Source organism: Patescibacteria group bacterium (assembly GCA_041674405.1).
Classification (GTDB): Bacteria; Patescibacteriota; UBA1384; order XYA2-FULL-43-10; family XYA2-FULL-43-10; genus JBAYVT01.
Genome location: JBAYVT010000001.1, coordinates 1 through 56,451 on the forward strand (window position 1 = coordinate 1; position 56,451 = coordinate 56,451).

General features: G+C 41.0%; 66 protein-coding genes and 3 tRNA genes (1 of these 69 only partly in view). 18 read left to right on the forward strand and 51 right to left on the reverse strand.

The genetic code is table 11. From position 1 onward, the window contains the following. Nucleotides 1-195: 195 nt before the first annotated feature. The 8 genes from WC080_00005 to WC080_00040 form a co-directional block, all read right to left on the reverse strand. Complete coding sequence (locus tag WC080_00005) at nt 196-606, reverse strand: GNAT family N-acetyltransferase (GenBank protein ID MFA7243672.1); 411 nt, start codon at nt 604-606, stop codon at nt 196-198. A 3-nt stretch (nt 607-609) separates the two neighbouring features. Beyond that, on the reverse strand, nt 610-1,248 hold the full coding sequence (locus tag WC080_00010; GenBank protein MFA7243673.1) for a thioredoxin domain-containing protein: 639 nt from the start codon (nt 1,246-1,248) through the stop codon (nt 610-612). Nucleotides 1,249-1,434: 186 nt separating this feature from the next. Beyond that, nucleotides 1,435-1,593, reverse strand: a complete 159-nt coding sequence (locus WC080_00015) for a hypothetical protein (GenBank protein ID MFA7243674.1) — start codon at nt 1,591-1,593, stop codon at nt 1,435-1,437. Nucleotides 1,594-1,702: 109 nt separating this feature from the next. After that, on the reverse strand, nt 1,703-2,464 hold the full coding sequence (heR, locus tag WC080_00020; protein MFA7243675.1) for a heliorhodopsin HeR: 762 nt from the start codon (nt 2,462-2,464) through the stop codon (nt 1,703-1,705). Nucleotides 2,465-2,481: 17 nt separating this feature from the next. Beyond that, nucleotides 2,482-3,246 (reverse strand): ABC transporter permease subunit, encoded by a 765-nt coding sequence (locus WC080_00025; GenBank protein ID MFA7243676.1) that lies wholly within the window; start codon nt 3,244-3,246, stop codon nt 2,482-2,484. Continuing rightward, a complete protein-coding gene (locus WC080_00030) occupies nt 3,246-4,172 on the reverse strand; it encodes an ABC transporter ATP-binding protein (protein MFA7243677.1) in 927 nt (308 codons plus the stop codon). The genes WC080_00025 and WC080_00030 overlap by 1 nt, the downstream gene beginning before the upstream one ends. Then, entirely contained in the window at nt 4,169-4,378 is a 210-nt protein-coding gene (locus WC080_00035; protein ID MFA7243678.1) for a PLDc N-terminal domain-containing protein, read from the reverse strand. Before WC080_00035 ends, WC080_00030 begins: the two co-directional genes overlap by 4 nt. Nucleotides 4,379-4,415: 37 nt before the next feature. Continuing rightward, nucleotides 4,416-4,853, reverse strand: a complete 438-nt coding sequence (locus tag WC080_00040; GenBank protein ID MFA7243679.1) for a DUF1801 domain-containing protein — start codon at nt 4,851-4,853, stop codon at nt 4,416-4,418. 89 nt (nt 4,854-4,942) lie between these two features. On the opposite strand from WC080_00040, the gene WC080_00045 reads away from it, so the two are divergent. Together WC080_00045 and WC080_00050 are read left to right on the forward strand one after the other, a co-directional pair. Then, a complete protein-coding gene (locus WC080_00045; GenBank protein ID MFA7243680.1) occupies nt 4,943-6,067 on the forward strand; it encodes a hypothetical protein in 1,125 nt (374 codons plus the stop codon). Nucleotides 6,068-6,313: 246 nt separating this feature from the next. Then, nucleotides 6,314-6,646, forward strand: coding sequence for a hypothetical protein (locus WC080_00050; protein MFA7243681.1), 333 nt, complete (start codon nt 6,314-6,316; stop codon nt 6,644-6,646). A gap of 69 nt (nt 6,647-6,715) precedes the next feature. Here WC080_00050 and WC080_00055 read toward each other — a convergent pair whose 3' ends face one another. From WC080_00055 to ppdK, 8 genes are all read right to left on the reverse strand, one after another. Further along, nucleotides 6,716-6,928 (reverse strand): hypothetical protein, encoded by a 213-nt coding sequence (locus WC080_00055; protein ID MFA7243682.1) that lies wholly within the window; start codon nt 6,926-6,928, stop codon nt 6,716-6,718. 60 nt (nt 6,929-6,988) lie between these two features. After that, nucleotides 6,989-7,171, reverse strand: a complete 183-nt coding sequence (locus tag WC080_00060) for a hypothetical protein (GenBank protein MFA7243683.1) — start codon at nt 7,169-7,171, stop codon at nt 6,989-6,991. 2 nt (nt 7,172-7,173) lie between these two features. Continuing rightward, nucleotides 7,174-7,884 carry a hypothetical protein gene (locus WC080_00065; protein ID MFA7243684.1) on the reverse strand — a complete coding sequence of 237 codons (711 nt, stop codon included), beginning with the start codon at nt 7,882-7,884 and terminating at the stop codon, nt 7,174-7,176. Nucleotides 7,885-8,029: 145 nt separating this feature from the next. Then, nucleotides 8,030-9,841 carry a translational GTPase TypA gene (gene typA / locus WC080_00070; protein ID MFA7243685.1) on the reverse strand — a complete coding sequence of 604 codons (1,812 nt, stop codon included), beginning with the start codon at nt 9,839-9,841 and terminating at the stop codon, nt 8,030-8,032. Between the two features lie 57 nt (nt 9,842-9,898). Next, nucleotides 9,899-11,155 (reverse strand): DEAD/DEAH box helicase, encoded by a 1,257-nt coding sequence (locus WC080_00075; protein MFA7243686.1) that lies wholly within the window; start codon nt 11,153-11,155, stop codon nt 9,899-9,901. A gap of 357 nt (nt 11,156-11,512) precedes the next feature. Continuing rightward, nucleotides 11,513-12,004, reverse strand: a complete 492-nt coding sequence (locus tag WC080_00080) for a hypothetical protein (protein ID MFA7243687.1) — start codon at nt 12,002-12,004, stop codon at nt 11,513-11,515. A 251-nt stretch (nt 12,005-12,255) separates the two neighbouring features. Next, entirely contained in the window at nt 12,256-12,939 is a 684-nt protein-coding gene (locus WC080_00085; protein ID MFA7243688.1) for a hypothetical protein, read from the reverse strand. Nucleotides 12,940-13,077: 138 nt separating this feature from the next. Beyond that, on the reverse strand, nt 13,078-15,726 hold the full coding sequence (gene ppdK / locus WC080_00090; protein MFA7243689.1) for a pyruvate, phosphate dikinase: 2,649 nt from the start codon (nt 15,724-15,726) through the stop codon (nt 13,078-13,080). 178 nt (nt 15,727-15,904) lie between these two features. Between ppdK and WC080_00095 the strand changes: the two genes are divergently transcribed. Next, nucleotides 15,905-16,690 carry a hypothetical protein gene (locus WC080_00095; protein MFA7243690.1) on the forward strand — a complete coding sequence of 262 codons (786 nt, stop codon included), beginning with the start codon at nt 15,905-15,907 and terminating at the stop codon, nt 16,688-16,690. A gap of 55 nt (nt 16,691-16,745) precedes the next feature. On the opposite strand, the gene WC080_00100 is transcribed toward WC080_00095, so the two are convergent. Together WC080_00100 and WC080_00105 are read right to left on the reverse strand one after the other, a co-directional pair. Continuing rightward, nucleotides 16,746-17,219 (reverse strand): DUF5680 domain-containing protein, encoded by a 474-nt coding sequence (locus WC080_00100; GenBank protein ID MFA7243691.1) that lies wholly within the window; start codon nt 17,217-17,219, stop codon nt 16,746-16,748. A 63-nt stretch (nt 17,220-17,282) separates the two neighbouring features. Beyond that, nucleotides 17,283-17,552, reverse strand: coding sequence for a hypothetical protein (locus tag WC080_00105; GenBank protein ID MFA7243692.1), 270 nt, complete (start codon nt 17,550-17,552; stop codon nt 17,283-17,285). Between the two features lie 301 nt (nt 17,553-17,853). Here WC080_00105 and WC080_00110 point away from each other — a divergent pair, with 301 nt between their 5' ends. Then, nucleotides 17,854-19,578: a DUF2207 domain-containing protein gene (locus WC080_00110; protein MFA7243693.1), complete on the forward strand. Its 1,725-nt coding sequence runs from the start codon at nt 17,854-17,856 to the stop codon at nt 19,576-19,578. Between the two features lie 120 nt (nt 19,579-19,698). On the opposite strand, the gene WC080_00115 is transcribed toward WC080_00110, so the two are convergent. Further along, the gene (locus WC080_00115; protein ID MFA7243694.1) at nt 19,699-19,953 is read right to left on the reverse strand and encodes a hypothetical protein; all 255 of its coding nucleotides are present in this window, start codon (nt 19,951-19,953) and stop codon (nt 19,699-19,701) included. A 172-nt stretch (nt 19,954-20,125) separates the two neighbouring features. Here WC080_00115 and WC080_00120 point away from each other — a divergent pair, with 172 nt between their 5' ends. Continuing rightward, nucleotides 20,126-20,551 carry a hypothetical protein gene (locus WC080_00120; protein MFA7243695.1) on the forward strand — a complete coding sequence of 142 codons (426 nt, stop codon included), beginning with the start codon at nt 20,126-20,128 and terminating at the stop codon, nt 20,549-20,551. Nucleotides 20,552-20,714: 163 nt separating this feature from the next. Here WC080_00120 and WC080_00125 read toward each other — a convergent pair whose 3' ends face one another. The 6 genes from WC080_00125 to murA form a co-directional block, all read right to left on the reverse strand. Then, nucleotides 20,715-21,077, reverse strand: coding sequence for a hypothetical protein (locus tag WC080_00125; protein ID MFA7243696.1), 363 nt, complete (start codon nt 21,075-21,077; stop codon nt 20,715-20,717). 77 nt (nt 21,078-21,154) lie between these two features. Beyond that, a complete protein-coding gene (locus WC080_00130; GenBank protein MFA7243697.1) occupies nt 21,155-21,994 on the reverse strand; it encodes a WecB/TagA/CpsF family glycosyltransferase in 840 nt (279 codons plus the stop codon). Further along, on the reverse strand, nt 21,991-23,142 hold the full coding sequence (locus tag WC080_00135; protein MFA7243698.1) for a glycosyltransferase: 1,152 nt from the start codon (nt 23,140-23,142) through the stop codon (nt 21,991-21,993). Before WC080_00135 ends, WC080_00130 begins: the two co-directional genes overlap by 4 nt. Further along, nucleotides 23,132-24,223, reverse strand: a complete 1,092-nt coding sequence (locus tag WC080_00140; GenBank protein ID MFA7243699.1) for a glycosyltransferase family 1 protein — start codon at nt 24,221-24,223, stop codon at nt 23,132-23,134. The genes WC080_00135 and WC080_00140 overlap by 11 nt, the downstream gene beginning before the upstream one ends. 109 nt (nt 24,224-24,332) lie before the next feature. Then, nucleotides 24,333-25,343, reverse strand: coding sequence for a rod shape-determining protein (locus tag WC080_00145; protein ID MFA7243700.1), 1,011 nt, complete (start codon nt 25,341-25,343; stop codon nt 24,333-24,335). Further along, nucleotides 25,343-26,602 carry a UDP-N-acetylglucosamine 1-carboxyvinyltransferase gene (murA, locus tag WC080_00150; protein ID MFA7243701.1) on the reverse strand — a complete coding sequence of 420 codons (1,260 nt, stop codon included), beginning with the start codon at nt 26,600-26,602 and terminating at the stop codon, nt 25,343-25,345. Before murA ends, WC080_00145 begins: the two co-directional genes overlap by 1 nt. Before the next feature lie 142 nt (nt 26,603-26,744). Here murA and WC080_00155 point away from each other — a divergent pair, with 142 nt between their 5' ends. Beyond that, nucleotides 26,745-27,461: a hypothetical protein gene (locus WC080_00155; protein ID MFA7243702.1), complete on the forward strand. Its 717-nt coding sequence runs from the start codon at nt 26,745-26,747 to the stop codon at nt 27,459-27,461. Nucleotide 27,462: 1 nt separating this feature from the next. On the opposite strand, the gene WC080_00160 is transcribed toward WC080_00155, so the two are convergent. Both WC080_00160 and WC080_00165 read right to left on the reverse strand, forming a co-directional pair. Then, nucleotides 27,463-28,230 carry a sortase gene (locus tag WC080_00160; GenBank protein MFA7243703.1) on the reverse strand — a complete coding sequence of 256 codons (768 nt, stop codon included), beginning with the start codon at nt 28,228-28,230 and terminating at the stop codon, nt 27,463-27,465. Between the two features lie 19 nt (nt 28,231-28,249). Next, nucleotides 28,250-28,334 (reverse strand) — tRNA-Leu (locus tag WC080_00165). Nucleotides 28,335-28,423: 89 nt separating this feature from the next. On the opposite strand from WC080_00165, the gene gpmI reads away from it, so the two are divergent. Genes gpmI through WC080_00200 form a run of 7 tightly spaced genes read left to right on the forward strand, consistent with a single transcriptional unit; the run spans nt 28,424 to nt 35,843 of the window. After that, entirely contained in the window at nt 28,424-30,025 is a 1,602-nt protein-coding gene (gene gpmI, locus WC080_00170; protein ID MFA7243704.1) for a 2,3-bisphosphoglycerate-independent phosphoglycerate mutase, read from the forward strand. After that, the gene (locus tag WC080_00175; protein MFA7243705.1) at nt 30,026-31,591 is read left to right on the forward strand and encodes a hypothetical protein; all 1,566 of its coding nucleotides are present in this window, start codon (nt 30,026-30,028) and stop codon (nt 31,589-31,591) included. Between the two features lie 7 nt (nt 31,592-31,598). Then, nucleotides 31,599-32,156 carry a PduL/EutD family phosphate acyltransferase gene (locus WC080_00180; protein MFA7243706.1) on the forward strand — a complete coding sequence of 186 codons (558 nt, stop codon included), beginning with the start codon at nt 31,599-31,601 and terminating at the stop codon, nt 32,154-32,156. Between the two features lie 14 nt (nt 32,157-32,170). Then, nucleotides 32,171-33,250, forward strand: a complete 1,080-nt coding sequence (locus tag WC080_00185) for a hypothetical protein (GenBank protein MFA7243707.1) — start codon at nt 32,171-32,173, stop codon at nt 33,248-33,250. Between the two features lie 19 nt (nt 33,251-33,269). Beyond that, nucleotides 33,270-34,310: a ferredoxin oxidoreductase gene (locus WC080_00190; protein ID MFA7243708.1), complete on the forward strand. Its 1,041-nt coding sequence runs from the start codon at nt 33,270-33,272 to the stop codon at nt 34,308-34,310. Next, nucleotides 34,307-35,032 (forward strand): thiamine pyrophosphate-dependent enzyme, encoded by a 726-nt coding sequence (locus WC080_00195; protein MFA7243709.1) that lies wholly within the window; start codon nt 34,307-34,309, stop codon nt 35,030-35,032. The genes WC080_00190 and WC080_00195 overlap by 4 nt, the downstream gene beginning before the upstream one ends. Next, nucleotides 35,004-35,843, forward strand: a complete 840-nt coding sequence (locus tag WC080_00200) for a 2-oxoacid:acceptor oxidoreductase family protein (protein ID MFA7243710.1) — start codon at nt 35,004-35,006, stop codon at nt 35,841-35,843. Before WC080_00195 ends, WC080_00200 begins: the two co-directional genes overlap by 29 nt. Nucleotides 35,844-36,052: 209 nt before the next feature. Here WC080_00200 and WC080_00205 read toward each other — a convergent pair. From WC080_00205 to WC080_00215, 3 genes are all read right to left on the reverse strand, one after another. Then, nucleotides 36,053-36,129, reverse strand: a tRNA-Ala gene (locus tag WC080_00205). Nucleotides 36,130-36,255: 126 nt separating this feature from the next. Next, nucleotides 36,256-36,780 carry a hypothetical protein gene (locus tag WC080_00210; GenBank protein ID MFA7243711.1) on the reverse strand — a complete coding sequence of 175 codons (525 nt, stop codon included), beginning with the start codon at nt 36,778-36,780 and terminating at the stop codon, nt 36,256-36,258. A gap of 4 nt (nt 36,781-36,784) precedes the next feature. Beyond that, nucleotides 36,785-37,330, reverse strand: coding sequence for a hypothetical protein (locus WC080_00215; GenBank protein MFA7243712.1), 546 nt, complete (start codon nt 37,328-37,330; stop codon nt 36,785-36,787). A gap of 304 nt (nt 37,331-37,634) precedes the next feature. On the opposite strand from WC080_00215, the gene WC080_00220 reads away from it, so the two are divergent. Next, nucleotides 37,635-37,709, forward strand: a tRNA-Val gene (locus tag WC080_00220). 199 nt (nt 37,710-37,908) lie between these two features. Here the strand turns inward: WC080_00220 and WC080_00225 are convergent. After that, nucleotides 37,909-38,241, reverse strand: coding sequence for a hypothetical protein (locus WC080_00225; GenBank protein MFA7243713.1), 333 nt, complete (start codon nt 38,239-38,241; stop codon nt 37,909-37,911). Nucleotides 38,242-38,380: 139 nt separating this feature from the next. Between WC080_00225 and WC080_00230 the strand changes: the two genes are divergently transcribed. From WC080_00230 to rnc, 4 genes are all read left to right on the forward strand, one after another. After that, nucleotides 38,381-38,674 (forward strand): hypothetical protein, encoded by a 294-nt coding sequence (locus WC080_00230; GenBank protein ID MFA7243714.1) that lies wholly within the window; start codon nt 38,381-38,383, stop codon nt 38,672-38,674. 68 nt (nt 38,675-38,742) lie between these two features. Then, complete coding sequence (gene rpmF / locus WC080_00235; protein ID MFA7243715.1) at nt 38,743-38,949, forward strand: 50S ribosomal protein L32; 207 nt, start codon at nt 38,743-38,745, stop codon at nt 38,947-38,949. Between the two features lie 20 nt (nt 38,950-38,969). Then, nucleotides 38,970-39,401: a transcription antitermination factor NusB gene (gene nusB, locus WC080_00240; protein ID MFA7243716.1), complete on the forward strand. Its 432-nt coding sequence runs from the start codon at nt 38,970-38,972 to the stop codon at nt 39,399-39,401. After that, on the forward strand, nt 39,388-40,086 hold the full coding sequence (gene rnc / locus WC080_00245) for a ribonuclease III (GenBank protein ID MFA7243717.1): 699 nt from the start codon (nt 39,388-39,390) through the stop codon (nt 40,084-40,086). The genes nusB and rnc overlap by 14 nt, the downstream gene beginning before the upstream one ends. Nucleotides 40,087-40,091: 5 nt before the next feature. Here the strand turns inward: rnc and WC080_00250 are convergent, their stop codons facing one another. From WC080_00250 to WC080_00345, 20 genes are all read right to left on the reverse strand, one after another. Beyond that, the gene (locus WC080_00250; protein ID MFA7243718.1) at nt 40,092-41,024 is read right to left on the reverse strand and encodes a D-alanyl-D-alanine carboxypeptidase family protein; all 933 of its coding nucleotides are present in this window, start codon (nt 41,022-41,024) and stop codon (nt 40,092-40,094) included. Between the two features lie 20 nt (nt 41,025-41,044). Then, nucleotides 41,045-41,758, reverse strand: a complete 714-nt coding sequence (locus WC080_00255; protein ID MFA7243719.1) for a pseudouridine synthase — start codon at nt 41,756-41,758, stop codon at nt 41,045-41,047. Further along, complete coding sequence (gene aspS, locus WC080_00260) at nt 41,751-43,184, reverse strand: aspartate--tRNA ligase (protein ID MFA7243720.1); 1,434 nt, start codon at nt 43,182-43,184, stop codon at nt 41,751-41,753. Before aspS ends, WC080_00255 begins: the two co-directional genes overlap by 8 nt. 1 nt (nt 43,185) lies before the next feature. After that, nucleotides 43,186-45,444: a phenylalanine--tRNA ligase subunit beta gene (pheT, locus tag WC080_00265; protein ID MFA7243721.1), complete on the reverse strand. Its 2,259-nt coding sequence runs from the start codon at nt 45,442-45,444 to the stop codon at nt 43,186-43,188. 7 nt (nt 45,445-45,451) lie between these two features. Beyond that, on the reverse strand, nt 45,452-46,132 hold the full coding sequence (pheS, locus tag WC080_00270; protein MFA7243722.1) for a phenylalanine--tRNA ligase subunit alpha: 681 nt from the start codon (nt 46,130-46,132) through the stop codon (nt 45,452-45,454). Continuing rightward, nucleotides 46,129-46,509, reverse strand: coding sequence for a hypothetical protein (locus WC080_00275; protein ID MFA7243723.1), 381 nt, complete (start codon nt 46,507-46,509; stop codon nt 46,129-46,131). The genes pheS and WC080_00275 overlap by 4 nt, the downstream gene beginning before the upstream one ends. A 42-nt stretch (nt 46,510-46,551) precedes the next feature. Further along, complete coding sequence (locus WC080_00280; GenBank protein MFA7243724.1) at nt 46,552-46,869, reverse strand: ribosome-binding factor A; 318 nt, start codon at nt 46,867-46,869, stop codon at nt 46,552-46,554. A 76-nt stretch (nt 46,870-46,945) separates the two neighbouring features. Then, entirely contained in the window at nt 46,946-47,332 is a 387-nt protein-coding gene (gene rpsI, locus WC080_00285) for a 30S ribosomal protein S9 (protein MFA7243725.1), read from the reverse strand. A gap of 8 nt (nt 47,333-47,340) precedes the next feature. Beyond that, nucleotides 47,341-47,751: a 50S ribosomal protein L13 gene (gene rplM, locus WC080_00290; protein ID MFA7243726.1), complete on the reverse strand. Its 411-nt coding sequence runs from the start codon at nt 47,749-47,751 to the stop codon at nt 47,341-47,343. 1 nt (nt 47,752) lies between these two features. Beyond that, nucleotides 47,753-48,190, reverse strand: a complete 438-nt coding sequence (rplQ, locus tag WC080_00295) for a 50S ribosomal protein L17 (GenBank protein MFA7243727.1) — start codon at nt 48,188-48,190, stop codon at nt 47,753-47,755. 1 nt (nt 48,191) lies between these two features. Continuing rightward, on the reverse strand, nt 48,192-49,142 hold the full coding sequence (locus WC080_00300) for a DNA-directed RNA polymerase subunit alpha (protein MFA7243728.1): 951 nt from the start codon (nt 49,140-49,142) through the stop codon (nt 48,192-48,194). 13 nt (nt 49,143-49,155) lie between these two features. After that, nucleotides 49,156-49,749, reverse strand: a complete 594-nt coding sequence (rpsD, locus tag WC080_00305; GenBank protein MFA7243729.1) for a 30S ribosomal protein S4 — start codon at nt 49,747-49,749, stop codon at nt 49,156-49,158. A 2-nt stretch (nt 49,750-49,751) separates the two neighbouring features. Then, nucleotides 49,752-50,156: a 30S ribosomal protein S11 gene (gene rpsK / locus WC080_00310; GenBank protein ID MFA7243730.1), complete on the reverse strand. Its 405-nt coding sequence runs from the start codon at nt 50,154-50,156 to the stop codon at nt 49,752-49,754. A 10-nt stretch (nt 50,157-50,166) separates the two neighbouring features. After that, nucleotides 50,167-50,550: a 30S ribosomal protein S13 gene (gene rpsM / locus WC080_00315; GenBank protein ID MFA7243731.1), complete on the reverse strand. Its 384-nt coding sequence runs from the start codon at nt 50,548-50,550 to the stop codon at nt 50,167-50,169. 1 nt (nt 50,551) lies between these two features. Continuing rightward, on the reverse strand, nt 50,552-50,698 hold the full coding sequence (gene rpmJ / locus WC080_00320) for a 50S ribosomal protein L36 (GenBank protein MFA7243732.1): 147 nt from the start codon (nt 50,696-50,698) through the stop codon (nt 50,552-50,554). Nucleotides 50,699-50,712: 14 nt separating this feature from the next. After that, entirely contained in the window at nt 50,713-50,934 is a 222-nt protein-coding gene (gene infA / locus WC080_00325; GenBank protein ID MFA7243733.1) for a translation initiation factor IF-1, read from the reverse strand. Nucleotides 50,935-51,069: 135 nt separating this feature from the next. Continuing rightward, on the reverse strand, nt 51,070-51,831 hold the full coding sequence (gene map, locus WC080_00330; protein ID MFA7243734.1) for a type I methionyl aminopeptidase: 762 nt from the start codon (nt 51,829-51,831) through the stop codon (nt 51,070-51,072). Further along, nucleotides 51,815-52,471, reverse strand: coding sequence for a nucleoside monophosphate kinase (locus tag WC080_00335; GenBank protein ID MFA7243735.1), 657 nt, complete (start codon nt 52,469-52,471; stop codon nt 51,815-51,817). Before WC080_00335 ends, map begins: the two co-directional genes overlap by 17 nt. 53 nt (nt 52,472-52,524) lie before the next feature. Next, a complete protein-coding gene (gene secY / locus WC080_00340) occupies nt 52,525-53,799 on the reverse strand; it encodes a preprotein translocase subunit SecY (GenBank protein MFA7243736.1) in 1,275 nt (424 codons plus the stop codon). A 111-nt stretch (nt 53,800-53,910) separates the two neighbouring features. Beyond that, on the reverse strand, nt 53,911-56,451 hold the 3' portion of the coding sequence (locus tag WC080_00345; protein MFA7243737.1) for a hypothetical protein. Its footprint extends 1,764 nt past the window's final position; the window shows 2,541 of its 4,305 coding nt (coding positions 1,765-4,305); the start codon falls outside the window, past its right edge; the stop codon is at nt 53,911-53,913.

A 56,451-nucleotide genomic window follows, 5' to 3' on the forward strand; every position in this document is an offset into this window, starting at 1 on the left:
TAATTTAATTATATCGCACTAATCCTTTGAGTTTCCTTAAAGTTATACACAAATTTCAATGATTAAGCAGGCTAAATAAAAATTGTGTTAAAAAAAAGGTGCCCATTCGGGTCACCATAATCCGTAATCAATATAATCTTAATCACGAATATTGTCAATAGAAATGATGTAACTTGACCTAATTTATGGTTTTGACTAGGAAAAATAAAAGACTTCCGAACCTGCGAACTTTTTAAAACCTGCTTTTGTGTAAAATTCAGGTAAATTTGCATCTGCGGGATCGGTATTTATCCAAATGCGACAAACCTTTAAGTTTGAATAGTAAGCACAAGCCTTTTTTAAAAGACTGGTGCCAATCCCCTGTCCTCTAAATTTCTTACCGACAAAAAGATCTACAAGATAAACAAATCTTGTTTTGTCTGAGATAGTGCGTATTGCCCCAACGATATTTTTTCCGGCTTTATAGATAAAAATACAATCGGAATTTGATAAAAAATTTTTTACAAATTTTGGATCTCCGTAGTTTTTTGCCACATAAAATTGAATAATCTGTTCAAAATTATCTGAGATATTTAGTTTTCCCTCAGTAATATCGAAGATAGTCATATGTTATTTCAAAAGTGTATCAATTTGCGAAGGAATAGTACTTGGGTCTTCAACATATTGGCCATTCAAAAATACGCTTGGTGTTCCACCAAGATTTAATGCCTGGGCATCGGAATTATCTTTGTCAATAATATTCTGGACTTCTGAGCTGTTTAGATCTGAATCGAATTTTGTAATATCAAGCCCGATTGATTTGGCCATAGCATCCATTGTTGTCTGGTCACCGGTTTGATAGCTTTCAAAAATTGCATCGTCTGCTTGATCGAATTTGTCCTGCTTATTTGCAGCCTCAGCAGCTTTTGCCATGATCACGGCCTGTTGGTGAATGATAAAAGTGCGGTGATACATTACTACATCATTCGGATGGGCAGCGACAATAGATTTCAGTGTTTCGTGTAGGCTTTTGCAATAAGGGCAGAGATAATCAGAAAAAACTACAATTTTCACCTTTGCGTCAACCGATCCTATGTGGGCGGCATCATCACGATAAATTAAAGATTCATCATTTTTTATGTCACTGCTTTGGGGGCTTTCGTCTGTACTTTCGGGACCTTTGCTCTTGTTTGGAAGTGCAAGAATCACTCCACCGGCGATCAAAATTATAATTATTATAAGAATTATCCAATTACCAGCATTTTTCATCTTGCTCCTAAAAATTACTTTTGTAACCAAAAGTTTAACAAAAAATAGAATATACTTCAAACATATCTTTACTCTGTTTATTTCTCCTTAAAAAAAATTTCTTGTTTGTTTATATCAAAATATCAAAACGACCCAACTAAAATTCGCGCTGGATCATTTTGAAGAGCTCAAAATATTAGAAAAGAGCTACATCTCTTTATTCGAACCCGCACCCCAAAATCCTAGAATTGCAATAATGAGGCCGGTAATTACCAAAACCCATTTGTTTGCTGCGCTGGACATGTTGAGATATGGTTCGATAATCACCCATATGCCCAGAATACCAATTACCCAAGCTTGCCACATATTAGCTCCTTTCCTAAATTATTCGACCTTTTCTCGATCTTATAACAAAGCTAGAGCTAATTCTTCAGTAGATTCTACAATGCACCAACGCTGGGTTATTGATACTTGCTTACGGGCGCAGCGTTCCGGCGAAGACTTGCCAAGCAAGCAAAGATTTGGCGACTAAACTCAGTATTATGTATGCCCTTTCGCCATAAAGATAATCCGCCCACTTGCCAACTTTTTTGTATTGTAGAATTTGGTTTATCGCAAAGCTGTTGAAGAAAACAAAGATTGAAAAATAAATCCAGTAGACAAAATCTGGTGCTTTGTTCTCTCCACCGCCGGCACCGAATAAATATATCGCGATAGCCGCCCAAGGAATGATTCCGGCGATACAGCCAAAAACAAACGAAGTCCAATTTGTCTTTTCTGTTGACTGGTTATGAAGCTCCATCATCCAACCAAAAAGAATCATACTTGCATTGACACCGACAAAGGCAATTAAAGTTGCAATATCATAAATACCAACCAACATGGCGATAACGACGATCATCAAAGATGAAGAAATCGAGTATTCAATCCAACGGAAAAAGTTGATGTGCTTCGCTAAATTCTTATTGTAAATTGCATTCAAGCCCGGCAGAGTGATTAAAAGGTGAAAAAACGCCGAGAGAAACAAAAATGATGCAACCAAGGGGCCAATTTTCAGATCAGCCAAAGTTTCCGGCGTTGGCACTAACTTTTTGACTGCGACATCAAATTTCAAAAATGATGCCGTAACCGGCAACGAGAACGTGCTCGAAACAATAAGCATCACAATGCCTTGTCCAAGATGCAGAAGAAACATAACAAGGTTGAATTTGCGCAGACCCTTAAGTTTTGCTTCCATACAACCTCCCCATTATTTTATCTTTCAATTTCCTGGCGCTTAAATATGAAAATCGAAATTATCATAAAAAGTATGATGATTGCGATTGTGGTGATCAACGACGGCAAATAATCATGTGGGGAAAGGCCGGTAAAAATGTCTTTGTAATTTGTCATTATATTACCTGGCAAAATTTTTTTGATTTCCTTGATAAGAGAAAGAATTATTGTGATTACTATCTGAATGCCGAACGAAATAAATGCGGCAACAATTTGATTGCTTGTAAATGCGCTGCATAGAATTGTGGTTGCTGTGATGAAAAGGAGATAAACAAAAAATATTGATGCAAGCAATGAGAAAAGAGCGAATGAAAATGATCCAAAAATGACAATGGTGTAGGCGTAAAAAATAAGTGACGAAGCGATATAGATCACCGCAAGCACTGAATAAGCGGCAAAAAATTTAGAAAGAACAAACTTTGCCCTCGAGACCGGTTTGGTGAGAACAACTTCAAGAGTTTTTTTATTCTTTTCCTCGGCGATGATACCAGCAAAGACAAACACCAAAACTAATAATGCGATTTGGCTTATATTTTTGACAAACTGATCGATGGAATCTCTCCATGTTGGCTCGGGCAATTGAATTGAAAGACCCGGAGTTTGTGGAATATTTTTTAAGAGCTCGGGCGTAATTTTAGCTAGTGCTGGTGAGGCAAAAGCAATGAAGAGAAACAAAATTACTAAAATTAGTAACTTCTTGGTTCTTATTATTTCTAAAATTTCTTTTCCAAATAGTGCATTCATTATTTCCCCTTTCTGACCAAATCAAGGAATAAATCTTCGATTTCTGGAAGTTTGATGCCATAAGAATAAATACCGACCGACTCATCGGCAAAAAATTTAATCGGTAGATTTTTCCTTACATCATCTTCACTTCTTAGCCAAATTTTAGCAGACGTAGCATCAACTTCGACCCTGAGTGCCCACGGTACCTTTTTTAGCTTGGGAACGAGTTTAGCCGGATTTTCGGAAAATTCGACGTACAATATCAGCTTGGTGTATTTTTCTTTAAGTTCCGGTAAGGACGAGGCAGCAGCGATCTTGCCCTCATTTATAATTACGACATCGTCGCAGATTTTATCGACATCAGAGAGAATATGGGTGGATAGAAAAATCGTCTTATTGGCTGAAAGTGTTTGAATAACGTTCAAGACTTCTTTGCGTCCGATCGGGTCCAAGGCAGAAACCGGTTCGTCGAGGATCAAAATTTTCGGGTCATTAATAAGCGCTTGGGCAATGCCGAGGCGCTGTTTCATGCCGCCCGAGTATGCGCCAATACGTTTATTTTGGGCATTTTCAAGGTTGACGAGTTTTAAAACCTCGGTGATCTTGGTTTTCTGCTGCTTTTTAGAAATGTTGAATGTGTCAGCAATAAATGAAAGATATTCTTTTCCCTTCATCCAATTGTAAAATGCCGGAAGTTCTGGCAAGTAGCCGAAAAGATTATTTAGCCCAGAATTACCGAATTCAATTTTATTGTCATTTAGTGATATTTCGCCGGAGGTTGGCTTTGAAAGTCCGACGATCATCCGAAGCGTTGTCGTCTTTCCTGCCCCGTTCGGCCCGAGAAAACCGACAACACGGTTATTCTCAACATTAAATGAAATATTATCGACAGCGGTGAAATTGCCAAATTTTTTTGTAAGATTTTTGACAGATATTACGCTCATTCTTCATCCGTTCTTCCGATCAATAGATATAGAATCGGGCCGATAATATTGATCAAGATAATTATCAAAAGCCAAGCGACGGGTGATAAGTTTTTTGTTTTCCATTTGCGAGCCAAGTCAACTACGGCGTAGACCATAAGCCCAAGCTCGATAATGGCTATTGGCAGCGCCAAAAGCAAAATTTGTGAAACATTTGTAGTATCCATTTGACTCCTTGATTACAATGAAATCATATCAGAGCAATTATGACTTAGTAAAGCCTGTAAATTGACCTAAAGCCAAAATGCAAAAGTCAAGATAATAAGTTAAAATCAATAAAGTTTTTCCTTCATTTTCCTTGGCACGGGACAGAAGGAGATGAGTAATTAGTTTCTTTGGAATTTTTTGGTTAAATTTTATCTGAATAGTTTTCTTGCCGGTGGCATAGCCCATAGTTTCTAATTCTTGGCGGGATTTATCATCGAGAACGAATGCTAAACCGAAAGCTATGTGATTTTTGAAAGTGGAGAAACCAGCTAAGAGACCATGATACTTATAAAACGGCACTCCCCAGCTGATGGATTCTGAGGCATTGGGCACTGCGGATTTAATAACAGATCTAATTTCTCTCGAGATTGGCTGTGCTTCATCTGGAGTATTCTTGATGTATTCATCCACATTTTTTGCTTCATAATTTCTCATGTACCAATCCGATATTTGATTAATTATTAGCTCGAGAATATAATTATATTGTTTTTATATCAATGTAGATTTTCCTAAGGGAGGGAAAAATGAGAAAGTTCTCAATTGCTATTGTGGCGGCGCTCATGCTGTCGTTATTTGGCTTTTCAGGTCCGGAGAAGGCAAAGGCCGACACAGTGATTGCACCGCCGTGTAATTTTTCCTCACAGACGCTTCTTGGAAGCAATTATCTGGCTCAGACTTTTGTGCCTGGTGTGGATAATATTGATAATGTTGGAATTTTGGTCGGAAATTTCAGTGCTAGTTCGGTAAAATTTAATCTGATGCTGACTGGACCGAACGGACAAGTTCTTGCAACACGACCGACTTCGCTTTCCGGTAATTTCGCTTGGCCATATCGTTATATTGATCCTCAATTTTCGATTCCATCTACAAGGACTGGAACATATGTGATCTGGGTCTACCCATATACCGGATATGAAAATAATGAATTATATGTAAAAGGTTCTGCATTTAGTGATGAGAGCTGTTATCCGAACGGCGGAGCATATCAAAATATTTTTACCAATTTACACCGTGATTTTAGCTTCGTAGTTTTTGGGCACAATAATGATGCTTCAGCTCCCGAAGTAGTTGAAGCACCAGCAGACCAACAACCGCCTGTCGATAATCAGTCTCTGCCAGCTGCTGACCAGCCGTCTGGAACATCTTCTGATACAGCAACGACAAACGCAACAGAAAAGTCGAGCAATTCACCAAAAGATTTGACTGCCAAATGGGACGAAAACGCAAACGCGGTAAACTTGTCATGGAGTGTGTCGTCACTTTCCGGGCTTAGCGGATATGAAATTTATAAAACCAATTCGACCGAGAACACATTCTCCAAGCTTGGGACGACAACCAAAGACGTTCTTTCTTACCAGGACAAAGATGTCAAATACGGAGAGTCGTATTTGTATTATGTTGTTGGGGTGGCGGGAACAGCTGTTTCTGATAGTTCCAACACAGTCTCGTTCCTTGTTGATGATCAAGGCATAAAGCCATCGACTCCGCTTCCCGGTGAACAAAATGAGAGTTTTTGGCAAAAGGTTGGAAATAATATCGTAAATAATCAAGTATATTTGCTTGGGGCATCAGCATTGCTCTTAACTCTTCTCCTTATTCTTGAGGTTATTGAACGAATCCGAAAACGATCTCAAAAGAATCGTCTCTAGAAAATTAAGGTTGCTAAATTCAAAGATCCGCCTAGCTAGGCGGATCTTTGAATTTGTTGCCCGTTATATTTTGTATGTAGATTGACACACGATCAATATTGTGTTATTATTCGCCAGTGTCGGACTACTACTTCGCAGCCATGGAGGATTATCTTGAAACCCGAAGAAGTGAAAGCATTGGCAAGTTGTTTTGTCAATCGGTGTGAGCAAGCGTTCGTCGACAATCCGCAGGGCCCGCAACTGCGCGTGTTCGAAAGAGGTGGACGATGGTATGCGGGTGTGATCCTGCGTATTTGCCGAGATATCGACACCTCAGTTGTGCTTGTAGTGCTAAGTGAGCATTTGCAGCTTGAGGTAGTCGAGGAAATCAAGCGAATGCGCCCCGGGGTCGATGTCGTGACGATCGCAAGATCTGTGAGAGTCAGAGTGTCATCCTTTGTTGCGCGACTGGAATCCGGCGTATTGCTTTGCTTGACCGGAAGGCAAGCCGGTTTCCTCCAGTCGCTTCTCGTCACACTACCCGTGAGCGCAATTCCCCTCGCACTCAGCCGCACAACCGAATCCGCAGCCGGCAACTAGCCGGTACTGAAGTACTGGGAGAGCACGGCTTCGCCGTGCTCCTTTCAGTTATTAGATCGTTTTTAAGAGTTACATATGCAAAAGTGTAAAAACCTTGTAAATCAGAAGCGCGGGCCAAACGATTGCTTTCAGAAAGCCTAAGACCCCCCACCAAAACGTATCTGCTTGCTGAATAAAATACACTGCAGCGCCGATGAATGCCAGTCCGTAAGCACCACCAAATATTCCATTGGCGCTTCCCTTGCCTTTACTAACCTTCAATTCACATTTTTCTTTTGCCATAATTCTCCCTTATTAATTATATTTAGAATATACATCACAAGTATTGGTGACGAAAATATTTTATTCTCCAATATCATCTTTCAATTTCCTTATAGACATTGCTCGGATATCTTTGAGAGCAATCACTCGCCCATCTCCAAGGAGAACCTTACCGCTTTTATGGTCAGCAAATTTGCCTGTGGTAACCTCACCGGTCCGATACTTTATCCAGATAGTAGTACCTTTAGGGTAACTTGTATGCATATTTAGGGCTTTTTTGGAGTTATTGTTGCCAAACAATCTTTTTGGTCAAATGTTCCTATTCCAATCTGGCGTACAGACATGCCTTGATCGTCATTTACATCATGGATTAGGCCCTCATTGGTTGCAATTGTGCGCAAGCTAGAAACAAGAATGATTGCATTTTCACGTTGCTCTGGTGGTATTTCAGCAGTAAGACCATTTTTGGCTTCGTAATAATCACTCATCCAGTAATACTCTGGTTTCGGCGATTCAGAGGGTTGTGTAACCCGAAAAAACAACACGAGATCAGGATTTATTTTTTCATCACCAAGCGCTTCGAGGTTAACTTGATATCCAGTCTCACTTTGCCTTACTTGTCCATCGTTATGAGGTGTTTCGGGTATAGTGACCTCTTTACCCAAGAAACCGCTTACATCTCCACCCCATCTTTTTTTACGCGCTTTATAAGCAAAATCTGAAAAAGCCATTGAATGAGCAATCAGTTCTGCCATTCTATTATCGGAAGATCTGATATTCTCGGGCAATGATTCGTAAAGGTCCGGATCTTCAAAATACTCCGCCACCATGGGGTTTATTATTATTCCTTGAGCTTTCAAAAAATCACAAATCTTTAATACCTGTTCTTCTGCTTTTTTCTCACGATCAATAGGAGGCAATTCTGCGCTATTGAAAGGAGATTGTTCAACACTACCGTAGTCATTTGCTTTTCTCATACTATCCTTTTATTTGGCTATTAAGACCATGCCGGTAATAATTAAACATATTGCTAAAAATTCCGTTCGCCAGGAATAAAAAAGTAATTCAGTTCACATTTATATTCTCATAATATGAAAAATAATTGAACTGGAATGCCTGAATTTAGTTCTTTTTTGCCCGGTAGCGTTCTGCAGCGGTGAGGAGTTTTTTGCGCATACGCAGGGATTGTGGGGTTACCTCAAGTAGTTCATCGTCTTCAAGAAAATCGATGCACTGCTCGAGAGACATTTTTGTATGAGGAGTTAAGATGGTTGCAATATCCGAATTCGAAGCGCGTACATTGGATAATTTCTTTTCCTTGGTAACGTTGATATCGAGGTCGTCTTCGCGGGAATTTAGCCCCACGATCATCCCAGCGTAAACATCTGTTTGAGGTGGGATAAAGGTGATTCCTCTCTGCTGGGCGATGTTTAAGCCATAAGTTACGGCTTTGCCAGATTCAAAGGCGATCATTACGCCGTTTCGAAGTTTTGGAATTGCTGCCCCAACTTTTTCATAGCGCAAAAAGATTGAGTTGATCACTGCTGTTCCTTTAGAAAGTGTCACCAAAGTATTGCGAAGGCCGAGTGTGCCGCGGGTTGATATCTCAAAAACCAGCCTTGTTGTGGAGTCTGAGTTTTGTGATTGGTGAATTAATATTCCTCGACGTCTGCTGATTTCGCCAATTACCGAACTTGCAAATTTATCATCGACGTCGATGGTGAGTTCTTCGATTGGCTCGCAGGTTATTCCGTCAATTTCTCTGGTGATAACTTGGGGTTTGCCGACTTGAAGCTCGAATCCTTCACGGCGAAGGTTTTCGATAAACACCGATAGGTGGAGTTCACCTCTGCCGGAAATAATATAATTCCCGTCTGCAGCGACATGGAATCGCATCGCAATATTTGTCTCGAGCTCTTTCATTATTCGCTCGAGTAATTGCCGCAAGGTTACAAACTTGCCTTCGCGTCCGGCGAAAGGTGAAGTATTGGCGTACATCGAAATTGAAAGCGTAGGCTCCTCGATTGCCATTGAAGGAACGATGTCGATCTCTCCGGGGTCGCAGATTGTGTCGCCGATTGAAACTTTCGAAAGGCCGGCAATTGAAACAATATCGCCAGATAAGGCTTCCTTGACCTCAATTTTTCTTAGTCCTGCATTTTGAAATATTTTTTCCGCTTTTCCGCTCTGGACAGCTCCCTCTTCGTTCGCTAAAACAACATTTTGGCTGGTGGAAATTTTCCCCCGGATTATTTTACCGATTGCGTATTTGCCCAAGAAATTATCGTAGCTGAGGGCAGAGACCAACATTTGAAACGGCTTGTCGTCGTCTTTTTGCGGCTCTGGTATATACTTAACTATTCCATCCATCACTGGGGTAAGATCTGCGGGAGAGGTAAAGTCTGCCGGCATTTTTTCCCAAGATTTTCCTTCCCGCCCGATTGCATAATAGATCGGAAAATCGAGCTCGCTATCATCTTTTGCAAGTTCTAGAAATAGGTCATAAGTTTTATTCAAGGTATTTTCGATATCAGCGTTATTTTTATCGATCTTATTTACGACAACGATAATTTTAAGGCCAATTTCGAGCGCCTTTTTAAGGACAAACTTGGTCTGGGGCATTGGCCCCTCTTTGGCGTCAATCACCAAGATAGCGCCGTCTGCCATATTCAGCGTTCGCTCGACCTCTCCGGCGAAATCCGCGTGTCCCGGAGTGTCAATAATATTTATTTTCACTCCCTTGTATTCGATAGAAGTATTTTTGGCAAGAATCGTAATTCCCCGCTCGCGCTCCTGATCGTTCGAATCTAAAATCAGAGTTTCCGACATTAAGGCCTCATTCTCACGGAATGTTTTTGACTGCTTCAAAAATCCATCAACAAGGGTGGTTTTGCCATGGTCAACGTGAGCGATTATTGCGACATTTTTTATCATATCAATCCTCTTGCCCTGAGCGAGGTCGAAGGGCAACATTTCTTAATTTCATATTATCTAGTTTGCTTCGACAAAAGTGAGCGCAAATCCCTTATTATTCCCTCTTCCAGTGCGGCCGATCCGGTGAATATAGTCATTATAGGTCTGGGGAATTGTGTAATTGATAACATGCGAGACATTACTGATGTCAAGTCCGCGCGCGGCGACATCTGTGGCAACAAGAATTTGAATTTGGTCATCGCGAAATTTTGATAGCGCCTTCTGGCGTTGGTTTTGGCGCTTGTCTCCGTGGATAGAATCGGCTCGAAATCCACTCTCTGCGAGATTTTTAGTGAGTTTTTCCACATCGCGCTTGGTCTCTGAGAAAATAAGGACCTTTTTGGAGCCTTCTTTTGATAAAATATCTGTCAATCGATTGAACTTATTATCAGCGTGCACTTTTACAATATCTTGGTCGACATTTGCCGCTGTCTCACCAGTGATGGTTTTTACAATGACAGGGTTAATTAAAAATTCACGGACAAGAGTCTCGATTTTTATCGGTAGCGTTGCAGAGAAAAACAGCGATTGACGTTTGTCTGGAAGCTCGGCCAGAATTCGTTTAATTTCATCGACAAAGCCCATATCGAGCATCCGATCGATTTCATCGAGAACAATATTTTGAAAAAATGAAAAATTAATATTGGCCCGGTCTTTTAGATCCTTGAGACGTCCGGGAGTACCAATGACGAAATTGGGATGGCTGCGGAGATCTGATATCTGGCGGTAGATAGGTACGCCGCCGACGCAAATTGCCGAATATATTCCCATGCCTTTGGCAAATTTGCGAAATTCGACATTTATCTGCTGGGCAAGTTCGCGAGTTGGCGCAATGATAAGAACTTTTTGATTCTTGTCGCGAAAGCATTTATCGATTAAAGGTAGCAAAAATGCCGCTGTCTTCCCAGTCCCCGTATTGGCAAGTCCTAGAATATCGCGACCGGACATAACATGCCCGATCGATTGGTCTTGAATTGGAGTTGGAGTTTCGTAACCGATTTCCTTCAAGTTCATATTAATTTTTTGTGAGAAAGAAAAATCAGCAAAATTGTGAATAATTTTTACGTGATTCGTGGCGGTGTTTGGAACTGCCTTTTTTACAAAGCGCTGAATATCAATCACTTCACCCCTGTTGTGTCGACGAGAATTTTGTGAGTTTGAGTAGCGCGGACGTGAACTGAATTTTCCGTGAGCAGGCTTACTAAAATTTGGTTTTCCGAACCGGGAAAATCCACGATCAAAAGAACGTTTTTGGTGAGATCTAAAATTTTGCATACAATTTCCTACGCGAGATTTCGCGTTAATATTAAAACTTCGAATAGCTCTTTAAGAACGTCGAAGTTTTAATTCGGAAATCTAAAGAACGATTTCGAGACTTCGAAAGTATATCATTAATTAGTATTTAAGTCAAGGATTGTATCTCGATGAATTAAGAGGTTGTAAGCTTGATGATTGCTCAAGTTGTACCAGTATGAATTGAAAATAATCAATTTCTAAAGGTTAAAACCAATGCGGGCCAATTAAAACACAAATAAAAAGACCAGAGGAATTAAATAAATTAATTGCTCTGGTCTTGCTCCGACAAACGTCGTCGGAGCACCAGTACCACCTCCAGTTCACCAAGACTTGACGCTACAGCGCCGGCGGCTGCGGCATGCCGCAGCCAATCATTACGATACCCACGCTGCCTGCGGGTGCAGCCTCCATGATGCGCTCGACGGTGCACTGCGGGCAGGTGCATGTGGACTTGTCCCTCGTCCAGACCTTCCAACCTGCCGCGACTCCGTAGTGCCGCTCGCCGAAAAGGCCGAAGACAGCCTTCATCTCGTAGTCGTAGATGTCCGTGATGAGCTTCACCCGCGCTGCATGCTCGAGGCACTGGCGCAGGAAGTCCTTGTTGTCGTCTGTGTCCTGTTCCTCGATCTCATCGAGTTTCTTCAAGATGCCCTCGGCCTCCGGCCGGAAGCTCTCGATGAGGCTGTACAGGCGCTTCAGCTCCTCGGGCAGGTCCCCGATCACATTGGCGTTCTCCGGGATCGGACCCTCGGGCTCGATTAGCTCAACTACTCCCATGCCAGCCAGTACGTCCTGAATCTTTAACATCGACATCACCTTTATTTTCACTGCCGATCGTTATCAGTCAGTGCCCCCTTGCCACCTTTCGGGAGCAAATAATCGGAAATAATTCCAAACATTTGCTCCCGAAAGATTGAATAATATTAACATATTAATTCTGATCTGTCAACGATCGTGAATTGTAGTGTTTCTTGCCTTCGGTTGGCATAATCACACAATATACTTAAATTACAACCCTCTTAATCAAAGAACGAACCGGCACGCCGATTCGCTCAATGATCATCCCCTCTTTTCCAGTTCTAGTGGCTCCTGCCCCCTCGGCCTCGGTCCTTTGCGCCGCGCGTATCCTTGCCCTGAAGAGCAAGGCGCTTCTGCTTGTCGGCGCGCCTCTTCTTTTGCTCGTCGGTCGGCGATTTCTTCTTGCCCAAGATTCGCTCCTGGGTCGGCGATTTCCTCGCTTTCTCCTTGGCAAGAAGCGCGCGAACTTCGCGCTTAACCCAGCCATCAAGGCGGTCCAGGTGGACATCCCGTTCCTCCACGCAGACGACCTGGAAGAGAAGCGGATCGGTCTTCTGGATGGAAACGCATACCTGCGTGTAGCATCCGTTCCGGTGGTAGATGACGCGGCCGGCGGTGATGAAGCACACCGACTGCGGCTCCTTGTCCGGGTTGGTTGCGGTTGTGCTCGAGGCAATTCCCTCCTTCTGGTCGTCCAGGTGGATGCGGTCCGTATTTGTGGGTACGCTCACATCCATCAGGTTGACGAAGAGTCTCGCCTTGGGGATCCGCGCCATAGCTTGAGGAATCCGATACATCCCGTTGCCCTGGTCGGCAAGCTTGACGAAGAGCCGCTGCCCGACTACCAAGCAGGCAAGCCTGTGATTGTGGATAATGGCGGCATTGCCATTGTTCCGTGAAACCGCGAAATACAGCATTTTTTCCTCCTGAGTATTGGTGTGATTGCGGCGATATTGTTTTAACATAAATTGTTTAGTTTGTAAACCTTTAAAAAGGATGTAAACACAAAAACACCGCCGGTGTTCAGGGCGGTGTTTTAATATAGAATCAGGCTAACTATTTCGATGTATAGGAAATTCCCTTCGACTTCGCTCAGGGCGAGACTATTTGGAAGTATAGCTGATTCCGGATTTCGCGGCGATTACGGCTTGTGCAGCGGCAAGTCTGGCGATTGGGACGCGATATGGTGAGCAGGAAACATAATTCATCTTTACTTTGTGGCAGAAGTGAATTGTGGTAGGATCTCCGCCGTGCTCTCCACAGATGCCGACTTTCAGATTCTTCTTTGATGATCGGCCTTTCTCGATCCCAATCTCAACCATTTTGCCGACACCGTCTTGGTCGAGAGTTTGGAATGGATCAGCGTCAAAGATGCCAATTTCCTTGTAAACTTTGATGAATTTGCCGGCGTCGTCGCGGGAGAAGCCCATTGTCATTTGGGTTAAGTCGTTGGTTCCGAAGGAGAAGAATTCAGCTTTCTCAGCGATCTCGTCTGCAGTTACAGCGGCTCGTGGAACTTCGATCATTGTGCCAACCTTATAGTCGATCTTGGTTTTGTATTCGGACATGACTCGGGTAGCAGTTTCATCAACAACTTTCTTCTGGTTCTCAAACTCCTTGACATTGCCTACAAGCGGGATCATGATTTCCGGAACGATCTTAAATCCATCTTTCGCAAGTTCGCAAGCGGCAGAGATGATAGCTTCAGCCTGCATCTCGGTGATTTCCGGATATGTAATTCCGAGGCGGCAACCGCGGTGGCCAAGCATCGGATTGAATTCGTGCAAATCTTCAGAAACCTGTTTGATCTTGGATTCAGAAATACCGATTTTTTTCGAAAGAGCTTTGACATCCTCGTTTGTCTTTGGCAAAAACTCATGCAAAGGCGGGTCCAAAAGACGGATGGTTACCGGAAAACCCTTCATTTCGCGGAAGAGGCCAAGGAAATCTTCTTTCTGGAAAGGTAAGAGCTTTTTCAAGGCTTTTCTTCTTTCGTCTTCGGTATCGGCAAGAATCATCTGTTGCATGAATGGAAGGCGCTTCTCGTCGAAAAACATGTGTTCGGTGCGGCAGAGGCCGATGCCTTCGGCGCCAAATTCTCGAGCGGTCTTGGCATCAGTCGGCGTGTCTGCATTGGTGCGAACTCCGAGGACGCGGGTTTTGTCAGCCCAGCCCATGAGAGTCTTGAATTCGGCTTTGATCTCCGGCTCGATTGTTTTGACCTCGCCAAGGATGACTTGGCCGGTAGAGCCGTTTAGGGCGATCCATTCCCCTGCTTTGACTGTATATGAACCAACAGTAAATTTCTTCGCTTTTTCATCAATCTTTATATCACCGCAGCCGGCAACGCATGTTTTGCCCATTCCGCGGGCAACAACTGCGGCGTGGCTGGTCATACCGCCGCGGCAGGTCAAGATTCCCTGTGCTGCGTACATGCCGTGGATATCATCCGGTGAGGTCTCAGCGCGGACCAGGACGACCTTTTCGTTGTCGCCAAGTTCGGCAGCGGTATCTGCGTCGAAAACGACCTTACCGACAGCGGCACCGGGAGAGGCCGGAAGTCCCATTGCGATAACCTCAAGCGTAGCTTTCGGATCGATGACAGGGTGCAAAAGCTGGTCGATAGTTTCCGGTTCTAGCCGCATTACAGCTTCGTCTTCTCCGATCATTTTCTCTTTGACCAAATCAACAGCGATCTTGACAGCAGCTTGGGCAGTTCTTTTGCCGGTTCTGGTCTGTAACATGTAGAGCTTGTTTCTTTCGATGGTAAACTCAAAATCCTGAACATCTTTATAATGTTTTTCAAGTTTGTCTGTGATTGCCTTGAGCTCTGTAAATGCTTTTGGCATCTCCTTCTTGAGATCGGCTATCGGGTGCGGCGTGCGTACGCCGGCTACAACATCTTCGCCCTGTGCATTGGTAAGGAATTCACCGTAGAACTCCTTATCACCAGTGGAAGGATTTCTAGTGAATCCGACGCCGGTGGCGCAGTCATCACCCATGTTGCCGAAGACCATTGCCTGGACATTTACGGCTGTTCCCAAATTGTGAGGAATGTTATTCAAGTTTCTGTAAGTATTGGCTCGGTCATTGCCCCAGCTCTCGAATACCGCTTTGTAGGCCATTTCAAGTTGTTTAGCCGGATCCTCTGGAAATTCTTTGCCGGTCTCTTTCTTGACCAATTTTTTATATCCGTCGATCACATCTAGAAGATCGTCGGCGGTGAGGTCGGTATCAAGTTTAGCACCGGCTTTGTCTTTGACAAGATCTAGAACATGTTCAAATTTGTCTTTGTCGATAGCAAGTACGACATTTCCGAACATCTGGATAAATCTTCGGTAGGCGTCGTGAGCAAATCGGGAATTCCCGGTAAGCTCGGCCATGCCTTTGACAGTTTCATCGTTCAAGCCAAGGTTTAGGATCGTATCCATCATACCCGGCATCGAGAACTTGGCGCCGGAACGGACGGAGAGAAGGAGCGGATTTTTGGCGTCGCCGAATTTTTTTCCGGTTGACTTTTCAACTTTTGCAAGCATTGGTGCAAGCTCGGAGTCAAAGTCCTTCGGCAGTTTCTTGCCGTTGTTGTAATAGTAATTGCACATTTCGGTCGTGATAGTAAAACCTGATGGGACCGGAACGCCTAAATTCGACATTTCGGCAAGGTTTGCGCCTTTACCGCCCAAGAGAGCTTTCATTTCCGCTTTGCCTTCGGCTTTTCCGTCACCGAAATAATAGATGTACTTCGTACTCATAGTAGATTCCTATTTAATAATGACGAAATTATATTAGCAAAAAATTATTTTAAGATCAAATATCCTTTATTTATAACATTCCCAAATATTTGAGATATCTGATCAAATGATAGACAAATCCGGTAAAATATGTTAAAAAAGATTGCGCACATCATCCAGCACCCAACAGGAGAAAACCATGATCCCGATGTACCTGAAGGATATTCCGATCGGTCCACATGTGGGTAAGGTGGTTGAAGAGTTCGATTCCGACACAGAGACACGCTACAGCATCCTGTCGGGCGTGTTCAACAACCAGGGATATATCCTCTCCCGCGAGGATGTAGAGGAAGAGTTCGGCAAGAACTCGTGCCTCCTTGACTTCATTTCACACGTTCATCTGCGCGAGCAGATGGCTGGATTAACCTTGTGGCTCAAGACTTTCGTCGCAGAAGTGAGAGGCGAAGGCGCTGCTCGTGTCATGTTTCCCGAATTTGAAGAGCACAACGCACGAATACACTTGTTGCGAAGCGAGTGGATTCGCCACGAGGCCATTCGGGAGGCTACCAACGACGCGCTGAAAGCCCTGGCGGAATGCATGCGATGGTTCAACATTCAGATGGTGGCGGGATGGATCCAGCGCACCCTGACGGATGTGCTGGAACAGATGGAAATCTGCATGGATTTCGATGCATTCGAAGTGCCGCGGCAGTGTTCGTTGCTCGACGATCTGGCGTATCGTATGGGCAGAAGCGAGATGCGGTCGTCATGCGCCCGCGCCTACAACAGCCTGGCTGTCGCCTGTGAGTCGAGCCCGATCTTCAAAGACGTGGTGCTTCTTCCTCCCGAAAAGATTGTTCGTCTCGGACAGTGGCGCATGGGGCTGATCCAAGATCCGGGTCTTGTCCCAGAAGAGAAGCCCGAGGAGGACGAGGACGATTACGCCCTGAACGAATCCGGCATATTCGTGCCGAAGAAGAAGTGATAGGAGGTGGAGAGCCGTGAGCGGACCTGTGTGGCCCGCTCTTGGCGTTTTAAAACTAATTAATTATAACCCCGCCGATGAAGTTCTGTGAGAATACGACTTCATCCTTATATTCAATATATTCGTTGTCTGCAAAGTCTTCGATATTTCCAGTAAGTGCGCTAAAGTATTCAAAATTGCCATCATGAAAATGCTGGGGCCCACGGAAAGGTGATTCCGGATCCATCGCAAGAAGAGCCGTTTTTAAAAATTCGATCGTCTTTTTCGTGAGTTCTTTGTCGCCGTGGTGATCAAAAGCCATGCCACCGGCGTATGCCATTGCCCAAACAGGCTTGCCTTCGAAATAAACGATCTCCTGCCCAGGGGCGAAATAGTGTCCTGTATATGAATCGTGAAACAGCCAATCCCCTTCTTTGTATTCAATCTCGTCAAAACCTTGGCGCTGCGGTGAGACTTCATTGCCATCACCAGCGTAGCCGTTTTTATTGGCTTCGTATAAAAATTTTTTTAATTCATCTAAATTAATCATGGCTGTTATTTGATCATTTATGTCGTCAAAAACTGAACGATCGTCGAAATTTCGACGATCAATTTATTTTTTATTTTTTTCCCAAATAGATCTAAACCATGGCAAAGTTAGCGTCGAGAGCATAAATCCTACCGTCGGTACTATTGCATTTAGAAATGGCTGGTCAATTTTTATTGCTAAAAGATAAAGCGAAATTGCCAAGTAGGTAAAAACTGCGATAAGGATTCGCCTAGCCCAACTTGTTTCCCAGGCTTTATCGAGCTCTACACTTAAATTGCGAGATTTGATCTTCACAATCTCGTCTTCAAGTTTTTGAACACGTTCATCTTTCATTAGTTTCAATCTACATTATTTCTAGACTGATATCAATTCGATTGCCATTTTATTAGGGATATGAGGAGCTAGTTGCGAGGCGCCCCTCCTACCCCTAAAACCCCACCACCCGCACGCTAAAATTTGAATGATTTTCTGGCCGAAGCTCTTCGGGTATTTCAGTACCCGCTTTCAGCCCTAGAAATCCTACTATTTGAAAAATAGCCGTGTTTAATCTGTGGGCTGTACGTCGGTGTGGTTGAGGGCTCTTGTATGGCCGAAGCAGACTATTATTATTTATTAATTTATCTATAATTAAAATATGAAAAAGTATTTATTGAGTTTTGTGTTTGCACTAATCGTTATTTTTCCGATCAAGGCGTTGGCTCGGGACAATGTTGACTATTGGTATATCAAGAATTTTGATAGCAATATTACTATCAACAAGGATTCATCTTTAAGTATTGATGAAAAAATCACTGCTGATTGCGGAGATTGCGTGGGGAAACATGGAATATTTAGAATGTTGCCTACTGTTTATTCGCCTGAATTAAATAAGACAAACAATCTGCATATCGAGCTTATTAGCATTACTAATTTTCAAGGACAACCATACAAATATCAAACCACTAATGATTACCGAGATCACACCATTACTTGGAAAATTGGTGATCCTAACACAACGGTATCTGGAATTAACGAATACGAGATTAAATATAAAGTATTGAATGGGATCAGAAGTGGAAATTCCGATTTTGACGAATTCTATTGGAATCTCAACGGTAATTTTTGGGATCTACAGACTGATAAATTTACCGCTTATATTAAATTTCCTGATGGTGCGAATAAGGGCAATACTACGACCAATTTATATAGTGGCAAATATGGCATGAGCACAAATAACACTGCTTCGATGTCATGGATCGATAATCAGAATTTAATGGTCGAAAGTCCAAATGATAGGATACTGGTCGAAAAGGAAGGAATTACTCTGTCAGCAACATTTCCGAAAAACATCATTGTGCCCTACAAGCCAACGTTTCTTGACCTTTACGGTGTGTATTTATATCTGCTAATTCCTCTTTTGGTGCTAATGTTATGCATATTATTTTGGTCGAAATTTGGCAAGGACCCGAAGATTAATCCAACAGTAGTTCCGGAATTTGAAATACCGGAAAAAATGTCGCCAATGTCACTCGGGATGGTTGAAGCAGATGGCCAATTAAAAAGCCAATTCATCTCAGCTACGATTATTAATTTAGCGGTAAAAGGTGCTCTAAAGATAGAAGAGATTCCCAAAAAAGGAATATTTGGCCATGTGGATTATAAAATGATTAAGCTCGAAAAACCGAAAGATGCACTCACGGACGATGAAGCCGAACTTCTATCCGACATATTTAATAGCGAAGATACAAAACTTCTTTCGGACATGAAAAATAAATTTTATGTAAATATTCCCGGCCTTACTTCAAGGGTTCAAGATAATTTGGTCGCAAAAAAATATCTATGGAAGAGTAGCCGCGCAATGCAGGGCGCTTTTATCAGTATCGCGGCAGTACTTACTGGTTTGGGTATTGGTTTTGGATATTTGGGATGGATGGTAATAATCTCTGGAATATTATCAGGAATAATATTATTTATTTTTTCATTCTTGATGCGAAGGCGAACAATCGAGGGGGCAAAATTCAATCTTCGTGTAAAAGGGCTTCGAATGTATATGGAGACAGCCGAAAAATATCGAGCGAAGTTTAATGAGAAAGAAAATATCTTCGAAAAATTTTTACCCTACGCCATCATGTTTGGCATAACTACGCTCTGGATTGAGAAAATGAAGGCGATTTATGGAGAGAAATATATTACCAGCTACATGCCGATTTGGTATGCAGGATCTATCAGCCATTTTGATCCCGATACTTTCAACCAGACTATTTCGAACATGTCATCAAATATGGCATCAACTATTAATTCTTCACCTTCGAGCTCCGGCTCGGGCGGCGGCGGTTTTTCTGGTGGCGGAGGCGGAGGCGGCGGAGGCGGAGGTTGGTAGGCCAAATACTTCGCCTAAATCCTAATTTCTAATTACTAATTTCTAAACATAATCGGAAATTGTTCATTCAATCATATACAAAAAATGCCCCTTGGGCATTTTTTGTATATTTAGCGTTGATTATGCGGCAAATAATTTGGTTCCTTCTTTGACCTTTTTGCTAACCTTCATTCCAACTTCGTCGCCTTTTTTTACCTCAGCTACATCCTCGTGGTCTTTCTGCATCGATTCCACTTTTTGGGTAAAGTCGGCACCATGGCCCATAAAATGAACTTCATCGCCATCTTTACAGCTTACCGAAAACTTTATCACCGCCACCCCGATGTGGTCAAAATAGTGCGTTACTTCTCCGATCTCCTTTTCATCATTCGCCATATGACTCCTTAGGTTAGAGACTAAGAATACATAAATATTATAGCATTGTTGTCAAACAAATCACTGTGCAAGTGAATATATCAATTATATTTTATTGCAGAGTTGACTACTATACAGAAATGTGTTAGAACTGATCAGTGATTGTTATCTACACGGAGGGGGTTTTGCTTCGATGGCTGAGACGTACTTGTTTCGTGGCCGTCCGCATTGCCGGATTTCTGGTCTGGGTGTAGCGCACCTTAAGGCAAATGCCGGCAATACACTGGCGTACGTAAGGCTGGGCATCGTCCTCGAAGACGGACTGACGCAGGAGGGCGTCAGTGCTACAGGGCGGTACTACGACGGTGAAGGGAAAACAAGGGAACGCGGTCATGCAGACAATGCTAGCGTCATTACAGTTCTCGCGATGCTAAATGACACCTGCAGGAATCTCAGCCGCGAAGCGAATGTCAAACATGCCCATTTCAACTTCGACGGTAAGGAAGTTGAGGTCGGCATTGAGTTCCATGCGCGCAGAAATGTCGGTCAGGCATTTTTGTCCAGCGTAGCGGATCTCTTCGAGGAGTCGTTTGCTGCCGTCAGTGCGGCGGTAGCCTAGACGTGTGTGGGGGGAGAATCAGGCGAGTGCTTTCGGGCGCTCGTCTGTTGGTTTTAAGATATTATTTTGTAAACTAAAATTATGATCTCTTGCAAGGAGATTATAGAAATATATAAAAAAATGATTTCGGATGCGCCAGTGCCTGTCGGGGCAAGACGCATATTCAGCTCTCCTGGTCGAGCTCGAGGTTCTCGACCAGGGCCTGGAAGAGCATATCTCCAGGTGTCTGGGGACCCACATCTTTGCTGGTTTCGTAGAAGAAGCTATTGCCATCTTCCAGGGAAAGCTCCAGGTCAAGAACTCGTCGAAATTCCCCGTCACCATCGAGGTCAAGAATCTCGTACAAAGTGGTGATGAGGTCGGAGAGCTCTGATATATCGCAGAGCCGCTCCGGCATGACGAAACGCGAAGCCTGGAGTTGTGCCCGAATCTTGCTGACGAGCGACCGATTACACCATGGCGACTCCTTAATGAACTCGTCAATGGCCATGTTGATCTTCACAGAGAGCGGTCTCTCTGGGATCATACCTCAACACCTCCCTCATTTCAGGCTAGTACGACAAAAGTAGTATATAACAAAATATCAATTAATAGTACAGGTGATTATTTTATCCTCTCCACTAGAACTTTGAGAGCGATTTTTGGCAGGGCCATTTGGCGTTTTATGCGTTTTGGGCTACGAATTAAGCGATAAAGCCACTCGATGCCAATTTTACTCATCCAGCGCGGTGCCCTTTTTTGAACACCGGCGATAAAATCAAACGTACCGCCCACGCCAACACCAACTTTGCATCCGGTTTTAGCTAAATTTTTTGCAAGCCATTTTTCTTGCCTTGGAGAGACAAATCCGACTAAAAGTATATCAGCAGAAGACTTTTTGACCACTTCAATTATTTTTTTCTCGTCAGCGATGGAATCTGTGCTTGAATACACTCCAGCAACCTTCAGATCATTGATATCTGTTTGCAGCTTAAGAGAGGCTTTCTCAACGACATTTGGATCAAGCCCCTTAGAATATCCTAGAAGGAATATTCGGTAATTGTTTTGCGCTGATATTTTGGCAATGTCCCAGATAAAATCTGATCCTGCAATTGTACCCGGGATAAAATTTCTATAAATAGCGATACTGATTGGAAAAAATAAGTACGCCAAAAACCACTGAAAAAATACGTAAATTTGTTTTATGACAGGGGTTTTTGGCCGCCATGCATTTACCAATCCGTAGTTTAATATAATACCCGCTCCATCAACTGAATTAATTTTAGTTTTTGTATTTAGAACTTGCTTAAAATCCGGATCATGAAGCGCATTCCATACAAATTCCAAATTCACAGTTGCAATAATGCTTGTTTGTTTGGAATTTTCGACAAGAGATACAAATTTTTCCCTAGCCTCGTCTTGGCTCAAGGGATCAAGTTTAATGCCAAATAAATTAATTTTCATATTTTTTCCATCATTTTTTGATGTTTTTCATATTCTGCAAAAATTGTTTTCTCAAAATCAGAAGCAAATTTCTCTGTAGAAAAATTTTTAGCTTGTTCCTGGCATGCGTCCGGTGAAATTTTTTCATAAATCAATTCAAGCCTATTTATGGCATCATTCAACGAATCTGCTGTTGGTTCATCGAAAAATACCCCTGTTTTACCATCAATCACAGATTCGGTTACCCCGCCTCTTCTATACGCTACGACGGGCCTCCCGGCAGCCATTGATTCAACAGGGGTAAGCCCAAAGTCTTCTTCACCCGGAAAAACAAAAGCTTTGGCCCTGGCATAGAGTTGTGCAATTGTCTGGTCGCTTTGCCAACCAAGAAGAGAAATGTTATTTTTTGCCGTTGATTTTAGCCTGTCGAAATCAGAACCTTCGCCAACGATAAATAATTTTTTGCCGTTTTTGTTGAAAGCCTCAATTGCCAAATCGATCTTTTTATATGGCGAAAGCCTTGATACTATCAGATAAAAATTTTCAGGCTTCTTGCCGGTGGGCTGTATATTTTTAATGTTTGCCGGAGAGTAGACGACATTTGCGCTGGCGCGATAGTACTTCCGGATTCTTAATTCCACAGTCTTAGAAATCGCAATCCAGCTATCTACCCTTTCTGCAGCGCTTTTATCCCAAACTCGAATTTTACTAAGCATGTTTCTGATTATAATCCCGACCAAACCAAAGCCTATACTATTTTCGGCAAGATACTCATGGTGCCAGTCCCACACATACCGCATTGGAGAATAACAATAGGATATGTGCAAGGTGTTTGGCCGAGTAATAACGCCATGAGCAAATGAATTTGAACTTGAAATTACAATGTCATAATCCGATAAATCAAAATCTTCGATTGCTTGAGGAAATTTTGTAAGAAGAAGTTTTTGTCTGTTCCGGATAAATTTTGGTAGTTTTTGAAGCCGGGATGTAATTATTTTGAAGCCCTTACCGGAAAATATTCGCTTGGTTCCCTTTTCATCATAAAGTAGCGTATAAATCGGTGCATTTGGAAAAACTTTGTGCATTTCGAGGAGGACTCTCTCAGCACCACCGATTTTGATTAAATAATCATGCACGATTGCAATTTTGATGTCGTTTTTATTTGCCATTGTATGTTAGATTAATTATTTTTAATGTTTCTTGTGCGGTTCTTTCCCAGCTAAATTCTTTTAATCTCTCGGAACCCTTTTGGACCAACTTTTGCCCAAGTTTTTTATCACTGATCAGCTTGTAAATAGCATCAGCAATTTCGTTTTGTTTATGCGGGTTGAAAAAGACTGCTGCATCACCTGCTGCTTCAGGAATCGAAGATGCATTTGAACATGCAATTGGCGTTTGTGCCGCAAATGATTCAAGTATGGGAATACCAAAACCTTCATATAAAGAAGGATAAACAAATACATCAGCGTTTATATATAATCCGGGCAAATCTTTCTCTTGAATAAAACCAGGAATGATAACATCTTTTGAAAGATTGCCTAGTGCACGAATTTCGCGGTCAATTTCCCCAAAACGAAATCCTCTTTTTCCTGCAATTACCAATTTGTGCGTAATTTCCGGGTGATCTTTTCTCAAAATTCCATAGGCGGCAACAAGATTTCTAGTATTTTTGCGTTCCTCCAGCCTGCCTACGGACAAAATATAGCTTTGTTTGGTTGGCCTATAATTAGAACTTTGTTTAAATTGATTTTTATCGTATCCGAGGTGGATGACCCCCATAATTTGATTATATTTTGGGTAGAAATGCTTAAAATCATTCATAGTCTGTTGGCTGATAAATATAATTGCATTGGCTTTTGCTGCTGCCCTGCCAAGAGATAATTTTTGTAAAAAACGATCTTTTTGAGAATATGCTTTAGGAAAAAATTTTGATCCGAAGTCGTGAATGACGGGAATCATTTTCACTCCATTTACAAGTGGTAACATGTATCCTGGAGAAATAAAAACGTCTGGGTTGGTAGCTTGTATCAGCCGCGGCAATTTTAAATTATGCCAAAAACGTGCTTGAGAAGAAATTATAAACTTGGCATTTTTAAATTTTTGCGGAAATTGAATCGGGGCATCACTATATAAAATGTAATTATTCTTTTTGTCCAAAATAAGTAAATGATAGATAAGCTCAAAAGCGAAGTTTTCAACTCCTGTTTTTTTCTCTTTCGCTGCTTGTGATGCATCAATTCCGATCAGCATTGCACTCCTCAGATGAAATTACCTCACAGAATGATCACACAGAAAGGCACAGAACAAACTGACAACTATGATGCATTTCTGTGTAAATCTGTGAAAAAATTCTGTGATGTTATTGTTCTTTTGCCCATAAAATGGATTTTTTGTACGATTCCAGATTGTCCAGGGCGATTCCGGCGCCTTTTACACAACATAACTCCGGATCCTCGGCTGTTTCGCATGGAACGCCCGTAACCCGCGTCATGAGTGTGTCTAAATCGCGCAGCTTTGCACCGCCGCCTGTCAGTATAATTCCTTTATCCATAACATCCGAGGCTAGTTCGGGGGGGGTTTTCTGAAGAACCTCTTTTACAGCATTTATTATTTCCAAAAGAGGAGACTTCACAGCCTTAACCATATCTTCCGAAGAAATCATTATGCTTTCCGGTAAACCCGTTACGGCATTTGATCCCGAAATTTCCGTTTTTTGTTCCCTCTTTACCGGCATAGCGGAGCCAATTTTCTTTTTTATTTCTTCTGCTGTCTGGTCGCCGATAATCAGATTGAATTTTTTACGAATGTAATTCGCAATAGCGGAATCAATTTTCATTCCACCAACTCTCGCAGAGGATGAGGCTACGATATCTCCAAGTGCGATTACCGCAACTTCTGATGTCCCACCGCCAATGTCTATAATCATATTGCCTGAGGCGGTGGCTATCGGAATTCCTGCGCCAAGCGCGGCGGCGATAGGTTGCTTGATAATATAAGCGTGTTTTGCTCCTGCAGAAATACAAGCATCAACAACGGCACGCTTTTCAGTAGAAGTGACCCCTGCCGGGACAGTAATCATGACCTCTGGCTTTGAAAATCGAATCCTACCGAGAATTCTATCTAGAAAATTTTTTAGCATTGATTCGGTAACTTTGTAATTTGCAATCACACCATCCTTCAATGGATATGCTGCAATAATACTCTCTGGTGTCCGCCCCAACATTTCTTTTGCGTTCTGCCCTATCGCCATAATTTTATTGTCTGATGCTTGCAAAGCAACAACAGAAGGCTCGTTTATTACAACGCCTTTTTTGGGCAAATAGACGAGAACGTTCGTGGTCCCCAGATCGATTGCGACTTTTTTCGACATTATTTCCTTACAATATTAGTCCCAAGCGAATGAAGTTTCTCGTCGATTTTTTCATATCCACGGTCAATTAGTTCAATGTTGTTTATGGTGGTGGTTCCATTAGCGATCAAGGCAGCTGCTACAAGCGCTGCTCCGCCACGAATGTCATTGCTTTCGATTTCGCACCCCACAAGTGGCTCTGGCCCATAAACATAGACGATGTGCGGGCTTTCAACAGCAATGTTTGCGCCCATTTTTTTAAGCTCGCTAATGTATGCAAATCTGCTTTCGAAAAGAGTTTCAAATATCCTGGTTGGCCCGTCTGACTGGGTGGAGAGAGCGGCATAAACTGATTGTAAATCTGTTGGAAAGCCTGGATATGTCCGCGGGTCAATATCGATGGATTCTAGTTCACCGCGTTTTTGGGTGATAATATTATATTTCCCATCTTTGTTTTTGATGCTGAAATTAGCACCCATGTCAGCAAGCTTTTTAAGCACAATTGCCATATGGTCCGGTATGACATCGTAGATTTCTATACAAGAATTTGTGGCAACTGCCATGCAGAGAAAAGTTCCTGCCTCAATACGGTCTGGTATAACCCGATGCGTTACCCCATGAAGTTCACTCACACCTTCAATCGTAAGTTTGTGGGTGTCTTTTCCCTGGATTTTTGCGCCCATTGAATTTAGAAAATCAATCAAATCGCCTATCTCTGGCTCAGCATTGGCAACGGAAATGGTCGTGGTTCCACTGGCCATCACAGCAGTCATAATGGCGTTTTCTGTTGCTGTTACCGAAAGTTCGGGCAATATAATATCGGCCGCCTTTGGTTTTCCGGTCAAAGAATATGAATCGTCATGCTCTTCAACGCTTATTTCGAATTGTTTCATGACGTTTAAATGGCTATCGATAGGCCGTGCCCCTATCAGGCATCCGCCGGGTTGGGCAAATGTAACTTTGCCAAATTTTCCGACCATTGGCCCGGCCATTACTATTGATCCCCTCAGTTTCTTGGTTAAATTTCTATCCAAGTTTGTGCTGTTTATTGGCCGAGGGTCTATGGTAACAGAATTTCCATCGACATCAATTTTGGCACCGATCGATCTGATAATGTCCTCAAGGGTACGAATATCAGCGATATTAGGAACATTGTGAATAGTTGAAGGAGAATCCGCCATGATTGCTGCGGGAATTATTTTGAGGGCGGCATTTTTAGCCCCGGAAACTTTGACCATTCCCGATAAATCGGCGCTTCCTTCAATTACAAATTTTGCCATATTTTTTCCTTGATAAATTCAGTTACATTCTATTCTAAATAGCTACTAAATTCAAGATGAGTATCATTTGTGGCGCAGAGATTAATGACAGCACAATTTACAACTTATAGCCATATTCCAGCTATTGTGCTATATTTTTTTCATGACTAATAAAAGAGTTAAGCGGTTACCAAAAATTATTCTAGGGCAACTGGCCGTAATACTTGTAATTGTGATAATTGCGTCTGGGCTTATTTTTTATGCCCAAGGATATAAGATCAACTTGAAAAATTTTAAGGTTATTCGCACAGGAATGATACTGCTGGTTACAGACCCGACTCCGGATCATATTGTTATTAATGGCATAGAAGAAAATAACACGAGCGAGTACTCTAAAACTTTCACATCTGGTTATTATGATATCACCATATCAAAAGATAAATACCAGAATTGGCACAGATCTGTTTTTATTGATCCTGGAAAACTTGTAACGTTTAAAGAGATAAAACTATTTCTAAAAGATCCAGAAGTCTCTGAGCTGACTGATCAGTCAAAAATTAATTTTTTGAATACTCCAAATAGCTATTTGGCCGAAAATTCCACAAACGACCTTACATTTAATCGGTACGAAATTTGGGTTAATGGATCACTGCTAACGCGATTTTCATCTCAAATAAATTCACCAATGTGGTATCCTGACGACGATCATATCGTATATCAAATTGGTAACGAGATTCACGTTATTGATAAATCTGGATATAACGACACAAAGCTCGTTACTCTGAGCACCAACAATCCTACTCGATTTACAATCGGCAATAAGGGAAGAGAGCTATATTTTCTAGATGGTGAAAGTTATAAGATAGCCGATATCCGATAACCTATCTCGCATAAGGCAGAGTCTGGCTGTCAGTTTTGTTTTTGTTGATGTTGTTCAGGGCTGGGTCGGGATTCGTTTGCGATGCAACAATAACAAGGCGATTTATGCTAGTTCCGACTGGTGTGCATGTGACAAGTGTAAGAATTGAGTCTTTTCCCTGATTCAAAACAGACAGATCGTCAGGTTTCGTAATGAAAATTTTCGAAACGGTATAAGTGAAAAGCCTGCTTTGATATTTGATAAAAATTTTATCACCGACAACAACCCTATTTAATGTTGCAAAAATACTTTTATATTTTCCCGGAGCCCAAAGATAGTTCGAACTATGTCCCGTAATAAATATGTTTCCAATTTCTCCCGGGTCGGCAGTTCCTGCCAAATGTATTGTGCCGTTTTCGAGAGCTTTTGATGTGGTATCAGGGCTGTTAACCACGTCCCAAGTGATTGGAGCATTAATTCCAATTCTTTGCACATAAATTGTGTTGTCTGAAATCGATATTGTTCCGGAGCGCGAGCCCGATGCATTATTGTCGTTGGTAGTTGTGCCACTACTTGTAACGCCGGGGTTTTCTGAAGTTCCTTGTGAAATGTCGCTTTTATACCAATAATTAATTTTTGTAAGTACCGCTGGACCATTGATTAAAAGAAAAACACCAGCAGCCAAAAAAATCGTGAGAATTATATATAAAGCATATAAAGAACGGCGAGGATTTTTATTTTTTTTCCCCGCAAAAATGTTTTCAAGATCCTGTTCGGTAAATGATTTCATATATGATGTTTATATTTGATGGTGCCGCAGCCCGGACTCGAACCGGGATGGATTTCTCCACACGATTTTGAGTCGTGCGTGTCTACCAATTCCACCACAGCGGCGCAGTTAATTATCACTCGTTAATTCTAGCAAAAAATCGGTTTAAACTCAATTGTAAATTATTGTATAATGGTTCGGGAGGGATTTTTTAATGTTTGAAAATAATCTATTTAAACGTTCCAAAAACAACGGCTTTAAAAAGTCTCCGCTTGTGTTGATTGTTTTAGATGGTTGGGGAATCGCCCCGTCTTGGGGAGGAAATGCAATAACATTATCATCTACTCCGGTGTTTGATGGTCTCTTGCGTGAATATCCATCCACCGCCCTACAAGCTTCTGGCCTAGCTGTTGGCCTTCCGGACGGCGCGCCTGGCAACTCTGAAGCTGGACATTTAAATATCGGGGCTGGAAGAATTGTACACCAAGATATCTCACTTATCGATTCAGCGATAGAAAACGGAGATTTTTTTAAAAACGATATTCTCCGTGAAACATATGAACATGCAGAAAAAAACGAGAGCAACATTCACATTATGGGGCTCTTGTCTGATGTTGGCACGCATAGCCACATACGGCATCTGGATGCATTGCTTAAGTATTTTAAAGATAAAAATTTTAATCGGATATACATTCATCTTTTTTCTGATGGCAGAGATTCTGATCCGATGTATGGAATTGAGCTAATTGGCAAGGTTAACAAAATAATTGAAGGCGCTGGTATTGGCAGGATCGAATCTATCATGGGCCGTTTTTATGCAATGGACCGCGATAACCGCTGGGGGCGCACAGCCCGTGCTTATAATTGTTTTGTCCGATCTGAGGCAGAATCGGTAGAAAACGCTAACGAAGTTTTTTCCAGATCATATGCTGCTGGCACAACCGATGAATTTATTGAGCCAAGAATAATTAATAATAAAAATTTTCATTTCGTTCCCATCCGGGATAATGATTCAATAATAATTTTTAATTTTAGATATGACAGGGTCAACCAACTAATTGATTGTTTCGTTAAAGATTCGATTGATCGCTTTCCCGACCATAGAAAGCTCCAAAACCTTTTTGTTTCTTCCTTTGCGAACAGCTCTGATATGACAAAATTTAAAACGATTATACAAGCTCCTAAAATAGAAAATCCGATTGCCAAAGTTTTATCAGAAAACGGCTTGAAGCAATTACATATTGCTGAAACAGAGAAATTTCCTCATGTAACCTATTTTTTTAATGGTGGCATTGATGAGGCAAACAAGAATGAAGACCGGTTAAGAATTCCCTCGCCCAAGGTTCGAACATACGACCTTAAGCCTGAAATGAGTGCCGATAAGGTTTTAAAGTCTGTACTCTCTGCGCTGAATAAAAATATTTATGATTTTTATGTTGTAAATTTTGCCAATCCTGACATGGTGGGCCATACCGGAAATTTAAAGGCTACCATGCACGCTGTTTCGTTCGTCGACCAGTGCCTTGGACAGATAATACTTAGTATCCAGAGTAAAAACGGAACCGCGGTAATATGCGCTGACCATGGTAACGCCGAACAAATGGTTAATCCGCAAACCGGTGATCCGGATACGGAACACACGACCAATCCTGTTCCGTTTATTGTGGTAAGTGATAATTTGAAAGATAAAATTTCACTCAACTCAAACGGCTCGTTATCAAATATTGCCCCGAGTATTTTGGATCTTTTGAATATAGATGTTCCAAATGAAATGAAAACCAAAGAAAGTTTAATCATAAAACGGGAGATGATTTAGTTGGAAAAGATTACTTCGAAAAAAGTTTGTTTGATAATACTGGACGGCTGGGGTTTCTCGCTAAATCGCGCTGGAAATGCAATTTTTTTAGCTGGCCCAAGGAACTTCGATAATTTATGGCAATCATATGGCCATGCAGTTCTATCGACTCATAGCAATTTACAGAAAAATAACGATGATAGTATTAATTCTCAAATTTGTTATACACAAATCTCGGCTGGTCGATTTGTTAAAAGCGAATCTCAAATCATTGCTGATGAATTTACGAGCGGAAATTTTTTAGAAAATGAGGTTTTAAACAACACATTTTTAAATGCAATTTCCCATGACTCAAACGTTCATTTTGTTTGTCCAATAGATGAAAGTGAATATTCCCTGGAATATATATATGGCCTTCTAAAAATGGCATCATCGTATCAGGAGGTTTCTGTATATATCCACTTGGTAATTTCAAAGGATAACTCATACCAGGAACTTTACCAAGTCCTGGACAAGATAAAAGATTCTACCTCAAAGACCAGTAATTGCATCATTGCATCAATATTCGGAAGTGATTATTCAGCGTATGACATAACGGAATATTCAAAAATTCTTTCGGCCTACAATGCAATCATTTGGGGCGAAGGAAAACAATATTTTGAGATATCGCAAGTCCTAAAGTCCAACGAGGAAAAAAATGTCAGACCCCACCAAATTGAGCCATCCATTATCGTAAACGATGGTAAAGCCGTAGGAATTTCATCAGATTTCGATAACTTTATATTTAGTTCAGTAACAGGTGAACCAGTCAAAATGCTTTTTATATCTCTGGCTAATGGTATAAAAAGCGTAAAATCACGCCGAAAATTTAATCTTAAGCTTATTCCGTTTGCTGATTATTTACACACTAAAAGTGTAAGTTGTGATCATGTATTCAAAAGTGTGGCAATATCGCCAAACTTATCGGAGATTATTAGTAAGTCTGGGATTGGTCAATTTCACGTTGGGGAAAGCATAAATGAAGATGAAGTAAGTTTTTATTTTAATGGCAGGATATCAAATAATTTTCCTGAAGAAAAAATTATGATTGTCACGTCTTCTGAAAACTCTGCAAAGAACCATGGTTTGTCTTCGTCTTATATTGCCAAAGTAACGATTGACCAAATGATGAAGAACAAAGAGTGTTTTATTGTCGCCGGCTTTGCAAATGTTGATTATTTTGCTCATACTAAAGATGTGAGATCTACCGCCTTGGCAGTAGCCGCGCTTGATGATTGTTTAAAATTAATTTATGACGCATCGATAAGAACAAACACAACTCTGGTGATTACGGGAAGTCACGGAAACGCGGAAAATATGGCAAGAAGTGCCAATTTAGATACGTTCTCGAAAAGTCCTGTTCCTTTCATTGTCGTTTCACCGGAAACGAGAAAAAACACAACCTCTCAATTCAGACAGGTAAATTTTTCAAGCATGATTTCTTTGAAACATTCAATTTGTGATATTGCCCCAACAATTTTAAACATCATGGATATTAAAATTCCATCAGAGTTTTCCGGGAGAAGTCTTATAAATTATTTAGAATAGAGGCACAATGCAAACCACAATCGAAGTATCGGCTCGCCACATTCATCTTACTGCGGAAGATTTTGAAAAATTATTTGGAAAATCTGAAATGTCGATACGAAATAATTTAAGCCAAAAGGGTGAATTTGCCTCAAATGAAACCCTTGAGGTTGTTGGTCCCAAAAGCAGAATTGTTAAGGTTCGGGTTCTTGGCCCGTTTAGGGAAAAATCACAATTGGAAATATCCAGGACTGATAGCGTATCCTTGGGAATAGATGCTCCCTATTTAGAATCTGGCGATGGAAACGGAGCTAGAATTAGAATTATAGGATCTAAAGGTGAAATTATCGATAATATAGCTATTGTTGCCATGCGCCATATTCACTTATCTCCCCTAAATGCACAAAAAGCCGGAGTATCCGACGGGGACTTTGTTTCGGTGAAAATATCTGGCGAAAGACAGACAACATTGGGTAAAATTATTGTGCGAATTGAGGATAATTTTTTGAACCACGTCCATCTTGACACGGATGATGCCAATGCTTGCGGAATTGTTTCTGGCTTTCAAACCGAGATTATTAAATAAAAACTGGAGCATAAATGATTGCTGTCTTTAATCCGGGATCATCATCATTAAAATATAAGGTTTTTGACCCCGATTCTAATTTTAGTGAAACTTTGAGTGGGTCGGTCAATAATATCGGTGACGATGACTTTGCTGATCATGCTGTGGCAGCAAAGTATTTGGCAAAAGAAATAAAAAATCATAAGGTTCATTTAAATGTTATTGCATATCGAATTGTGCATGGAGGCGGTTTGCTAGAAAATGGCGTCCAAGCTACGGAAAAAAATATCAAAATCCTTGAGAGTTTTTCTTCGCTTGCACCACTTCATAATCCGCCGGCAATTCTGACAATTAAATCGTGCGAGCCACTATTTGGCCACGCAAAACATCTGATGTTTTTCGATACTGATTTCTTTGCTGAGTTGCCAGATGAAGAAGCTACCTATCCCCTACCTTTAAATATATCTTCAGATCTTAAAATCAGGCGTTTTGGATTTCATGGCATATCACATAAATATGCAATGAAAAAATCTGACCCACAAACCAAATCGAATATCATTACAATTCATCTTGGGGCGGGGTGCTCGATTGCTGCAATTAAAAGAGGAAAACCAATCGCAACTTCGCTAGGTTTTACTCCAGACGAAGGATTAATGATGCAAACACGCTCTGGTGATATTGATCCGGGAATAATTTTCTTTCTTATCGAAAAATATGGCATGGATCGTACCCGTGAAATAATTGAAAAAGAATCCGGACTTAGGGGCGTTAGTGGGACCGATGGCAACATGTTGAATGTTTTATATGCTGCTGGTTTGAAAATTGAAGATCCGGCATTTAAGCCAAAAATGATTAGAACCGAGAAAGGCATTAAGAACGCAAAATTTGCACTTGAGCTATATGTGAGAAGAATCCAAAAGTATGTAACGTATTACACATTTTTGCTCGGGAGTGTTGATAAGCTTATTTTCACCGGCATGATTGGCGCGGGATCATCTGTGATTAGAAATATGATTGTTGAAAACTTTGATCGCCTACCAATTCATGAATATGAAGTTATAAAACCCAACGAAGAACTTGCTATTGCCCTGGAGGCTTGTAAGAAAGAGTATTAATCGAATAAAATAAGAGTACATGTCGGAAACAAACAAAAAATTAGTAACAGGCAATGAAGCAGCTGTTCTCGGGGCAATCGCGGGAGGTGCTGAAATAATGTTTGGCTACCCAATAACGCCGGCAACGGAAATTTTACAAAACTGGGCAGCTAAATCTCTTGATAATTCATCTTTATCATATTTGCAAACTGAGGATGAGACCGCGGCCGGATTTTGTGTCAATGGGGCACTTCTGGCTGGAGTAAAGGCTTTTACTGCATCTGCCGGGCCCGGGCATATTCTCTTACAGGATCCGATCTCAATGGCAGAAATGGAGCGATTGCCTTTTGTTGGGATTATGATGCAGCGCGGCGGCCCGTCGACAGGGACTGTTAATTTTTCACAGCAGGAAGTAAATTTGGCTTCGTTTGGCGGAAACGGCGATGGCTTGCGTGTGGTTTATTCGGCTTCGAGCGTACATGAAATGTACACTTTGACAACAAAAGCATTTTCAACCGCATGGAAATTTCGCTTTCCAACTTTTGTGCTCGGTGATGGATATCTCGGCAAAACTGAAATGTTAATAGAGCTTCCCAAGCTTTTAAAGCCAGTGCCAGCTTATAAAATTTTAAAAGAAAATGCAGCTGCTCCCACTTATCTTCGAAACTGCTACTCCGATGAGGAATCCTTCGGTTCTGTCCTGGACGAAAACATTAAGGATTGGAAGAAATCAAAACATGCAATTGCTGAATCCGAATCTTATAAACTTTCCGGAATAAACGAATTAATCATTGCCCACGGAATTGTAGCCGAAGCTTGCAAAGATGCGATCGATAAAATGCTCACTCGTAACAAAAAAATCGGTTTGTGGAGGCCAATAACGCTAAATCCGATCGATTCCGCCTCATTAATTGCAGCAGCTAAAAAAGTCAGAAAAATTCACATTTTTGAATCAGCACTTAATCAATTTGCCCGAATTATCAAATACGAATTGGCTGGCCTAAAATTGGATATTATTGAGCACGGCAAACCCGCACGTGGATTTACTCCTGAGGAAATTATCGAGGAGATTATGCAATGAATGAAATTATGCCAAAATGCTGGAATTGCAATACTAAACCGCACTTATTTTGTCCTGGTTGTGGGCATGGCATTACGTTAAAACACCTCGGATACGCAATCGACGAGATGGAAATTGCCAATAATGTTACTTTGGGCATAGATATAGGATGCTCACTTCTCTCCTGGAATTTCTTCAATTTTGATACTATTCAGACTCATCACGGCAGAACAAACCCGACAATGGTCGGATACAAAATGGCAAACCCAAAGCGAGTTGCCATTGCTTACATGGGTGATGGCGGTGGTTATGCGATAGGTTTACAATCCTTACTGCATGCAGCTTTTCGAAACGATCCAATTACTGTTATTTTGGTTAATAACGAAAACTATGCTATGACCGGCGGCCAAGTTGCGCCAACTACTGAAACTGGAATAGTAACAGCGACCACGCCAAAGGGTAAACCTGTATCATTTGGTCCCGGCTTTCATGGTCCCGAACTAGTCCGCTGTATCGCGAATGATAAAGCATTTGTCGCCCGTGTTTCTGTTTCCCAGCCGGAAATTATTAAGTTGACACTTAAAAAAGCGATTGAAAATCAAATTAAAAACAAATTATTTTCTTTTGTTGAGGTTCTTTCCATCTGTCCGACAAACTGGAAAACCAATGCAAAGGAATCGTTTAATCGACTTTTGGATATGGAAAAATACTACCATGTCGAAGAAATCAAACCGAATGAATAATAATTCGATAAAAATTATCCTCGCAGGTGAAGGTGGCCAAGGGGTTCAAACAATTGCTAAGGCATTGTTTAATGCTGCAATTTCTGCTAAATACAATGTTTCATACATTCCCTCTTTTGGTGTCGAACAGCGCGGTACGCCATCTGTGGCTTATATTACGCTGTCTCACGGCCAAATACGTTATCCCCGTTTCGAATTTGCTGATGTGGCGCTTGTCATGGGAGAACGAGCAATGGATCGTGTAGCAGGGGTTATCAATCCGAATACGAAGCTGATTTTCGATACCTCAAACATGGACACAAAAAATTTAAAAAAGCCTTGGGTTAAACGGCTTGGCGTTCCGGCTACCAGATATGCTTTAGAAAAATTTTCACCGAAATCATATAACGTATTAATGTATGGTGCTTTGTGCAAAGAGCTTGGTTTTGACCCAAAGATATCGTGGGATTCCATACATAGCATTTTGAAAGATAAATTTAAAACCAAGGAAATTGCAGAAATGAATCACGATGCGTTTTCTTTCGGTTATGAAATTGTCTTTGAACACAAGAATTTTTCCAAGCCAATCTATGAGACCAAAAAGACAGATAATATTTTTAGAAATGCCGAAAAGATCGCCACGATCTCGCCCGAAAGATGCAAGGGTTGTGGAATCTGCATAGAAAAATGTCCAGTTAAGGCATTATCTTTTGGTGAAGATTTGGGTGTGTTCTCCACTCCGGTTCCAGATATTAACCTTGAAAAATGTATCGCTTGTGGCAATTGTCGACGCTACTGTCCCGACGGGGCGATTAAAGTTGATAAAAAATAAATTTAAAATAAAAAATCTGCCTGAATCAAGGGCGGTTTTTTATTTTGGTGGACCCGATCAGACATTAGAACCCGTTTCACTCTTTCGAAACCCTCGGTTCCGAATAACCTCCTATACGGGCAACTCTTGTTTCCCGACCCCTTCCGGAGCTCAAGCCTTCTCTTTGGGGAGAACAAATTAAAATAGAGTCGCAAGGACTCATTTTATTCTGGTGGACCCGATCAGGCTTGAACTGACGACCTCCTCGATGCCATCGAGGCGCTCTAGCCAACTGAGCTACGGGCCCAAAATTAACTAATAACTTAAAACTCAAAAGTTAAAACTGAACTAATTTACTATACCTAATTACCAATAATTAATCAATCCAGAGAGTATATTTCTGTGTTGATCAGTGCGAAAAATCAGAGAAATTTTATTCAATACAGCACTCAATTGCACGCTTTACGACCGCACCTATTTTACCAAGAAAACCTTTGCCTTTTTCTTCGTGTCGATTGATTTTGGCATCTTCAATTTTAGAAATATTTTTGGAATCGACAATTTTCATATTTAGCGCCCAAAATAATGAGTACAGATCAAAGGCTTTTTCATAAAATTCTTCTGCCTGTTTGCGGTTTTTTTTGAGATTGACCTTATTTCCCACTTCGATAAGCCGCATGGATGCTGCCAAAAGATGCTTTGAAAGGCACCAGATCTCGCCTTCGGGCTCTTTAACCAATTTTTGCATGACTTCTTTGCGTATCTCGCGAACTTCTTTTAGCATATCGAAATACTTTGTTTTGTTCGTTTTTTCAGCGGTAAAATAAAAATGTTCTTCGATTGAAACCAGGTTCATTACAGCAATTGAAAGATCTTCATCAAGAGAAAGGTCAAAACCTTTTTCTTTTGACTCTTCTACTTTTTTGATTAACTTTTGAATTTCTTTGTCATTTGCCATAAATTTATTTTATTACTTTTATTTGAATAAGACCGTGTATCAGCAAACTGCCGATGAGGATATATCCGACCGGCATAGCAATTTTCTGGAACGGAAAGTATGAATGATTGTGGTTTTTTCGTTTTAACGTATTGTAATTTACCAGTGCTAGGACAAATAAAACGGACCCCGCTATCATTCCATCCAGCAATCGATCAATTCCCAAAAAAGTATTTTTAGGGTGTCCTATAATACCGGTGTAATAAAGCGGTAAGATTGTAATAAAATATAGTGCCAAAGCGGCTAGAGGATAAATATATCTTGGCTCGACTTTTTTTGATTTCATCCAATTGAACATCCAGAAAGTAAGAGAAACCATGAGGGCGCCGATCCACATTCCGGTGATAAGATCATCGATCTTAAAATATCGAGAAAGCCCAAGCCCTGCAGCTACAGCAACAGTACAAACTGGGCAAAAAGCGCTAACAGCAGTAGGAACTAGCGCAATTATCCCAGCAATTGCGATTGCATAAAATTTTGATGATCTTAGCTTCATAGGCAAAATAATCATATACAAAAATAATCCTGATTTCAATAGAAATATCAGATTAAATTATAAATAAGCCGTCGAAATTGGTGTGTGATCTCTTGTATATCATTCTAAAGAAATTTTTAGGTTAGCTTGTTATGATCAAAACACTAAAAATTGAATAAAGGGTCGAAATAACAAAAGCAGGCCATTGGCCCGCTTTTGTTGTATTTAGGCTTAAATTAGGGTAAATTATACTGGTATTTGGGCATTTAGTCCCGATGCGTGCCGATCGGGATTCCGAAAGTGTTGCTCTTCGGGACTCAAAGCGTAATTCTAAATATTTGGTCGCTTAACTCAGCGGTAGAGTGCTTCGTTCACATCGAAGAAGTCACTGGTTCGAATCCAGTAGCGACCACCAGAACACTCTGATGAGGCCACCCCGACCAGTCGGGGTAATGCCCACCATTCGACTTTCGGTCTTCGCCTGAATCATATGATAAACCAAACTAATATTCAATCAAAAAATGCCCGCCAGGGCCTTTTGTTTTTATAGACCATGAACGACCCCTTGTGGAGGTCGTCAGGCACTTCTTCTTGGAAGCCAAGAGATTCGGCTTCTAGGCGATATAGGGACACGGTTTGCCATTCTCATGGATTCCGTGGCAAAGACCACAGACGTACTTGTCTGCGAATACCTCTTGTGGGTGGGCTTTGGGCGGCTGGTCTTTGAGTGTATAGTGCTCGCCGTTGAAGTCCCAACACATACTAGGACACCACTGCCTAGCCCTCTCGGGAGTATTTCTTACAGCGTCGTCGCTGTCCAATGCAAACATGGCGGCGACAGCTCGTAGAACCTCCTCTCGGTTGGTCGGATCCTCGACATCCACCTCTGTCTGCGTTGGGAAGGTCCTCTCTGGAAAGTAGACCCTGATGCGGTGTTTTTCTTCCATGGTGGCGGGTGTCTCACTCCTTTCGTGCGACACCTAATTTATATAACATTTCTGTGTATTCGTCAATGATACCTGGTCAAATAGATTTGAATTTAGATTAATGTTATGATTAATTTGGATCATAATTCAGGAGGGAAATATGCAAATAAAAGAACTTTTAGCCAAAGGTAAAGAAATCTGGGGCGAACCGGCGGAGCCAATCACGCTCTCATATATTATCGTTCGGATGGGAAAGGTTTTTGGCGACATTTGTCGATGGGAGCGCAATGCGCCCAAAGACGCCTCTGTCCACTCAGATGACGACTTAAAAAAGGAGCTAGGTAATATAATATTTAGCACGATAAGATGGTGTGATGACCTCGGATATGATCCTGAAGAGTGCATCAATCTTGCTATTAAGTGTCAAGAAGACGGTCATGCTAAGCTTGCATAATTATTCTTGAAAAAACCTCAATTTTATGCGATAATGCTGAAGTATAAGAATTAAACATGTGAGAGAAAATGGCAGAACCAAAGAAAAGGACAAACAATTCAAAGCAAGGCATGCGTAGAATGCATGACAAGAAATCTGTTTCCGGGCTAAATTATTGTCCAAATTGCAAAGAGCCGAAGAGAATGCACTCAGTTTGTGATAGCTGCGGTTTTTATAATGGGAAATTGGTTATCGAACAGAAAAAAGAAAAAACTGATTCATCCGTAAAAGAATAGAAATTAATTTTTTTTGATAAATGAATCGACATCTTGGTAGAATGATCGCAATGCAGACACTTTTCGAATATGATTTTCGAGATGGTGCTGATGTTGAGGAAATAAAATCTCGCAATATTAACGAGTATAATGATGCAACCGACTCAGAATTTGTAGTGAAGCTTGTTGATGGTACACTTAAATCTACTGAGTCTATTGACGAAGAAATCAAAGCAGCAGCTCCGGAATGGCCCCTGGATCAAATATCGCTTATTGATAAATCAATTCTTCGCCTTGCTATTTATGAACTTAAATACGAGAATGACGTGCCTGCTAAAGTTGTTATAAATGAAGCAGTTGAGTTGGGAAAACAATTTGGTGGAGAAAATTCATCGAAATTTATCAACGGCGTTCTCGGAACTGTTTATGAGAAAATAACTTCTGGAGACAATAAAAAAAGTGACGACAATTGATTTTGAAAAAGTTATCGGTATTGAATTTAAAAACAAAGATCTTTTAAATAACGTATTTATTCATCGATCGTATTTAAATGAGCACAGAAGCTTGCAGCTCGAACATAATGAAAGATTAGAATTTTTAGGAGATGCTGTTCTGGAGCTTTGCGTGACACAATACTTATTTAACAAATTTTCCGATAAGCCTGAAGGTGTCATGACCAACTGGAGATCCGCGCTTGTAAAAGGTGAATCTCTCTCTGCCGAGGCTAAGCGCCTTGGTTTAAATGATCTTATAAAGACATCTCGCGGAGAAGCTAAAAATGTCGGAAAAGCGCGAGACTTGATACTGGCTAATGCGTTTGAGGCTTTGATAGGTGCAATATATCTTGACCAAGGGTATGAAATTGCATACAAATTTATTGAAAAAAATATTATTTATAAACTTGCCGAAATTATCAACCAAGGTTTATATTACGATTCAAAAAGTAAATTTCAAGAACTCGCACAAGATGTTTTAAGTATTACGCCGTCATACACTACTGTTTCCGAGAATGGGCCCGATCATGCCAAGGTTTTTGTTGTCGGCGCATTTCTGGGAGACAAAAAAGTCGCTGAGGGATCAGGCAACTCTAAACAAAAAGCACAAAGTGAAGCAGCTAAAGCCGCCCTTCAAAAATGGGACGATATTTGTAAACAATAGCTCTATTAGTTGAACCACTTGATATTGGTAAATCCCCAATCAAGCAATTTTCGCGATTCATCAGCTGAGGCTGGCGCTGTGTCAGCGTAAGTGTGTAAAACAATGCCTATTAGCGTGTGTCCATCTCTTTTTGCGGCTGAGACAAGGCAATGTCCAGCTTCGGGCATATAACCGGTTTTAACGCCAATTGCCCCGGGATATTGGTATTCCCCGACCAACCTGTTTGAATTTTTTAATTCGTGGTAAATACTATTGTCAATGTTGGTAGCGGTATATTCTTGCGTGTTTACAATTTCCCTAAACTTTTCAAATCGCATGGCGTATTTCGTCGCAAGAAACAAGTCATATGCACTTGAATAGCCGGCTACATCAAGACCCGCCGGGTCTAAATAATTGGTATTTTTCATTCCTAGGCGTGCTGCTGTTTCATTCATTTTGGAAACAAAGTCCGCTGTGCTAGAGTTGTCTTTTGACATGTGCTGAGCTAATGCATAAGCGGAATCATTACCTGATTTAATTAATAAGCAATGCAGCAAATCATCTACGCTGATTTTTTCTCCGACTTGTAAATATGCATCGGCACCGATCTGGTAGGCAGCCTCTGGAGTTATTGTAACTATATCGTCCAATTTGTAATTTTCGAGTACAACTATAGCAGTCATGATTTTTGTTGTTGATGCAATTGGTACTCTTGTATTAGAATCATATGAAGTAAAAATTGTGCCGCTGTCCATATCGGCTAAAAGATAGTGATTTGCGTTAATATTTGGGTTTGGGGCATTTTTTGAAACCTGCGGGCGAATTACAACTTCTGGCAAAGATAGATCAATCATTGATGCTGCCGCAGTATTTTTTGAACCATTTTCGTCCTTATATATCGCATTATCCAATTTGAAAACGATCGGAGAAAACCCAATCAAATTAAAAAAAATTGACATCGCGATTATAGATTTTAGAATCATATCATTTGGTCTCGATCGATAGACTTAAGTTGTCCGGCTCTCAAACCTATCTCATTAAGTACCAGCTTTCCTATTCGAACTCGTAGGATTGTGCAAACAGACAAACCAATTTTATCACACATACGGCGAATTTGTCGATTATAGCCAGTGGTAAGCACTAAATTAAATTTGATCATATTTTTGCGTTTTTCGATCTTAATTTTATCAATTGATTTCGCCTGCATTCTTGTTCCTTTGATGTTGATCCCCTTGGTCAAGCGATTAAGGTCAGAAATTTTGAATGATTCAGACATATTAGCTTCGACGTAGTATTCTTTTTCATGTTTGAAACTCGGGTGCGTTAGTTGTTGTATTAGCTCACCATCATTTGTAAGAATAATTAAGCCTTCCGAATCCATGTCTAGGCGACCGACGGGATTTAGTTTTTTTTCATCGGGAATATAATCAGCAATGGATTTTCTGCCAAGCTCATCGGACTTTGTTGCTACCACCCCCCTTGGCTTATAAAAAGCATAATATTCAAGCTTGGATGTGGCAATAATTATTTTGTCATTTACAACAACTTTGTCGATCTTTGGATCGATAGAATCACCAAGTTTGGCAATTATCCCATTGACTTTGACTTTACCGGCACGAATATGCTCGTCAGCAGAGCGCCGCGAGCATATTCCATTACTTGATAAAAATTTGTTTATGCGAACTCTAGTCATCGATTTTTGTATCGGAATTCTTAATTTCCTTACCCTTCGCCTCTTTGGCAAGCTCGACGTGTACATCTTTGAGTTGCTGCTCGGATACAGCCGATGGGGCACCCATCATTACGTCTCTGGCGTCTCCGGTCTTCGGAAATGCTATCACCTCACGAATTACATCTTCGCCAGCTAAAATAGCGGCTAATCGGTCAATTCCCGGCGCCACACCTCCATGTGGCGGAGCCCCATATTCAAAAGCTTCGAGCATATGCCCAAACCTGCGCAGCTTTTCTTCTTCCGAAACGCCCAAAAGATTAAAAATTTTATCCTGAATTTCACGAGTGTGAATCCTGATAGATCCGCTGGCGATCTCAAAACCGTTCAATACCAAGTCATAGCAGTATGATCGGACCTCTTCTGGTTTACTATCGAGTTTATCGATATCTTCTTTGTTCGGCATGGTAAACGGATGATGAGACGACACAAGCTTCTTGTCTGCCTTTGAATATTTAAATAGCGGGGTATCAACAACCCAGCAAAAGCCGAACTCCTTCTTGTCTTCCTTATTCTTTCTAATATCCGGTTTGTCGTTGCCATATTCCTCCATCGAATCGGCAAACTTGATCCTTGGAAAAGGCTTTTCTGTAATTTTTCCGCCAGGGACTAGCTTTTTAACGATTTCTATCATCATCGGTTCGATAAGAGAGTAAATGTCTTCTTCTTCAATAAAACTCATCTCAATATCAAGCTGGGTAAACTCTGGCTGTCTATCGCCTCTCTGGTCCTCGTCGCGAAAACAACGGGCGACCTGAAAATATCTTTCAATTCCACCAACCATAAGAAGCTGTTTGAATTGTTGAGGGCTTTGCGGCAATACATAGAATTCCCCCGGGTAAATCCTGGATGGCACGATATATTCCCTTGCGCCTTCAGGAGTCGATTTTGTAAGATACGGCGTTTCAATTTCCCGAAATCCTCTCTCCCATAAATACTCCCGAACCGTTTTTACAATATCGTGACGAAGTGTGATGTTTTTAGCCATTCGTTCGGATCGCAAATCAAGATAGCGATATTTAAGTCGTAGTTCCTCATCAACCCCAAGAGTATTTTTGTCAATTTCAAAAGGTGGGGTTTTAGCTTTATTTAGAACCTTGAGATCTACAGCTTCCATTTCAACTGTGCCGGTGATCAAATCTTTGTTAATCATTTTTTCTGGTCGTGCATTGATTTTGCCTTCTATCGAAATAACCCACTCCGGCCGGATCTCAGAAACCTTTTCATAAGCTTTTGATCCAGGTACGAAAACGACTTGCAAAAGGCCCGACATATCTCGAAGATCGATAAAAACAATCTTACCATGATCTCGGCGAACATTTACCCAGCCAGATACTTTGACACTTTCGCCAATTTTTTTCACCGTTTCTGAAACTAGTATTCTTTTCATTTTATCCTCGCAATTTAGCGTTATATTTATCTTCAACCTCGCTGATAATATTTTGGATGATTTGGTCGGCCTCGTGATCATTGAGGGTTTTATCCGGCGCCTGTAAATAAATGTGGAAAGCAACATTTTTCTTATTCAAGCCAAACATATCTGAAGCAAATTCGTCGAAAAGCTCAACACGATTAATCAAGTTTGAAAGTTTGTAAATTTCGCTAATAATATTATCTGACTTGACATCGATATCCAAAATAAATGCCAAATCGCGTGTGACAGACGGAAATTTGGAAACCGGGCGAAAATGAATTTCTCGATCGCTGACTTTTAGATCAAGATCATCGTTGCTTGCGCTCATTCCGGCGATAATATCGGCGGTCTTTATTTCGAATACAAATGTATTCTGCTTCTTGATCTTGTATTTATTGGCGTCATCGCCGATTAATTCTTTAATTTCTATTGTGTTTTTAATATTTCCAAGCCTGGAAAGAGCGGCTTTTGCCGATTCAATTAGTTTTTTGGGATCTTTGCCTGAGGCTACAACACCGACCATGCTTGTCTCGTCGGTTTTGGTAAACACGTTTCCAATCTCAAACATCAGAACCGGATCGAAAGTAGGGTTTTTTGCAACTGATTTCAAAAGGCCGGGAATCAACGAATTTCTCATGTATTTATTTTCGGGCTGAACGGGATTTTTAACGACAAGTAAATTTTTATCGGAAATATCTAGATCACGAAGGTCATGTTCAGACATGAATGAATAATTGTAAACCTCTGAAAAACCAAGGTTTGCAAGAATATCCTTGATGTATTCCCTTTTGAAATAGTCTCCCCTTTTTGGTTTTAGATTGGTCTCTGGAAGATTGTGCATTGGAAGTTTATTATAACCATATATTCTGCCAACTTCTTCAGCGAGACAGCGAAAATCAACTATGTCGTGGCGAAATGTCGGGATAGCACATTTACTGCCCGATATCTCAAAACCAAGATTCTCCAAAACCTTATTAACCTCGTAATCCTTAAATTCGTGACCCAATAGATCATTAATGCCAGAGAAATTAATTTCAATTTCGTCTCTCTCCGGCTCGTTGCCCACAATCACGCATTCCCCTACTTCAGCATCCGGACAATATTCAAGGATCATTTGGGTTGCCTTGTTGAGTGCGCGCTCAATACCAGCGCTATCAATTCCACGCTCAAACCTGTAACTAGCATCTGTCATTATCTCAAGTTTTTTTGCAGTCTTGCGAATTGTTTTTGGATTAAACTGCGCAGCTTCAAGAATAATGTCGATGGTATCGCTTTCAATTTCTGAATTCTTACCGCCGATAATTCCGGCTATTGCGATCGGTTTTTCAAAGTCAGCGATAACAAGATCATCATCGGACAGAATACGAATTTTATCATCCAGTGAAATCATTTCTTCATTATCGCTAGCTGAACGAACGGCAATTTGATAATCTTTAATTTTTTTGGCATCAAAAGCATGCATCGGTTGCCCTAGATCGAGCATAATATAATTTGTAATATCGACAATATTATTGATCGGCTTAAATCCGCAGGCCAAGAGTCGATTGGCTATCTTGTTGTTTGATGGGCCTACCTTAATATTTTTAATGATTCTAGCGCCATATCGTGGACATTTATTCTTATCAAAAATCTCTATGTTTAGTTGGTCTTTTGTCTTATTTTTGGCATCAAATTTTATATTGGGATAATTAATTGTCTCCGATAACGTGGCGGCGACTTCGCGTGCCATACCGATATGGCTAAAGCAATCACCGCGATTTGGGGTTGGTTTGATGTCAAGGACAATGTCTTGTGATAAGATTTCCGAAATCTTTGTTCCCAATGGTGTATCGGGCGGCAAAATCTTGATGCCGGAATGATCATCCCCCACACCAAGTTCGCGCTCGGAGCAAAGCATGCCGGATGAAGCAACACCACGAATTACGGCTTCTGAAATTTCCATATCCCCTATCTTAGTACCGGGTTTGGCCAAGGGGACGCGTTGCCCAACTTCAATATTTGGAGCACCGCAAACAATCTGTATGTCATTTTTGCCATCATTAACCACAACTTGATGAAGCCGGTCTGCATTGGGATGTTTGTCAATTTGTTTAATTTCAACTACGATAACATTTCCGTCGATCTCACCGATAACATCCTCGACTTCCGTACCAGAAAATATAATCTTGTTAACTAGATCCTCGTCAGAAACATTACTATTTAGATAATCAACAAGCCAGCTTTTTAAGATTCTCATATAGCCTCTAAAATTGCTTTAAAAATCGAAGATCACTTGATCTAAACGTCCGAACGTCGGAAATACCATAACGAACCATGATTGGCCGCTCGACGCCAGGACCAAAGGCAAAACCAGTATATTTGTCAGGATCAAGCCCCATATTTTTAATTACAACTGGATTTACCATTCCTGCGCCGCCCAGCTCAAGCCATTTACCACGAAAGTTTGTATCAAACTCAATCGAAGGTTCGGTAAACGGAAAATGATGGGGGCGAAAACGCAAATCTATTGTTTCACCAAAAATTTCTTTGTAATATTCCTTCAGGATGTTGAAAAGTTGGCCGATATTTACCTTCTCGTCGATATAAAGGCCTTCAATCTGAACAAATGTTGTCTCATGGCCGGAATCAGTTGCTTCGTTGCGAAAACAAACTCCAGGAACAACTACGCGAAATGGCGGTTTGTGTGTTTCTCCATACCGAACTTGCGAATTCGAGGTTTGGGTCCGTAAAACTCGTCCATCTTCTAGCCAAAAGGTATCTTGTACATCGCGAGAGGGATGATCAGAAGGCGTATTTAAGGCATCAAAATTGTACCACTCAGTATCAACCTCGGGGCCTTCATAAACATCAAAACCGTGTGACTCAAAAAATTTGACCGACTTGCGAATTATTTGAGTAACAGGGTGTAAATTACCTCGTGTCATACTATTTTTACTTTCTTAGTTTGGAAAAATAATTCTAAAAGACCGATCACTAAAACAATTGGAATACCGATCCAAAAATCCAAAATTTTTACGCCGCGTAAAATGAATAACGAAGTGATAGCAGATGAAAACAACACTGCCTGACGGACTGATGGCCAAAATAGTGAAAAAATAATTTCAGATTTCTTCAGATAAATTTTTAGATAAAAAAGTATAATTGAAAACATTCCTGCCAAGCCCAAAAATAGAGACAAATAAAAGTATACAAAGTTAGCTACCGAGGCATCGAAAGGATTATAATTAAAAACACACAAAATGAATGAAGCGATAGCCACAACCGTGATTGAATATACAAAAAATAAATTTGCCTTCAGCATCAAGAACATAATATCAGATTTTAGCCGAAAAATTAAGAGTGATTATAGCTTTTTAAAAAGGTTATCAACCTTTTCTGCGTAGCTTTCATTAAGATCAAGAATAAATCTAAAATTTGGAATAATACGAAGCTTTATTTTCCCTGCCAGGTCTTTGCGGATTTCTTTTGCGTGAAAGTTTAGCTGATCGACAATTTTCTGATCATCATTTAATACACTGATATATATTTTTGAAGATGAAAGATCGGATGACGTATCAACCCTGACAATTGAGGCAATATTTCCCCCAATGTAGTCCAAAATACTAAACGAGAGCTTAGAAAGAATGAGTGCGTTGACTTGTTTAATGCGTGAGGAATCCATGGTTAGTCCTTAGTTTGTAGTCCTTAGTCTGTAGAAAATTCACTACGAGCTACGGACTACTTACTACTGACTGACTTTATCGCTTAGACCATTGTGGAGCACGGCGGGCACCTTTAAGCCCTGGCTTCTTTCGTTCTTTTTCTCGAGGATCACGCGAGAGCAGCCCGGCTTTTTTCAAAGATGTACGAAATTCTGAATTATATTCAACCAAAGCGCGGGAAATGCCGTGGCGGATAGCCTCTTTTTGGCTTTGAAATCCACCGCCGACTACCTTAGCAGATACAGCGAAAGAACCCTTCTTGCCAACTATTTCAAAAGGTAAAATAATTTCTTCTGAAAGATCAGTGGTTTTGTCGTTTATTGAACTCTCTTTTTTGCCCTCAAAAATACGAACGCGTGCAACTGCGCTCTTGCGCCTTCCGGTACCGAAATAATATTTTTCTTTTTTTGCGGTTTCTGCCATGTTCTACCTTACTTGTTTACAAATTTAACATTAACGTGCGGATGCTGGTCTCCGGCATAAACTTTAAGCCGATTAAGTTTTAAAGCTTGAAGCTTGTTTTTGGGTAACATTCCGGAAACAGCGTGCTTAATGATAAATTCAGGATTTTCCTCTTTAATATCTTTGTATTCTTTGGTTTTAAGATTGCCAATATAACTCGTGTGCTTATAATACCTTTTGTCGAGCTCTTTGTTTCCGCTAAGCTTAACATCTTTTGCATTGATAACAACAACATAACCACCAAGGTCAAGATTTGGTAAGTAATCCGGGCGGTTTTTGCCGTTTAGTATATCAGCAATTCGGGTGCATGAACGACCGAGAATTTGATCCTTCAGGTCGAAGATATACCAGTTTCGATTTTGTTCAGTTTTATTAGCCATATTATTTCTTTGTTATCTCTTTTTCACTAGTTTTCTTTGCAAGTTTCTTTTGGGAATCCTTTTTATCATCCGTGGCTTTCTCGGGTTCCTTGACGAAAACTTTTTTATCCACTAGCATAAGGCGCACGACCTGAGCATTGTCTCCAAGTCTTTTATGGAGCCGGTAGCTTTTGATAAATCCGGATTTTCTTTCAGAATATCGTTGTTTGAGGTCGGTAAGGACTTTGTCGGCGGCATTTTTATCAAAAAGTATGGAATAAATCTGTCTTTTTGCATGAAGGTCATCAAGTTTAGCTTTTACAATAATCTTTTCCACAAAAGCCTTAACTTCTTTGGCTCTCGGGGCTGTGGTGTCGATTTGTTCGTACAACAAAAGAGACGCCGCAGCGTTGCGAATTACATGCTCTCTATGCGCTTTTTTCATCCCAAGTTGTCTCATATTAACTCAGCTTCTCTTTTACCTCGTCAATTCCCTTTTGCCCAAGTCCCTTGATTTCGGATAATTTAAGATCGGACAATCTTTTAAGGCCAGCTATAGTTTTAATTCCGGCATTAACCAAAGCATTCGTGGTTCGTTGCGAAAAATTAGCGTCTTCAATTTTTGTTTTTGGGTCAAGTCCGATTTCGTCAGCTTCTTCTTCGCCACCCAACAATTCTTCTTCTTCTATTTCAACTTCGTTTTTTGGCATCTCGGTAAGCTCAAACGGAACCTCTTCATTGAAGGCAAAAGCCTTGTAATGATCAATCAAAATGTTTGACGCGGATATTAATGCATCATATGGAGCAATACTTCCGTCACTATCGATCTCAATGACCAATTTGTCATAGTTTGTCATCTGGCCAACACGGGTATTTTCAATATCCATTTTAACTCGGGTAATTGGGGAAAATGCAGCATCGATGTCAATTCGACCAATTTCTTTTCCTTTGTCGGTAAAGTCTTCGGTAGATCTAAATCCTCTGTCTTTTTCAATTGTAACTTCAAGTTCGAATTGAGCACCTTTATCCAGTGTGGCAATGTGAACTTCTGGATTAATTATTTCAATGCTAGAATTCTTAGAAAAATCAGCACCAGTGACTTCGCCGGGACCTTTTTTGGAAATCATCAATGCGGTCGGTTCATCACTATCTGATTTAACATTAATCTCCTTAAGGTTGAGCATAATTTCAAGGAGATCCTCCTTAACATGCGAGATCGCTGTAAACTCATGAGGAGCACCCTCAAGCTTAAAAGATGTGATCGCTGATCCAGGAATAGATGACAGTAAAACACGTCTTAACGCATTGCCAAGAGTAGCACCATAGCCAGGATAAAGCGGATCAATAACAAACCTGGATTTGTTATCCTCAAGCTTTTCCTCTCTAATTTTTGGCAGAGATATTTTCTCCATATTTATCTCCTTTTTATCTAGAGTAAAATTCTACGATTAAATTCTCATTAATATTTAGTTCGATTTCCACTCTCTCAGGTATGTGTTTTACTAATATTTCTTTTTTTGCATCATCTAAGGAAATCCAGTTTGGTGCAGCATTTTTTGTATTTTTAACAATCTCCAACGTTTTGGGATATTTCACAACATCGTTGGGTTTGACAATAATTGAAGGTGAAGTTGCTCGTTTGTTGTTTACATAAACACGACCGTGAGATGCTAGCTGGCGAGCCGTGGCATGCGAATTTACAATTCCACTTCGGAACAAAACATTATCAAGCCGTGATTCCAACAACGAAACCAGATTTTCAGCGGTATTTCCTGTTTTCCTGTCAGCGTTTTCGTAATATATTTTGAGTTGGGATTCTGATATACCATAAACTTTTCTGATTTTTTGTTTTTCGCGAAGCTGTTTGCCGTATTCAGATAGTTTGATTCGTGATGTCGGGCCATGCTGCCCTGGCACATAAGGTCTTTTTACAACTGCACACTTTGGAGAAAGACAACGCTCTCCTTTGAGCATCAATTTCTCTCCTTCGCGTCTACATTTTCTGCATCCATGATTCATAACTATACTCTTCTTTCTTTCTTCGCACGGCATCCGTTATGTGCAATTGGGGTGATATCTTTGATTGTCTCCACGGTAAGGTTGGAATTAATCAAAGCTCGAACGGCTGATTCTCTTCCTGCACCTACACCGGAAACAAACACTTTTACTTTGGAAAGGCCGTATGCTTTTGCTTTTTCAACAGCATCAGTTGCAGCAAGCTGCGCAGCATAGGGAGTAGATTTCTTCGTCCCCTTAAAACCAATCGAACCGGCAGATGCCCAAGTTACTACATTTCCATCTTCATCTGTCACGGAAATAATTGTATTGTTAAAGGATGACTGAATATAAATACTTCCAGAATAAACTGATTTTTTGACCTTTTTTCTTACCACTTTTGTGGCTTTTTTATCAACAGCTTTTGCCATTTATTTCCTCTTATGTCTTTTGAGCGGCAGGTTTACGCCCGGAGCCAACAGTAATTTTCTTACCACGTTTGGTTCGAGCATTTGTTTTGGTGCGTTGTCCTCTGGCTGGCAAACCTTTAATATGCCGAACCCCCCGATAAGCACCAACCTCTTTGAGCCGTTTAATATTTTGGCTAATCATCATCCTAAGATCACCCTCAACCTTGAATGCAGCAATAGCTTTTCTGATTTTCTCAACATCAGTCTCACTCAAATCTTTAACGCGAATATCGCCGCTTACGCCGGATTTTTCAATAATTTTTCGGCTGGTTGTACTGCCTATGCCAAAAATATATGTGAGGGCAATATTTAATTTTTTTTCGTTAGGAATATTTACGCCAGCTATTCTTGCCATGTTATCCTTGCCTCTGCTTGTGTTTAGGGTTTTCGCAAATCACAAAAATTCGTTCCTTCGCGCTTGTTCGTTTGGACTTGCCTTTCTTGCTGCGAGAAACGATTTTGCATTTGTCGCACATTTTTTTTACAGATGGTCTAACTTTCATTGTTTATATTCGGCTTACGCAATATCGCGAAATACAATTCTGCCTTTGGTTAAATCATAAGGCGACATTTCTATAGAAACCTTATCTCCAGGAAGAACGCTAATTCGATGCATTCGCATTTTTCCACCAAGCGATGCAGTAATTTCGTATCCTGAATCAAGTTTAACTAAAAAACTAGCATTGGGGAGGGTTTGGATTACCGCTCCCTTCGCTGTTATGACATTTTCTTTTTTCATACTACACAAGGGATAATATCATATTAAACGAGTAGAGTCAACACTGCTTATACGAATCCATACACTGATCAATACAATCGCTAATATTTGGCAAAATTACGTGTAATTTGGGTTGATTTAGGTATCCGATTTAAACTATACAGTTATAATTTCGCTTCTTTTACTGCCAATCAAAATTGTGTGTTCGAAATGCGCCGCTTTACTCCCGTCTAGTGTTGATACGCTCCATCCATCAGAGGATGTCTTAACATCGTGCGAACCCACAACAACCATAGGCTCAATTGCTACGGCGATTCCGGAAACAAGTTTTTCTCCTTCGTTTTTCCTTCCAAAATTGGGTATTTGTGGATCTTCATGCACATTACGCCCTACCCCGTGCCCAACAAGCGCACGAACAACACTAAAACCCTCTTTTTTAATATACATTTCAACAGCGTTTCCAATATCACCAGTGGTGTGGCCGGCTATTGCATTGGCAATTGCAATTTTAAGGGCCTGCTCTGTGACCTTAATAAGTTTCTCGTCGATTTTATTTTTTGGAGAGCCGGCAATTACACTCTTTGCCATATCCGTATTCATTCCGTGATAGTTAACGCCTAGGTCGACTGAAACAATGTCGCCTTCGCGAATAATTTTATTTGGATAAGGAATTCCGTGGACGATTTCATCATTTAGAGAGACGCACAAAGCAGCAGGAAATGGATTATCATCTCCGGGAGGATAGTTTTTAAAGGATGGAGTGCCACCTTGCTGCCTGATTGACGATTCGGCTATTTGATCCAATGAAGCCGCGGAAATCCCGGGTTTAATCGCGAGAATCACCTCAGAAAGGGCATTTTTGAGTATTTTGCCCGATTTGCGGAGTAATTTAATTTCGTTGCTACTTAATTTCTGCATTAATTACTTTTTCTTCAATTTCTTTTTCTACCTCGGGAATGGTTTGTTCGCCATTTATTTCAATCAAGATTGCCTGATTCTTAAACTCCTCAACAACATCGTCAATCCTTGGCTTGTAAATAGAAATTCTGTTCTCAACTACTTCGGCCTTATCATCAGCCCTTGAAATCAAAGAACCACCGCATGCATCACAGATTGTAGCTGTTCCGCCGATAAAGTTTTTGCCACATTTTGAACATACTTTTCGGTTTAAAATTCTATTGAGCGCAGATTCTGGTTCAATTTTAATCCAGACGCATACCGGTTTATCAATACCAAGATCCTTGCACATCTCAAAAAATAAGTCGGATTGGTTTTTTGTAAAAGGAAAATTATCTAAAACAATATCGCCCTCTATGCCATCAATATTTTTTTTAATGATATCAACGGCAATTTCATCCGGCTGTGGAATTCCCTTATCATAACGCTCTTTCATTTCTTTGTAGAATGGATCAGAAAAATCAGCATTTTCCAGCTCTTTTCGAATTAGATTACCCATACCAAAAACGGTAACTTTCATTTTTTTCGCCATTATTTCAGCTTGCGTTCCTTTACCTGATCCCGGTAACCCGAGAAAGCTGTAGACTGTTCTTTCTGACATTTGTTTTCCTTAAATTAACAATAATTATTCCTAAATTATCTTTTATTTTTAAATTAGTAATGATCGTATGTATGCATTAAAAGCTGGGCGGTAAGCTGTCTCATAGTGTCAATAATGACGGCAACGAGAATTAGTATGCCTGTTCCACCGATTGCAAGGGTAGAAATATTTGTTACCGATTGAACAATATATGGCAACACACCGATAAGGCCAAGGAATACTGCCCCCAGAAATGTAATTCTGCTAATAATTTTTCCTAAATATATTTTAGTTTCCGTTCCGGGCCTTAGTCCAGGTAAATAACCGCCCTGTTTTTGTAAATTTTCAGAAATCTGGTCCGGTTTAAACACTACCGATGTATAGAAGAAAGTGAACAAGAAAATCAGTATGAAATATATGATAGCGTAATACAAATTGTTGTTCACAAGTGTAACTATCCAAGTTGCAGCATGTTTTATCCAATCAGTTTTTGCGTTTTCAAGATATTTGCCGAGGACGCCTGGAATAACCATAATACTCATGGCAAAGATTATCGGAATTACCCCCGCTGTATTTACGCGAATCGGAAGATGAGAATCAACCGCGCCATATTGCGTAGCTCCTCTTGCCCGACGAGCATAAGAAACGGAAATATTTCTTTGGCCCTCGGTTATATAGATAATTGCTGCGACAATAAGGACAAGCAGAATGCCAATGCCAACAACGCTCAAGATTTTGGTAACATCGCCGGCAGTTAAAAGAGCGGCTGTATTTCGAAATTGGGTCGGAAATCCGGATAAAATACCCAATGAAATTATCAGTGAAATTCCATTGCCAATCCCTTTTTCGGAGATTAATTCACCAAGCCACATAAGAAGCATAGTACCAGCCGAAGCAGAAATCAGCATCATAATAAGATCAAACATAGTCCAAGATGGGACAATGCCTTGGCTGCGTAAGACTGCAAGCATAGCATAGGCCTGCAATATTGCGATGGGAACGGTGGCATATCTTGTCCATTGATTTATTTTTTGTTGGCCGGATTGGCCTTCTTTCTGAAGCTCCTCAATGCTTGGCACAACCATTGCTAAGAGCTGAAATATAATAGATGAGGTTATATACGGGCCAACCCCCATCAAAATGACAGAAAAATTGCTCATCGTGCCACCAGAGAACATATCAAGTAGTCCAAATATCTGGTTATTTTGGAAAAACAATTTTAGTTGGTTAAAATCTACGCCAGGCAACGGAACATGAGCAATTAGCCGCGTTAACAATAGCAGTGAAACGGCAATAATTACCTTGTTTCGTAAATCCTTATACTGCCAGATTTTAGTCAAAAAGTTCATACAAAAAAATTCCGCTTATTTAGCTCTTCGATTTTAACTTAATATTATGCGTAAGTCAACGATAAATTAGTTTGAAAGATTGAGACATGAGATGAAAACAACGATCGTAATCTAATATCTTGAAAATATCTTTATCCAAGAAAACGCCCGCTGAAAAGCTTCCAGTATGAGATTTAAGGCGGATTGCTGGGCTTTCTGGGTGATTACAGCATTGTCTTCCGATGTGCCAGGATTGCCGGCTTTGTCTTTGGATACGGCTCTTAAATGGTAGGTCTTGGTCGGATCAAGATTGGAGATAATGACAACATGGGCATTGGAATAGGATCCGTCTTCCTGGGTTTTGGAAGAATAATTGGAAGATGATACTCCTTCGCCGTATTCAACCTGAGAGGTAGAGGTTTCATCTGTGCGCCAGGAAACAACCACTTGGGCTTTACCACCATCGGATGATGTGCCGGTTTTGGATTCAATGGTAAGTTCTGTTACTTTTGGCGGACGGGAATCAAGAGCGGTTTTAAAAGTGTTGGTATCACTTGTGGCCTTGTTACCATATTGGTCTGTGCCTGAAGCAGTAAGAGTGTAGGAGGCGTTGTCAGAAAGATTTGCAATGCTGATTTCATGATCTTTCTTCATGTCGGAAGTAGCTACTTCTCTCTGTTCTCCACCAGATGGACCATAAAGGACAGATGAGGTGGTCTCGACATTGGTTGCCCAAGTTACCTTCATGCCAGCATAGGCCTGATCGTCAACGGGCTCAAAGCGAAGATTGGAGATGATGGGGATGGGGGGAGTGGAAAAATCCTTAAGGCCATAAAATCTTGTTCCGTCTTGAGCTGTCGCATCAACTCTTAATTGATAGCTGGTACCACCAGAAAGACCAGCTAGTTCTTTAGAAAATTCAGTGCTATAGGTATCACTGACAACAATTGATTGGCCAAGATCGCCAACACCAAATTCCAAATTAGTTTTTGCTGGATAAGTGGTAGTCCATGAAACGCTTGCAAGTGTTGGAGTCAAGACTTTGACTTCTAAATTTTTAATGCCTGGTGCCACCGCCGTGGTGGTCTCATGCCAGGCAGATTCTCCAGTGTTGGCAGAAGTATCCATCCATGTGACTTTGTAACGATAAGTGCGTTCCGGTTCGAGGCCAACCACCCTTACATTGTGGTTGATGTCAAAACCACCGAAGGCTTGTTCGGTGAGATATTCATTGCCCTCATAGACGATAACTGATCCTTTGGTGTTTTTGTTAGTCGTCCAGCTCACCGTGATCGATGACGGACCGGCAGTAACGTTCGGCCCATCGATGATGTTTACTACTCCAGTAGAGCAGTAAACTCCGGTCTGATAAGCAGAGACATTACCTGCATTGTCTTTCGATCTAATGTATATTACATTATCTCCTTCTTGATAAGGATGAAGGGAAAGCGTGGTATCGGCAGTAGATTGGACTTGGCCTTGAGAACCATTTTTGTAGTCATAACCAGCAATACCGGCACCGCCGGAATCTCCGGGAGCATCCCAGGTGGCGGTGAAGTCTTGGGTGGTGGAACAGCCAACAGGAGATAGATTGATATACTCCGGAGCAGGTGGCGGACCGCCATCATAGGAATACGTGAATAACTTGGTGGCGGGAGTTTGAATATTCAGGTCGTTATCTTCGGATTTAATAAGCAGATAATATGTGACTCCGGATGTCAAAGCGCCTGCTGGCACTTGGATATGTTGTTCTGTATCTGCTGCACCGGAATGGGCTTGATAGTGATATGCGCCACTTGATTCCAAAACACCAGATGTAGAGACGGGATCAGCTGAATCAGAGGTACCAAAGTAGATAAGGTAGCCGCGGATACCGGAACCCCCTTCTTCATCAGCCGCTCCGGCGAAGGTGATGTAGGGACTAGCACTATTTCCCCAGCCGGAGTCGGTAAACTCGGTGGTCTTTCCGGAGTCACTGTAGAAATGGGCAGAGGAGGGATTGGTGGGGGCAGTAGTATCTGATCCGGTATGAGTAATGGTGATATTATCCATCATCCCATCCCAGCGGTCGGTTATAGAGTTCACTCGGCTACCGATGTAAAAGTAATAACCACACGAAAGGTTCCCCCAAGGAGTATCATCAAGAAGAGACGCCACCTCTGTACTATTAACATTAAGTGATATTATTCCACTAGTCCCATCGTAAAGGACCTGAACATTATTCCAGCTCCCGTCCGCCAAACTAAGAGCTTGGGATTCCAAAACCAGCTTACGGCTTGCAGTTGTAAGATACATTCTAAGCCTGTAATCAAAGATGTCGTAGACCAATCGCAGTTCGTCTGTGCTCCCCTGGGCGTCAAAAAGTATCTTTTCTTTTGTAAAAGTCGACAAAAAGCCCGATCCGTCAATTTTTGTTTGGACAACTCGATTGTTTTGATAGTCAACAATATAGATATTTTCAGAAGTCACATCATAAGCAATTCCTCGGGGATAATTGAAATTACCGACTCCACTTCCGTTTGTACCGTAAGTTGTCCACCCGGTGCCATCCATCTTGGTTTTTACAATGCGATGATTGTTATAATCAGTCACAAAAATATTGCCACTTTCTGAATCGACCGTAATACCGCGAGGTCCATTGAAATTACCTGTCCCATTGCCAGCAGTACCGTA

Bases quoted from the DNA above. Each gene is read 5' to 3' on its own strand.
- WC080_00005 (MFA7243672.1), bottom strand. From the start codon at position 606: ATGACTATCTTCGATATTACTGAGGGAAAACTAAATATCTCAGATAAT.
- WC080_00010 (MFA7243673.1), bottom strand. From the start codon at position 1,248: ATGAAAAATGCTGGTAATTGGATAATTCTTATAATAATTATAATTTTG.
- WC080_00015 (MFA7243674.1), bottom strand. From the start codon at position 1,593: ATGTGGCAAGCTTGGGTAATTGGTATTCTGGGCATATGGGTGATTATC.
- heR (MFA7243675.1), bottom strand. From the start codon at position 2,464: ATGGAAGCAAAACTTAAGGGTCTGCGCAAATTCAACCTTGTTATGTTT.
- WC080_00025 (MFA7243676.1), bottom strand. From the start codon at position 3,246: ATGAATGCACTATTTGGAAAAGAAATTTTAGAAATAATAAGAACCAAG.
- WC080_00030 (MFA7243677.1), bottom strand. From the start codon at position 4,172: ATGAGCGTAATATCTGTCAAAAATCTTACAAAAAAATTTGGCAATTTC.
- WC080_00035 (MFA7243678.1), bottom strand. From the start codon at position 4,378: ATGGATACTACAAATGTTTCACAAATTTTGCTTTTGGCGCTGCCAATA.
- WC080_00040 (MFA7243679.1), bottom strand. From the start codon at position 4,853: ATGAGAAATTATGAAGCAAAAAATGTGGATGAATACATCAAGAATACT.
- WC080_00045 (MFA7243680.1), top strand. From the start codon at position 4,943: ATGAGAAAGTTCTCAATTGCTATTGTGGCGGCGCTCATGCTGTCGTTA.
- WC080_00055 (MFA7243682.1), bottom strand. From the start codon at position 6,928: ATGGCAAAAGAAAAATGTGAATTGAAGGTTAGTAAAGGCAAGGGAAGC.
- WC080_00060 (MFA7243683.1), bottom strand. From the start codon at position 7,171: ATGCATACAAGTTACCCTAAAGGTACTACTATCTGGATAAAGTATCGG.
- WC080_00065 (MFA7243684.1), bottom strand. From the start codon at position 7,884: ATGAGAAAAGCAAATGACTACGGTAGTGTTGAACAATCTCCTTTCAAT.
- typA (MFA7243685.1), bottom strand. From the start codon at position 9,841: ATGATAAAAAATGTCGCAATAATCGCTCACGTTGACCATGGCAAAACC.
- WC080_00075 (MFA7243686.1), bottom strand. From the start codon at position 11,155: ATGCAAAATTTTAGATCTCACCAAAAACGTTCTTTTGATCGTGGATTT.
- WC080_00085 (MFA7243688.1), bottom strand. From the start codon at position 12,939: ATGTTAAAACAATATCGCCGCAATCACACCAATACTCAGGAGGAAAAA.
- ppdK (MFA7243689.1), bottom strand. From the start codon at position 15,726: ATGAGTACGAAGTACATCTATTATTTCGGTGACGGAAAAGCCGAAGGC.
- WC080_00095 (MFA7243690.1), top strand. From the start codon at position 15,905: ATGATCCCGATGTACCTGAAGGATATTCCGATCGGTCCACATGTGGGT.
- WC080_00100 (MFA7243691.1), bottom strand. From the start codon at position 17,219: ATGATTAATTTAGATGAATTAAAAAAATTTTTATACGAAGCCAATAAA.
- WC080_00105 (MFA7243692.1), bottom strand. From the start codon at position 17,552: ATGAAAGATGAACGTGTTCAAAAACTTGAAGACGAGATTGTGAAGATC.
- WC080_00110 (MFA7243693.1), top strand. From the start codon at position 17,854: ATGAAAAAGTATTTATTGAGTTTTGTGTTTGCACTAATCGTTATTTTT.
- WC080_00115 (MFA7243694.1), bottom strand. From the start codon at position 19,953: ATGGCGAATGATGAAAAGGAGATCGGAGAAGTAACGCACTATTTTGAC.
- WC080_00120 (MFA7243695.1), top strand. From the start codon at position 20,126: ATGGCTGAGACGTACTTGTTTCGTGGCCGTCCGCATTGCCGGATTTCT.
- WC080_00125 (MFA7243696.1), bottom strand. From the start codon at position 21,077: ATGATCCCAGAGAGACCGCTCTCTGTGAAGATCAACATGGCCATTGAC.
- WC080_00130 (MFA7243697.1), bottom strand. From the start codon at position 21,994: ATGAAAATTAATTTATTTGGCATTAAACTTGATCCCTTGAGCCAAGAC.
- WC080_00135 (MFA7243698.1), bottom strand. From the start codon at position 23,142: ATGGCAAATAAAAACGACATCAAAATTGCAATCGTGCATGATTATTTA.
- WC080_00140 (MFA7243699.1), bottom strand. From the start codon at position 24,223: ATGCTGATCGGAATTGATGCATCACAAGCAGCGAAAGAGAAAAAAACA.
- WC080_00145 (MFA7243700.1), bottom strand. From the start codon at position 25,343: ATGTCGAAAAAAGTCGCAATCGATCTGGGGACCACGAACGTTCTCGTC.
- murA (MFA7243701.1), bottom strand. From the start codon at position 26,602: ATGGCAAAATTTGTAATTGAAGGAAGCGCCGATTTATCGGGAATGGTC.
- WC080_00155 (MFA7243702.1), top strand. From the start codon at position 26,745: ATGACTAATAAAAGAGTTAAGCGGTTACCAAAAATTATTCTAGGGCAA.
- WC080_00160 (MFA7243703.1), bottom strand. From the start codon at position 28,230: ATGAAATCATTTACCGAACAGGATCTTGAAAACATTTTTGCGGGGAAA.
- gpmI (MFA7243704.1), top strand. From the start codon at position 28,424: ATGTTTGAAAATAATCTATTTAAACGTTCCAAAAACAACGGCTTTAAA.
- WC080_00180 (MFA7243706.1), top strand. From the start codon at position 31,599: ATGCAAACCACAATCGAAGTATCGGCTCGCCACATTCATCTTACTGCG.
- WC080_00185 (MFA7243707.1), top strand. From the start codon at position 32,171: ATGATTGCTGTCTTTAATCCGGGATCATCATCATTAAAATATAAGGTT.
- WC080_00190 (MFA7243708.1), top strand. From the start codon at position 33,270: ATGTCGGAAACAAACAAAAAATTAGTAACAGGCAATGAAGCAGCTGTT.
- WC080_00195 (MFA7243709.1), top strand. From the start codon at position 34,307: ATGAATGAAATTATGCCAAAATGCTGGAATTGCAATACTAAACCGCAC.
- WC080_00200 (MFA7243710.1), top strand. From the start codon at position 35,004: ATGTCGAAGAAATCAAACCGAATGAATAATAATTCGATAAAAATTATC.
- WC080_00210 (MFA7243711.1), bottom strand. From the start codon at position 36,780: ATGGCAAATGACAAAGAAATTCAAAAGTTAATCAAAAAAGTAGAAGAG.
- WC080_00215 (MFA7243712.1), bottom strand. From the start codon at position 37,330: ATGATTATTTTGCCTATGAAGCTAAGATCATCAAAATTTTATGCAATC.
- WC080_00225 (MFA7243713.1), bottom strand. From the start codon at position 38,241: ATGGAAGAAAAACACCGCATCAGGGTCTACTTTCCAGAGAGGACCTTC.
- WC080_00230 (MFA7243714.1), top strand. From the start codon at position 38,381: ATGCAAATAAAAGAACTTTTAGCCAAAGGTAAAGAAATCTGGGGCGAA.
- rpmF (MFA7243715.1), top strand. From the start codon at position 38,743: ATGGCAGAACCAAAGAAAAGGACAAACAATTCAAAGCAAGGCATGCGT.
- nusB (MFA7243716.1), top strand. From the start codon at position 38,970: ATGAATCGACATCTTGGTAGAATGATCGCAATGCAGACACTTTTCGAA.
- WC080_00250 (MFA7243718.1), bottom strand. From the start codon at position 41,024: ATGTCAATTTTTTTTAATTTGATTGGGTTTTCTCCGATCGTTTTCAAA.
- WC080_00255 (MFA7243719.1), bottom strand. From the start codon at position 41,758: ATGACTAGAGTTCGCATAAACAAATTTTTATCAAGTAATGGAATATGC.
- aspS (MFA7243720.1), bottom strand. From the start codon at position 43,184: ATGAAAAGAATACTAGTTTCAGAAACGGTGAAAAAAATTGGCGAAAGT.
- pheT (MFA7243721.1), bottom strand. From the start codon at position 45,444: ATGAGAATCTTAAAAAGCTGGCTTGTTGATTATCTAAATAGTAATGTT.
- pheS (MFA7243722.1), bottom strand. From the start codon at position 46,132: ATGACACGAGGTAATTTACACCCTGTTACTCAAATAATTCGCAAGTCG.
- WC080_00275 (MFA7243723.1), bottom strand. From the start codon at position 46,509: ATGCTGAAGGCAAATTTATTTTTTGTATATTCAATCACGGTTGTGGCT.
- WC080_00280 (MFA7243724.1), bottom strand. From the start codon at position 46,869: ATGGATTCCTCACGCATTAAACAAGTCAACGCACTCATTCTTTCTAAG.
- rpsI (MFA7243725.1), bottom strand. From the start codon at position 47,332: ATGGCAGAAACCGCAAAAAAAGAAAAATATTATTTCGGTACCGGAAGG.
- rplM (MFA7243726.1), bottom strand. From the start codon at position 47,751: ATGGCTAATAAAACTGAACAAAATCGAAACTGGTATATCTTCGACCTG.
- rplQ (MFA7243727.1), bottom strand. From the start codon at position 48,190: ATGAGACAACTTGGGATGAAAAAAGCGCATAGAGAGCATGTAATTCGC.
- WC080_00300 (MFA7243728.1), bottom strand. From the start codon at position 49,142: ATGGAGAAAATATCTCTGCCAAAAATTAGAGAGGAAAAGCTTGAGGAT.
- rpsD (MFA7243729.1), bottom strand. From the start codon at position 49,749: ATGAATCATGGATGCAGAAAATGTAGACGCGAAGGAGAGAAATTGATG.
- rpsK (MFA7243730.1), bottom strand. From the start codon at position 50,156: ATGGCAAAAGCTGTTGATAAAAAAGCCACAAAAGTGGTAAGAAAAAAG.
- rpsM (MFA7243731.1), bottom strand. From the start codon at position 50,550: ATGGCAAGAATAGCTGGCGTAAATATTCCTAACGAAAAAAAATTAAAT.
- rpmJ (MFA7243732.1), bottom strand. From the start codon at position 50,698: ATGAAAGTTAGACCATCTGTAAAAAAAATGTGCGACAAATGCAAAATC.
- infA (MFA7243733.1), bottom strand. From the start codon at position 50,934: ATGAAAAAAGAAAATGTCATAACAGCGAAGGGAGCGGTAATCCAAACC.
- map (MFA7243734.1), bottom strand. From the start codon at position 51,831: ATGCAGAAATTAAGTAGCAACGAAATTAAATTACTCCGCAAATCGGGC.
- WC080_00335 (MFA7243735.1), bottom strand. From the start codon at position 52,471: ATGTCAGAAAGAACAGTCTACAGCTTTCTCGGGTTACCGGGATCAGGT.
- secY (MFA7243736.1), bottom strand. From the start codon at position 53,799: ATGAACTTTTTGACTAAAATCTGGCAGTATAAGGATTTACGAAACAAG.